General features: G+C 64.2%; 46 protein-coding genes (1 of these 46 running past the window's edge). 34 read left to right on the top strand and 12 right to left on the bottom strand.

Annotated elements, in window-relative coordinates:
• From AO268_RS07255 to AO268_RS07245, 3 genes are all read right to left on the bottom strand, one after another.
• On the bottom strand, positions 1–719 hold the 5' portion of the coding sequence (locus AO268_RS07255; RefSeq protein ID WP_099168298.1) for a HAMP domain-containing sensor histidine kinase. The gene continues 622 nt to the left of window position 1, outside the view; the window shows 719 of its 1,341 coding nt (coding positions 1–719); its start codon is at positions 717–719; its stop codon lies off the left edge, out of view.
• Positions 716–1,435: a response regulator transcription factor gene (locus AO268_RS07250; protein WP_099168297.1), complete on the bottom strand. Its 720-nt coding sequence runs from the start codon at positions 1,433–1,435 to the stop codon at positions 716–718. The genes AO268_RS07255 and AO268_RS07250 overlap by 4 nt, the downstream gene beginning before the upstream one ends.
• Before the next feature lie 91 nt (positions 1,436–1,526).
• Positions 1,527–1,829, bottom strand: coding sequence for a hypothetical protein (locus AO268_RS07245; protein WP_099168296.1), 303 nt, complete (start codon positions 1,827–1,829; stop codon positions 1,527–1,529).
• 232 nt (positions 1,830–2,061) lie between these two features.
• On the opposite strand from AO268_RS07245, the gene AO268_RS07240 reads away from it, so the two are divergent.
• Genes AO268_RS07240 through AO268_RS07230 form a run of 3 tightly spaced genes read left to right on the top strand, consistent with a single transcriptional unit; the run spans position 2,062 to position 4,205 of the window.
• A complete protein-coding gene (locus tag AO268_RS07240; RefSeq protein WP_099168326.1) occupies positions 2,062–2,700 on the top strand; it encodes a secretin and TonB N-terminal domain-containing protein in 639 nt (212 codons plus the stop codon).
• Positions 2,697–3,242 (top strand): sigma-70 family RNA polymerase sigma factor, encoded by a 546-nt coding sequence (locus AO268_RS07235; protein ID WP_099168295.1) that lies wholly within the window; start codon positions 2,697–2,699, stop codon positions 3,240–3,242. Before AO268_RS07240 ends, AO268_RS07235 begins: the two co-directional genes overlap by 4 nt.
• Positions 3,243–3,278: 36 nt before the next feature.
• Positions 3,279–4,205, top strand: a complete 927-nt coding sequence (locus tag AO268_RS07230; protein ID WP_099168294.1) for a FecR family protein — start codon at positions 3,279–3,281, stop codon at positions 4,203–4,205.
• Positions 4,206–4,229: 24 nt separating this feature from the next.
• Here the strand turns inward: AO268_RS07230 and AO268_RS07225 are convergent, their stop codons facing one another.
• A complete protein-coding gene (locus AO268_RS07225; protein ID WP_099168293.1) occupies positions 4,230–4,838 on the bottom strand; it encodes a type II secretion system protein GspJ in 609 nt (202 codons plus the stop codon).
• A complete protein-coding gene (gene gspH / locus AO268_RS07220; protein WP_099168292.1) occupies positions 4,835–5,296 on the bottom strand; it encodes a type II secretion system minor pseudopilin GspH in 462 nt (153 codons plus the stop codon). Before gspH ends, AO268_RS07225 begins: the two co-directional genes overlap by 4 nt.
• 90 nt (positions 5,297–5,386) lie before the next feature.
• Here gspH and AO268_RS07215 point away from each other — a divergent pair, with 90 nt between their 5' ends.
• Positions 5,387–5,818, top strand: coding sequence for a type II secretion system protein N (locus AO268_RS07215; protein WP_099168291.1), 432 nt, complete (start codon positions 5,387–5,389; stop codon positions 5,816–5,818).
• Here the strand turns inward: AO268_RS07215 and gspI are convergent.
• Positions 5,805–6,197 (bottom strand): type II secretion system minor pseudopilin GspI, encoded by a 393-nt coding sequence (gene gspI / locus AO268_RS07210; RefSeq protein ID WP_099168290.1) that lies wholly within the window; start codon positions 6,195–6,197, stop codon positions 5,805–5,807. The two genes, AO268_RS07215 and gspI, sit on opposite strands and share 14 nt — an antisense overlap.
• A 148-nt stretch (positions 6,198–6,345) precedes the next feature.
• Here gspI and gspG point away from each other — a divergent pair, with 148 nt between their 5' ends.
• The 12 genes from gspG (at position 6,346) to AO268_RS07155 (ending at position 31,599) form a co-directional block, all read left to right on the top strand.
• Positions 6,346–6,795 carry a type II secretion system major pseudopilin GspG gene (gspG, locus tag AO268_RS07205; RefSeq protein ID WP_099168289.1) on the top strand — a complete coding sequence of 150 codons (450 nt, stop codon included), beginning with the start codon at positions 6,346–6,348 and terminating at the stop codon, positions 6,793–6,795.
• Positions 6,796–6,803: 8 nt separating this feature from the next.
• Positions 6,804–7,727 (top strand): type II secretion system minor pseudopilin GspK, encoded by a 924-nt coding sequence (gspK, locus tag AO268_RS07200; protein WP_257154352.1) that lies wholly within the window; start codon positions 6,804–6,806, stop codon positions 7,725–7,727.
• Positions 7,724–8,836: a type II secretion system protein GspL gene (gspL, locus tag AO268_RS07195; RefSeq protein ID WP_099168288.1), complete on the top strand. Its 1,113-nt coding sequence runs from the start codon at positions 7,724–7,726 to the stop codon at positions 8,834–8,836. The genes gspK and gspL overlap by 4 nt, the downstream gene beginning before the upstream one ends.
• The gene (gene gspM / locus AO268_RS07190; RefSeq protein WP_099168287.1) at positions 8,829–9,356 is read left to right on the top strand and encodes a type II secretion system protein GspM; all 528 of its coding nucleotides are present in this window, start codon (positions 8,829–8,831) and stop codon (positions 9,354–9,356) included. Before gspL ends, gspM begins: the two co-directional genes overlap by 8 nt.
• A complete protein-coding gene (gene gspD, locus AO268_RS07185) occupies positions 9,353–11,635 on the top strand; it encodes a type II secretion system secretin GspD (RefSeq protein ID WP_099168286.1) in 2,283 nt (760 codons plus the stop codon). Before gspM ends, gspD begins: the two co-directional genes overlap by 4 nt.
• Before the next feature lie 169 nt (positions 11,636–11,804).
• Positions 11,805–13,223 (top strand): type II secretion system ATPase GspE, encoded by a 1,419-nt coding sequence (gspE, locus tag AO268_RS07180; RefSeq protein WP_099168285.1) that lies wholly within the window; start codon positions 11,805–11,807, stop codon positions 13,221–13,223.
• A complete protein-coding gene (gspF, locus tag AO268_RS07175; protein ID WP_099168284.1) occupies positions 13,223–14,431 on the top strand; it encodes a type II secretion system inner membrane protein GspF in 1,209 nt (402 codons plus the stop codon). The genes gspE and gspF overlap by 1 nt, the downstream gene beginning before the upstream one ends.
• A gap of 402 nt (positions 14,432–14,833) precedes the next feature.
• Positions 14,834–15,088: a hypothetical protein gene (locus AO268_RS32340; protein ID WP_141562788.1), complete on the top strand. Its 255-nt coding sequence runs from the start codon at positions 14,834–14,836 to the stop codon at positions 15,086–15,088.
• Positions 15,089–15,164: 76 nt separating this feature from the next.
• On the top strand, positions 15,165–16,034 hold the full coding sequence (locus tag AO268_RS07170; protein WP_232243827.1) for an EamA family transporter: 870 nt from the start codon (positions 15,165–15,167) through the stop codon (positions 16,032–16,034).
• Complete coding sequence (locus AO268_RS07165) at positions 16,031–17,281, top strand: ATP-grasp domain-containing protein (protein ID WP_099168282.1); 1,251 nt, start codon at positions 16,031–16,033, stop codon at positions 17,279–17,281. Before AO268_RS07170 ends, AO268_RS07165 begins: the two co-directional genes overlap by 4 nt.
• Before the next feature lie 418 nt (positions 17,282–17,699).
• Positions 17,700–18,908: a substrate-binding domain-containing protein gene (locus AO268_RS07160; protein WP_099168281.1), complete on the top strand. Its 1,209-nt coding sequence runs from the start codon at positions 17,700–17,702 to the stop codon at positions 18,906–18,908.
• A 214-nt stretch (positions 18,909–19,122) separates the two neighbouring features.
• Complete coding sequence (locus AO268_RS07155) at positions 19,123–31,599, top strand: filamentous hemagglutinin family protein (RefSeq protein WP_099168280.1); 12,477 nt, start codon at positions 19,123–19,125, stop codon at positions 31,597–31,599.
• A gap of 264 nt (positions 31,600–31,863) precedes the next feature.
• Here AO268_RS07155 and AO268_RS07150 read toward each other — a convergent pair whose 3' ends face one another.
• From AO268_RS07150 to AO268_RS07135, 4 genes are all read right to left on the bottom strand, one after another.
• Entirely contained in the window at positions 31,864–32,685 is an 822-nt protein-coding gene (locus AO268_RS07150) for a hypothetical protein (protein WP_099168279.1), read from the bottom strand.
• On the bottom strand, positions 32,682–34,283 hold the full coding sequence (locus AO268_RS07145; RefSeq protein WP_099168278.1) for a hypothetical protein: 1,602 nt from the start codon (positions 34,281–34,283) through the stop codon (positions 32,682–32,684). Before AO268_RS07145 ends, AO268_RS07150 begins: the two co-directional genes overlap by 4 nt.
• A gap of 85 nt (positions 34,284–34,368) precedes the next feature.
• Complete coding sequence (locus tag AO268_RS07140) at positions 34,369–36,114, bottom strand: hypothetical protein (protein ID WP_099168277.1); 1,746 nt, start codon at positions 36,112–36,114, stop codon at positions 34,369–34,371.
• On the bottom strand, positions 36,111–37,925 hold the full coding sequence (locus AO268_RS07135; protein WP_099168276.1) for a tyrosinase family protein: 1,815 nt from the start codon (positions 37,923–37,925) through the stop codon (positions 36,111–36,113). Before AO268_RS07135 ends, AO268_RS07140 begins: the two co-directional genes overlap by 4 nt.
• 159 nt (positions 37,926–38,084) lie before the next feature.
• On the opposite strand from AO268_RS07135, the gene AO268_RS07130 reads away from it, so the two are divergent.
• From AO268_RS07130 to AO268_RS07080, 11 genes are all read left to right on the top strand, one after another.
• The gene (locus AO268_RS07130) at positions 38,085–38,543 is read left to right on the top strand and encodes an Lrp/AsnC family transcriptional regulator (protein ID WP_099168275.1); all 459 of its coding nucleotides are present in this window, start codon (positions 38,085–38,087) and stop codon (positions 38,541–38,543) included.
• 129 nt (positions 38,544–38,672) lie between these two features.
• The gene (locus tag AO268_RS33680; protein WP_099168274.1) at positions 38,673–39,275 is read left to right on the top strand and encodes a transposase; all 603 of its coding nucleotides are present in this window, start codon (positions 38,673–38,675) and stop codon (positions 39,273–39,275) included.
• Between the two features lie 62 nt (positions 39,276–39,337).
• On the top strand, positions 39,338–40,927 hold the full coding sequence (locus AO268_RS07120) for a ShlB/FhaC/HecB family hemolysin secretion/activation protein (RefSeq protein WP_099168273.1): 1,590 nt from the start codon (positions 39,338–39,340) through the stop codon (positions 40,925–40,927).
• Between the two features lie 25 nt (positions 40,928–40,952).
• Positions 40,953–42,752 carry a DUF2341 domain-containing protein gene (locus tag AO268_RS07115; RefSeq protein WP_099168272.1) on the top strand — a complete coding sequence of 600 codons (1,800 nt, stop codon included), beginning with the start codon at positions 40,953–40,955 and terminating at the stop codon, positions 42,750–42,752.
• Positions 42,753–42,763: 11 nt separating this feature from the next.
• Positions 42,764–43,183, top strand: a complete 420-nt coding sequence (locus AO268_RS07110; protein ID WP_099168271.1) for an ExbD/TolR family protein — start codon at positions 42,764–42,766, stop codon at positions 43,181–43,183.
• Positions 43,180–43,884, top strand: coding sequence for an energy transducer TonB family protein (locus tag AO268_RS07105; protein WP_099168270.1), 705 nt, complete (start codon positions 43,180–43,182; stop codon positions 43,882–43,884). The genes AO268_RS07110 and AO268_RS07105 overlap by 4 nt, the downstream gene beginning before the upstream one ends.
• Positions 43,885–43,923: 39 nt before the next feature.
• Entirely contained in the window at positions 43,924–45,615 is a 1,692-nt protein-coding gene (locus AO268_RS07100; protein ID WP_099168269.1) for a putative porin, read from the top strand.
• 17 nt (positions 45,616–45,632) lie between these two features.
• The gene (locus AO268_RS07095) at positions 45,633–46,259 is read left to right on the top strand and encodes a DNA repair protein (RefSeq protein ID WP_099168268.1); all 627 of its coding nucleotides are present in this window, start codon (positions 45,633–45,635) and stop codon (positions 46,257–46,259) included.
• Positions 46,260–46,280: 21 nt separating this feature from the next.
• Entirely contained in the window at positions 46,281–46,757 is a 477-nt protein-coding gene (locus AO268_RS07090) for a YbjN domain-containing protein (protein ID WP_099168267.1), read from the top strand.
• On the top strand, positions 46,754–47,689 hold the full coding sequence (locus tag AO268_RS07085; protein ID WP_099168266.1) for a peptidylprolyl isomerase: 936 nt from the start codon (positions 46,754–46,756) through the stop codon (positions 47,687–47,689). Before AO268_RS07090 ends, AO268_RS07085 begins: the two co-directional genes overlap by 4 nt.
• A gap of 50 nt (positions 47,690–47,739) precedes the next feature.
• Positions 47,740–48,717 (top strand): LysR family transcriptional regulator, encoded by a 978-nt coding sequence (locus tag AO268_RS07080; protein ID WP_099168265.1) that lies wholly within the window; start codon positions 47,740–47,742, stop codon positions 48,715–48,717.
• Positions 48,718–48,874: 157 nt separating this feature from the next.
• Here the strand turns inward: AO268_RS07080 and AO268_RS07075 are convergent, their stop codons facing one another.
• Positions 48,875–49,303, bottom strand: a complete 429-nt coding sequence (locus AO268_RS07075) for a hypothetical protein (RefSeq protein WP_099168264.1) — start codon at positions 49,301–49,303, stop codon at positions 48,875–48,877.
• A gap of 82 nt (positions 49,304–49,385) precedes the next feature.
• Positions 49,386–50,312, bottom strand: a complete 927-nt coding sequence (locus AO268_RS07070) for a LysR substrate-binding domain-containing protein (protein WP_099168263.1) — start codon at positions 50,310–50,312, stop codon at positions 49,386–49,388.
• A gap of 205 nt (positions 50,313–50,517) precedes the next feature.
• On the opposite strand from AO268_RS07070, the gene AO268_RS07065 reads away from it, so the two are divergent.
• From AO268_RS07065 to AO268_RS07035, 7 genes are all read left to right on the top strand, one after another.
• On the top strand, positions 50,518–51,465 hold the full coding sequence (locus tag AO268_RS07065; RefSeq protein ID WP_099168262.1) for a branched-chain amino acid ABC transporter permease: 948 nt from the start codon (positions 50,518–50,520) through the stop codon (positions 51,463–51,465).
• Complete coding sequence (locus AO268_RS07060) at positions 51,462–52,562, top strand: ABC transporter permease subunit (RefSeq protein ID WP_099168261.1); 1,101 nt, start codon at positions 51,462–51,464, stop codon at positions 52,560–52,562. Before AO268_RS07065 ends, AO268_RS07060 begins: the two co-directional genes overlap by 4 nt.
• Complete coding sequence (locus AO268_RS07055) at positions 52,559–53,332, top strand: ABC transporter ATP-binding protein (RefSeq protein ID WP_099168260.1); 774 nt, start codon at positions 52,559–52,561, stop codon at positions 53,330–53,332. Before AO268_RS07060 ends, AO268_RS07055 begins: the two co-directional genes overlap by 4 nt.
• The gene (locus AO268_RS07050; protein WP_099168259.1) at positions 53,325–54,041 is read left to right on the top strand and encodes an ABC transporter ATP-binding protein; all 717 of its coding nucleotides are present in this window, start codon (positions 53,325–53,327) and stop codon (positions 54,039–54,041) included. The genes AO268_RS07055 and AO268_RS07050 overlap by 8 nt, the downstream gene beginning before the upstream one ends.
• Positions 54,042–54,124: 83 nt before the next feature.
• Positions 54,125–55,264, top strand: a complete 1,140-nt coding sequence (locus tag AO268_RS07045; protein ID WP_099168258.1) for a branched-chain amino acid ABC transporter substrate-binding protein — start codon at positions 54,125–54,127, stop codon at positions 55,262–55,264.
• 117 nt (positions 55,265–55,381) lie between these two features.
• Complete coding sequence (locus AO268_RS07040; RefSeq protein ID WP_057438692.1) at positions 55,382–55,873, top strand: L-2-amino-thiazoline-4-carboxylic acid hydrolase; 492 nt, start codon at positions 55,382–55,384, stop codon at positions 55,871–55,873.
• Positions 55,870–57,105: a Zn-dependent hydrolase gene (locus tag AO268_RS07035; RefSeq protein ID WP_099168257.1), complete on the top strand. Its 1,236-nt coding sequence runs from the start codon at positions 55,870–55,872 to the stop codon at positions 57,103–57,105. Before AO268_RS07040 ends, AO268_RS07035 begins: the two co-directional genes overlap by 4 nt.
• The last annotated feature ends 566 nt before the right edge of the window (positions 57,106–57,671 follow it).

Here is a 57,671-nt window from a genome sequence, read left to right as displayed (position 1 = left end):
GACAAGTCCCGCAGCAGGCGCCGTTGCAGGACCACGGTATTTTCCAGGCGCTCGGCCATATGATCGAAGGCCCGGGCCAGTTCGCCCAGCTCATCGCGGCGGTGCGTCACCTGGGGCCCGACCCGCGCTGCCAGGTCACCGGCACTCAGGGCATTGGCCTGGCGCCGCAGGATCACCAGTGGCGAAATCAGCACCCGGTACAACAGCACGCCAAACAACAGCGCCAGGCAGGTCGGCAGGACCTGGCGCAGCAAAATATCCCACAGGCCACGGCCCTGGCGGGGGTCCAGGTGCAGCGGCAACTCCATGACCAGGCGCGCGGCGCCGTCGCTGAACGGCACGTAGAACGCCGGCCGGCCACCCGGGCGGCCCACTGGCCAGTCGATCTCGCGCACGAAACCCAGCTTGCGCCGCTCAAGCGTGGTCAGGGCCTGGGAGGACAGCGACTGGTGCTCGTCCACCACCACCGCCCACACCTGCTCCTGGGCCCGCAGGCGCTTGAGGAACTCATCGACCCCCACCGCACCGCGTTCACGCCAGGCCATTTCGGCCTGGCGGGCGTACTCGCTGAGGATGTACCGGGTGGGGGCAGGCAAGCGCGCGGTGGCTTCGTAGATGCGCCGGCTCACATCCACTTGCAGGCTGACCACCAGCAGGCACAACACCGCCAGCAAGCCGATCAACTTCCACAACAGCGAGTGGCGGTTGGGCAGCCTCATGACTCCAGCCGGGTCAGCATATAGCCCGTGCTTCGGACCGTCTCCACGCGCCCGGCGGTGTAGCCGATGGCCTGCAACTTGCGCCGGATACGGCTGACATGCATATCCAGGCTGCGATCATGCCGCGAATAGGCGCGGTGCATGACCTGCTGGTACAGGAATGCCTTGGTCAGCACCTCGTCGGCATGGGCCACCAGGGTCTCCAGCACCCGGTACTCGGTGGTGGTCAGCTCGGCCCACTGTTCATCCAGGTGCACATCAGTGCGCTGTTCGTCGAACGTCAGTTGCGGGTCTTCATTGCGTGCCGTGCCGGGCACCTCATGTTCATAGGCCACCCGGCGCAGGATCGCATCGATGCGCACGTCCATCTCCAGCATGCTGAACGGCTTGGGCAGGTAATCGTCGGCACCCTGGCTGAAACCGCTGATGCGGTCCTGCTCGTCGCCGAGGGCCGACATCAGGATTACCGGCACCCGTTGATGCCGGCGCAGTTGCGCGAGCAGCTCCAGGCCACTGCTGCCCGGCAGCATGATATCCATCAGGATCAGGTCGAAAGCCTGGGTGCGCGCCAGCTCGACGATCTCTCCACCGTCCTGGCGCAGCGTCACCTCGAAGCCACGCTGGCCCAGGTGGCTGTCGAGGTGGGCGGCGAGCACCGGGTCATCCTCAACGGCAAGGATACGGCGCGCAGCGGGGAGCGAGTGGAGGGCGTGCATGGGAATTTCCTGCGAATGCGAATGTTTCTAAGTTGCGCATTCTGGCAAAAGTCCCGGCATATTCCTACCGATTGTGGATTATTGGCCTACATCAAGGCCGCTGCGGCTTGACCGACGTGCCAAAGGTATTGCCCATGCGCACACGGGTCGCCGCCGGTGTCGACAAGCCGATCTGGTTGGGCTGGCGCAGGTGGATCGGGGTTTCCCGGGCCGCGCGGTTTTTCTGCGCGGCCTTGGTGCCTTGTGGGTTATTGCCCATCTGCTGGCTCAGGCAGGCATAGTCCGGCGCCTTGTAGCCGTCGACCCGGGCCTCGACACACCCGCCGGGCGCCTCGGTGGCCTGGGCGAGCAGAGGTAAACCCGCACACAACAAGATCATCGTCAATCGCTTCATCCGGGCCTCCTGGCAGGCCCTGGGAGAGGGCCGGTCGTGCTTGCCAGTCTAGCCCCGTGGACCTGTCGAAACGGTGAAGTTTTTTTTGCTATCACCGTAACATCAGGTTCATACATTGGCTTCAGGATGACACTTTTCGCAGGACATGCCAGCCGTGACGCAAGGCAGAGCAGGGGTCGAACGGTGGGCTTGGAGGCGCACGCACTGCTGCCTGGCCTTGCTGTTGGCCTGGATGTGGCTGCCACTGCCCACGGTGCAGGCGGGCGAGCCGCCGGTGTTGCGCCTGGATCTGCCGGCGCAAAGCCTGGCGCCGGCCCTGGAGGCCTTCAGCCGTGCGACCGGCATGGCGGTGCTGGTGGACCGCGAGTTGACCTACGGGCGGCGTTCGATGGGGGTGCACGGGCACTACAGTGCCCAGCAGGCCCTGAGCCTGTTACTGACAGGGAGTGGCCTGATGGCGCGTTACGCACGTAGTGATGCATTCACCCTGCAGTTGCCGCAAGTCAGCCAGCCGCTGGCCAGCCGCGGGGTGTCGCCCCGTCATGCCGCACGGCTCAACCGCAGTTATGCCACGGCCTTGCAGCAGGCGGTCGAAGCCAGCCTGTGCCGTTCGCCCTTGACCCGCCCCGGCAGTTTCCGGGCGCTGGTGCAGGTTTGGGTCAACCGTGACGGGTTGATTGAACACAGCCGCCTGGTCAGTTCCACCGGCGATGTGCAGCGCGATGAAGCGCTGCTACGCAGCCTGGGCAGCACCCGGATAGAACGCCCGGCACCCAGTTCGATGCGGTTGCCGTTGACCCTGCTTTTAATGCCCGACACCACAGGAAAACGCATGGAATGCACAGCACGGGAAGGAGTTTCCGGGGCATGAAGGAGACCGGGCACACGCCAATGGTCAGGTTGTTCCTGGCCTCCTACGAAGACTTCAAGGTGCGCTTGCGCAAGCGCCTGGGGTCGGAGGACCTGGCCAATGACGTCCTGCATGAAACCTACCTGCGGGTCGACCGCATGGACATGCCGGCGAACCTGCAACAACCCAATGCCTATCTGTACCGCATGGCCCTGAACATCGCGGCCGACCGGCGTCAGGCCGATGCCCGCCTGCTGACCGGCAGCGAAGTCCAAGAGTTGCTCGACATCAGCGACGAAGCCCAGGACCCCTCGCGGGTGGTGGGCGGCCAGAAAGACCTCCAGTCCCTGCTCAAAGCCCTCTACGAACTGCCCGCCCGGCGCCGCAAGATCCTTATCGCCGCGCGCCTGGAGGAAGCGCCACACCTGGAGATTTCCCAGCGTTTCGGCATTTCCACGCGCATGGTCGAGAAGGAAATCAAGGCGGCCCTGGGGCATTGCGCCCAGCGCCTGGAAAGAAAAGCCATCCAGCGGTTCGGTCCCGGCGCCGGAAAACCGTCTTAGTGTTGAGTCCCTGATAATCCGTGAGTACCTGCGCGTTTGAATATTTTTAGCTTTCCCACTGCCCGGGGCACGCCCGACAGCCGATTGCACGGTGAAGCGCACGACTGGCTGGTCCTCCTGACCTCGGGCCAGGCAACCGTGGCCGATGCCAAGGCCTTGCGCCAGTGGTGCGCCCAGAGCCCGGAGCATGCCCAGGCCTTTGAGCACGCCAAGCGGCTGTGGCAACAATTGACCCCGGCACTGGCCCAGGCCCCGGCCCCGGCGCCCCGGCACTTCGGCCGGCGTGCGTTCCTTGGCGGGGCGCTTGCCGCCTCGGTGGCCCTGGCGATGGTGCGCGTCACGGTGCCCGGTGGATTTGCCGGGTTGAGCGCCGACTACCGCACCGAGGTGGGCGAGCAGCGCCGGGTCGAGTTGCGCGAGGGCATTAGCCTGGAACTCAACACCCAGACCCGCATCAGCCGGCGCGAGCAGGGCATCGAACTGCTGGAAGGCGAAGTTGAGGTGCGGGTGGCACAGCCGTTGACGGTACAGGCGGGGGCGGGGTGGCTGAGTGCGAGCCAGGCGCGGTTCAATGTGCGCAATACCGACCACAGTGTGTGCGTGACCTGCATTGAAGGCTGGCTGGCGGTTGAAGTCGAGGGGCGCAGCGTGCGCCTGGACAGCGGGCGCCAGTTGACCTACGACGCGGCAGGGCTGGGCCCCGTGGTGGCCGTGGACACCGAGGCCGTGATGGCCTGGCGGGAACAGGTGCTGGTGTTCAATAACGCCACGCTGGAGAGGGTGATCGATGAGATCAACCGCTATCGCCCGGGCATGTTGGTCTTGCTCAACCGCGAACTGGGCCAGCGCCGGGTACATGCGCGCTTCAGCCTTGAGCAGTTGGCGGGCGTGGCGTTGCTGATTCGCGATGCCTATGGGGCCAAGTGCACGGAACTGCCGGGTGGGGTGGTGTTGCTCAGCTAACCTTGGAGCGCGCTTGCCACAGGTTCAGTCCAGCGGCCCCAGCACCTGCCGGTAGCGCTCCAGCCCCTGCGGCGTCTGGCGCACCAGGGTGATTTCCATCCCCAGGGGATTGTCCTGGCGATTGCCACTCAACTGCCGCCAGCCTTTGTCGTGGTCCCACACCCGTACTTGCAGGTCGCTGACCTGGCCCAGCACCGCCACGGCCTCCTTGGGCGCCGGCAGCGGGTAGCGATCCCGCGCCGGTGCGGCAGAGCGGTACAAGGTGTCGCCCTTGAGCCACCAGCGCACCCGTTGCAGGCCATCGCCGGGCGTTGGCGCGCGGCGGATCAGTTCCAGGCGAAAGCCCTGGCGGTCGGAACTGCGCACGGTCACCGCCGGCAAGGCGTCGACGACGGGCGACCGGTCCAGGGTGGGCGGCGGCGCCAGTTCCACCCCGGCGCGCAGGCTGACGTCCAGCTGCAACTGGTTCAGGGCGCGCAGCAGGGCCTGGGTCTGTTCGGTGCTGGCCTGCAAGTGGGCGTCGGCGCGGGTCACGCTGTCCAGGCCGCGCCAGGCAATCAGGCTGACCACGGCCATCAGCATGATCGCCACCATCACCTCGATCAGGGTAAAGCCTTGCTGCTGGCGGTTCATGGTGGGCTCACCACGCGCAGGGTGCCGGCGGCATCACGTTGCAGGCCGAGGCGGTGTTGCCCATCCGACAGCAGCACCAGCAGCGGCGGGTTGATCCATTCGGCATTCAGCACCAGGGTCTGCCGGGGTTCGATACGCACCTGCATCGGTGTGGTATCCCAGGCCCGTGGGCGCAGTTGGGGATCCTCCTTGAAGTCCTCCAGTCCCCGGCCATCGTCGCGGCTGCGGCTCAGGCGGTAGCCCTTGGTATCCGCGCGCCAGGTAATCGTGCGGCCATCGGCGCGGGCTTCGGCCTGGGCGATCTGCAACACCTGGCTCAGGCGCTCGGCGTCCTTGCGCAAGCGGTGCAAGGGGTCGGGCTTGATACTCAGGCTGATGGCGGCGCTGGCAATACCGATAATCACCAGCACCACCATCAGCTCGATCAGGGTGAAACCCCGTTGCCTGCGATTCATCATGGGTGTGCCCTCAACAAGATCGGCCACTGAAATAAAACCGTGAGAATTGCCCTGTAGGCTGTGGGGATGGACAAACAGGAGGTCCCGCCCATGGCATTCATCGATCGCGTATCTGCCGCCCACGGCATCCAGGCCCTGGCCTTGCTGGCGACGCTGGCCGGGGTCGCCACATGGACGCCGTTGTTGCTCACGTCTGCCCAATCCCATACGCCGCCGCTGACCCCCCAGGCGTTGGCGGCGCGCAGTGATAACCCGGCGTTGCAATGGTTTGCCGAGGTGCCGATGGCCCTGCAGGTCAAGGTGTCCGGGGTGCTGGCCGGGGCCCAGGGCGCGGTGGCGATCCTCAGCCTCAACGACGGGCCGCCGCGCAGTTTCCTGGCCGGTGAGCGCCTCAGCCCCGGCGTGCGCCTGGCGGCCATCGAGGGCGATGGGGTGGTGATCGAGCGTGGCGGTGAAAGGGTGCGGGTCAATCTCGACAAATTGCCCGACGCACCGGCCTTGCCCAGGCTCACTCGGCCGTAACCTGCTTGAACGCAGGCGTGCGGCCTACCCGGGTTTCCAGGCGTGCCAGGGGCGGTGCCTCACGCGTGGCGTCCAGTACCTGCACGCTGACGTGCAACAGGCCTGCCTCGGCCGCCACCACTTGCTCACAGCGCAGTTTCAAGCGGCCCTGATCGCACTCGAAGGTCTTGCGTCCGGGGCTGGCGCGGCCCTCCAGGCGCAGTTGCGCCAGGCGACTCTGGGCCGCCAGCATGGCGATGGATTTATCGCGCAGCAGCCCGTTGCTCTGGGTCATCAAGCCCGCTACCCGCACAGCCGCCGCCATGGCCACGGCGATAATCGCCAGGGCCACCAGCACCTCGATCAGGGTGAAACCCTGGTTCTTGTTACGACCGCCCATGGCTTGCTCAATGCGGGGAAACAGGTGCGCAGACTAGCCTTTGCACTTGACCGATTGGCGACCAAAGCTCCCGAGGATTTTCCATACGCCTGACATGTTGTCTTGCAACACTGCGCGACGAAAAGCCCTCAAGCCAAGGAATGTCGAGATGGATATCGCGCACTTCAGATCCACCCCGCGAGGCCCTCGTGGCCAGCGTGGCTTCACCCTGATCGAGATCATGGTGGTGGTGGTCATTCTCGGGATCCTCGCGGCCATGGTGGTGCCCAAGGTGCTCGATCGCCCCGACCAGGCCCGGGCCACGGCCGCCCGGCAAGATATCGGCGGCCTGATGCAGGCGCTCAAACTCTACCGCCTGGACCACGGCAGCTATCCGAACATGACCCAGGGCCTCAAGGTCCTGGTCGAGCGCCCGGCCGATGCGAAGAACAGCAACTGGCGCGCCTACCTCGAACGCCTGCCCAACGACCCGTGGGGCCGCCCGTATCACTACCTCAACCCTGGCGCCAATGGTGAAGTCGATGTGTTCTCCCTGGGCGCCGACGGCCAACCGGATGGCGAAGGCGTGAATGCCGATATCGGCTCCTGGCAGTTGTAAGGCGCGCCATGAACAGCCATTTGCCCAGAGCGGCGCAGCAGCGCGGCATGGCGATTATCAGCGCGCTGCTGATCGCCGCCGTGGTGGCGGTGCTCGCCGGGGCCATGCTCACCCGCCAGAGTGTGTTCACTCGCAGCCTGGAGGCCGAACAACTGCGCGTCCAGGGCAGTTGGCTGCTACAGGGCGCGTTGCAAACCAGCCGGCAGCAGTTGTGGGAGGCGCGGCGCAAGGAGGTGCTGACCCGCCTCGACCAACCCTGGGCGCGCCCCTTTGCCGGGGCGGTCGAGGGGCGCCTGGATGACGAGCAGGGCAAGTTCAACCTGCGCAACCTGGTCAGCCATCAGCAGCCGGATGCGGCCCAGTTGCAGAGCTTCCAGCGCCTGTGCCAGCTACTGGGCATCGACCCCGGCGTCAGCCAGCGCATCAGCCAACGGGTGCTGGCCTCCTATGTACAGCGCGCGGGTGCCAGTGAGCTGAGCAACCTGCGCAGCACCTCGCCCGAGGCCGCCCAGGCGCTGCTGCCGGCCAAGGCGCCGATGTTGCGCAGCCTTGACGACCTTGCCCTGGAGCCGCGTGTGCAACAACGCCTGGCGGCCTATGTCAGCGTGCTGCCCGACAACACCTGGGTCAACGGCAATACGGCCAGCGCCGAGGTGCTCAGTGCGGTGGTGCCGGGGCTCAGCCTGCCCCAGGCCCAGGGGCTGGTGGCCGAGCGGGACAGCGGGCGCTGGTTTATCAACCGTGGCGATTTCGTCAACCGCCTGCGCATGCCCCGGTTGGTGGTGGACTCGGTGCAGGTGGGGATCACCAGTGAATGGTTCCGCTGGCACGGCCGCACGCGTCAAGCGCAGCGGCGGGTCGCGGTCGAAGCCCTGTTGTATCGCCCCGAAGAACGGCAACCCCAGGTGATCTGGTGGCGGGTGGGCGCATGACACGCTTGCGCATTGCCTTGCCGCCGCTGGCCCAATTGAGTGCCGAGAGCCTGGTGCACTATGCCTGGCTGGACCGTGCCGGGCAGGTCAGCCGCCAGGGGCAGGCCGCCCTTGGGCAGTTGGCGCAACCGCGCAAGCCCCTGGCGGCCGAGTGTTTCCTGCACCCCCGGGACAGTTTGTTGACCAGCCTTGCGCTGCCGCCATTGCCGCCGGCCAAGGTGGCGGCCGCCGTGGCCTGCGCGGCCCAGGCGCTGATCCTCGGCCCGGTGACGCAGATGCAGGTGGTCCACGGCCCGCGGGAGAGCAACGGCCAGGTGCAAGTGGGCTGGCTGCCCACTGCCGGCCTGGAACAACTGCACCGCGTCCTGGCCCAGGTCCCTATCAACCTGCGCGGCCTGTACCCGGCGCCCTATGCCTTGCCGGTGCCGCCGGCGGGGAGCTTGAGCGTGGCCTGCGTCGACGGGCATTTGCTGTTGCGCCAGAGCCTGCACCAGGGCGCCCTGCATCCCTTGGGCGAACACGCGCTGGAGGCATTGCTGAGCGACGGCACTCAGTTGCAACAGATCGCAGACCACACGCCCCAGCGCTGGCAGGGCGCGGTCCCCGCCTGGGGCCTGCATGGCCGCCTCAAACGCACCCGCAGCGGGGGTTGGGGCCGGGCGCTGGGGCTCAGTGCATTGGCTGTTGCGGTCTGGACCCTGGGCCTGAACCTGTACGCCGCCCGCCAGGCGGACGAAGGGCAACAGCTCAAGGCGCGGATGATTGCCCAGGTCAAACAGGCCTTCCCGCACTTGCCGGTGATCCTCAATCCGCTGCAACAGGCCCGCCAGCAACTGGCCGCCGCTCAAGGCGCCAGCGCCGATGCCGGGCAGCCTTTAAGCAGCCTGTTGCAACTGGCGGGCCGCCACCTGCCGTTCATGGTCGGCAGCGTCCAGGCGCTGGTGTTTGAACAAGGCCGTTTGCACCTGCAGCTGTTGCCCGACAGCCGTAGCCCGGCAGCGCCCGGTGATGGGCAGGCCGCGTTGACCGAGGCCGGTTTTACCGCCACCCGTGATGAGCGCGGCTGGACCCTCGGGCCGCTCGACAGCCCCGGAGGCGCCGATGAATAAGTTCGGCTATCAACGCCTGCGCGGCCAGCTCCAGGGCTTCTGGAACGGCCTGGCCCTGCGCGAAAAACGCCTGCTGGGCGGCAGCGGGGCGCTGCTGGCGGGCTTTGTGGTGTGGGGGCTGCTGATTGAGCCGCCCTTGCAGCAGATCGACTACTGGCAGGCCGAAACCCCCAGGCTGCGCACCCAGGCCGCCACCTTGCAGGGGGTGTTGCAGGGCGCCAGTGCCGGTGTGCGCGCCGGGCAAGACCTGGAAGGCGCCTTGCGCCAGGCCCTCGATACGGCCGGGCTTAAAGACCGCTATCAGTTGCAGGGCGTGGAGCCCGCCGGTTGGCGCCTGACCTTTACCGACGCGCCGGCGGATGCCGTGGTCGGTTGGCTGCTGGCCAGCCCGCGCGCATTTTCCCTGGAGGTGTCCCAAGCGCGTTTGCAGCGTGTGGGCGATACCCCTGAAAACCCGGCCGGCAGCGTGTCCGGGACCGTTCGCATGGATCAGGCGCCTGGCGCTAAGGAAGCTTCATGAAGTGGTCATTGCCCCATTCGGCACCGTTTCGCCAGGTTGCGCCGCTGCTGTTGCTGGCGCTCAGTGCCTGCAGCCACACCCCATCGCCCACACCTGCGCCCTTGCTGGTGGACAGCGAACTTGGCCAGCCCCTGGCCGACACCCGGCGCAACGGCGTGCCCTTGCCCGAGCGCCAGCGCGACATCACCCCCCAGCCGCGGGCCCCGCAGCCGGTAAGCCATCGCGCCCGTGGCCATGCCGCCGCCCCGGCCAAAGTACGCAACCCGCTGGGCGACCAGCCGGTGCAATTGAACTTTGTCGACGCCGAGATCCAGGCGGTGGTGCGCGCCTTGTCCCGCGCCACCGGCCAGCAGTTCCTGGTAGACCCCCGGGTCAAGGGCAACCTGACCCTGGTCAGCGAAGGCCAGGTCCCGGCGCACCAGGCCTATGACATGTTGCTGGCGGCGCTGCGCATGCAGGGCTTTAGCGTCGTGGATGTCGGCGGCGTGGCCCAGGTGGTCCCGGAAGCCGACGCCAAACTGCTGGGCGGGCCGATCTACAACGCCGCCAGCCCCGGTGGCAATGGCATGCAGACCCGTACCTTCCGCCTGCAATACGAAAACGCAGTGAACCTGATCCCGGTATTGCGCCCCATCGTCTCGCCGAACAACCCGATCAACGCTTACCCCGGTAACAACAGCATCGTCATCACCGACTACGCGGAAAACCTCGCACGGGTGGCGCAGATCATCGACGGCATCGACACCCCGAGCGCCATCGACACCGACGTGGTGCCGGTGCAAAACGGCATCGCCGTGGACATCGCGGCGATGGTCGCCGAGTTGCTGGAAACCCAGGGCACTGACCAGACCCAGAAAATCGCCGTGGTCGGCGACCCGCGCTCCAACTCGATCATCATCCGCGCCGGCAGCCCCGAGCGCACGGAGCTGGCGCGCAACCTGATCTACAAGCTCGACAATGCCCAGAGCAACCCCAGCAATATGCACGTGGTGTACCTGCGCAACGCCCAGGCCGGCAAGCTGGCCCAATCCCTGCGCGGCATGCTGACCGGGGAGAGCGAAAGTGGCGTCAGTGACGAAGCCCGCTCCAAGTTGAGTGCGATGGGCGGTGCGGGCACTGCCAGCCAGGGCAGTGGCCAGAACAGCAGCGGCACGCCGACCGCCAGCGCGCCCCCGGCCAGTGGCTATGCAAAGGACAGTGCAGGGGCGAGCAATACCACCACTGACCAGAGCACTGCCTTCAGTGCCGGCGGCGTGACGATCCAGGCCGATGCGACCACCAACACCCTGCTGATCTCCGCCCCCGATCCGCTGTACCGCAACCTGCGCGAAGTCATCGACATGCTCGACCAGCGCCGCGCCCAGGTGGTGATCGAAAGCCTGATCGTCGAAGTCAACGAAGACGATGCCAGCGAATTTGGTGTGCAGTGGCAGGCCGGCAACCTGGGGGGCAAGGGTGGTTTTGGCGGGGTCAACCTGGGCGGCAGCGGGATCAACGGCAGCCCCACCAGCAAGACCAGCATCGACGTGCTGCCCAAGGGCTTGAACATCGGCCTGGTGGACGGCAGCGTGGACATCCCGGGGATTGGCCGGGTGCTGGACCTCAAGGTCCTGGCGCGGGCCTTGAAGAGCAAGGGCGGGAGCAATGTGTTGTCCACGCCCAACCTGCTGACCCTGGACAACGAGGCGGCGAGTATCTTCGTCGGCCAGACCATTCCCTTCGTCACCGGCAGCTACGTGACGGGCGGGGGCGGCACCAGTAACAACCCGTTCCAGACCGTGCAGCGTGAAGAGGTGGGGCTCAAGCTGAACGTGCGGCCACAGATTTCCGAGGGCGGTACGGTGAAGCTGGATATCTACCAGGAAGTCAGCAGCGTCGATGCGCGGGCCTCGGTGGAGGCAGGCACGGTGACCAACAAGCGGGCGATCGATACCAGCATCTTGCTGGACGACGGGCAGATCATGGTGCTGGGCGGGCTGTTGCAGGATGGCTATACCCAGAGCAACGACGCGGTGCCGTGGCTGTCGGACATCCCGGGGCTGGGCGCGCTGTTTCGCAATGAGTCGCGCAGTGTGAACAAGACCAACCTGATGGTGTTTTTACGGCCCTACATCATCCGCGACAGTGGCGCGGGGCGCAGTATTACACTCAACCGCTATGACTTTATGCGCCGCGCCCAGGGCGGCTTGCAGCCGCAGCACAGCTGGGCGCTGCCGGATGTACAGGCGCCGCAGCTGCCGGCGGTGGAGAAGGCGATACCCGGGAGTGCCCGCCCGTGAGCCGTACCCATTCCCAATGTGGGAGCTGTCGAGCCCCACAGGGGGATAGGCTGCCGAACCTGGACGAGGCAACGCGTAGTGGGGCAAGAGTGCTTCGTGCCCTTTGTGGGAGCGGGCTTGCCCGCGATGACGGCCTCGCGGCCAGCGCAATCCACCCGGATGCCTCCCTATGAGCCTGCTCCCCTACGCCTGGGCCAAATCCCAGCGCATCCTCCTGCACCCGACCCCCGAAGGCCCGCGCCTGACGATCTGCCCCTCGACCCCCGGCTGGTCGATCAGCGAAGTCCAGCGCCAATTCGGCCAGGCCGCCATCGAGCACGTGCGCGACGATGAGCTCGACGGCCTGCTGGCCAGCGCCTACGCCGACACCGGCAGCGCCGCCGCCGTGGTCGGCGCCGCCGAAAACGAGGTGGACCTCGACCGCCTGATGCAGGACATCCCGGAAATCACCGACCTGCTCGACACCCAGGACGGTGCCCCGGTGATTCGCATGATCAACGCCTTGCTGACCCAGGCCGCCCGCGATGAGGCCAGCGACATTCATATCGAACCCTTCGAGACCCATTCGGTGGTGCGCTACCGCGTCGATGGCACCCTGCGCGATGTGGTGTCGCCGCGCAAAGCCCTGCATGGCGCGCTGGTGTCGCGGATCAAGATCATGGCCCAGCTCGATATCGCCGAAAAACGCCTGCCCCAGGACGGCCGTATTGCCCTGCGGGTTGCCGGGCGGCCGATTGATATCCGCGTGTCCACGGTGCCCACCGGCCATGGCGAGCGGGTGGTGATGCGCCTGCTCGACAAACAGGCCGGGCGCCTGCAACTGGAAACCTTAGGCATGGACCCACACCTGTTGGCGCGCCTCGATGGCCTGATCCGCCAGCCCCACGGTATCGTGCTGGTCACCGGGCCCACCGGCAGCGGCAAGACCACCAGCCTCTATGCCGCCCTGGCGCGGCTGGATGCCAGCACGAGCAATATCCTCACCGTGGAGGACCCGGTGGAATACGACCTGCCGGGCATCAGCCAGATCCAGGTCAATGCCAAGATCGACATGACCTTCGCCCTGGCCCTGCGCGCGATCCTGCGCCAGGACCCGGACATCATCATGATCGGCGAAATCCGCGACCTGGAAACCGCGCAGATCGCCGTGCAGGCCTCGCTCACCGGGCACCTGGTGCTGGCCACGCTGCACACCAACGATGCGGTGTCGGCGGTCAATCGCCTGATCGACATGGGGGTCGAGCCGTTCCTGCTGGCCTCGTCGCTGCTCGGCGTGTTGGCCCAGCGCCTGGTGCGTCGCCTGTGCCCGCACTGCAAACAGCCCGACCCGGCGGCCCCCGGCACCTGGCGTCCGGTGGGGTGCGGCCAGTGCAATCAGGTCGGTTATAGCGGCCGCACCGGTATCCATGAATTGTTCTGCGTCGATGATGCCGTGCGCAGCCTGATCCACCAGGGCGCCGGCGAGCAGCAGATACGCGTCGCCGCCCGCCACGCCGGGATGTTCAGCCTGCGTGAAGATGGCGAACGCTGGGTGCGCAGCGGTGCCACTGCGCCGGAAGAAATCCTGCGCGTCACACGGGACGCCTGATGAATCGCTATCGCTACGAAGCCTGTGATGCCAGCGGCAAGCTGGAGACCGGGCACCTGGAGGCCGAGAGCCAGGGCGCGGCCTTTGCCAGCCTGCGCAGCCGTGGCCTGACCGCGTTGCAGGTGCAGCTTGAAGGCAACGCCAACGTGACAGGCAGCAGCCTGTTCAGCGCCAAGCTGTCGGACAACGACCTGGCCTGGGCCACCCGCCAACTGGCCAGCTTGCTCGGTGCCAGCCTGCCGCTGGAGGCGGCGCTGAGTGCCACGGTGGAGCAGGCGGAAAAAAAACACATCGCCCAGACCCTCAGCGCGGTGCGCGCCGATGTGCGCAGCGGTATGCGCCTGGCTGATGCATTGGCCGCGCGGCCACGGGACTTCCCGTCGATCTACCGGGCGTTGATTGCGGCGGGGGAGGAGTCTGGCGACCTGGCCCAGGTCATGGAACGCCTGGCCGACTATATCGAGGAGCGCAACAACCTGCGGGGCAAGATTCTCACGGCATTTATCTATCCGGGGGTGGTGGGGCTGGTGTCCATCGGTATTGTGATTTTCCTCCTGAGCTATGTGGTGCCGCAGGTGGTCAGCGCCTTTTCCCAGGCGCGCCAGGACCTGCCGGGGCTGACCCTGGCCATGCTCAATGCCAGTGACTTCATTCGCGCCTGGGGCGGGCTGTGTTTTGCCGCCCTGGTCGCGGGCTTCTGGAGTTGGCGCCTGTACCTGCGCAACCCCGTGGCGCGCCTGAACTGGCACAGCCGGGTCTTGCGCCTGCCGCTGCTCGGGCGTTTTGTGCTGGGGCTCAACACCGCACGTTTCGCCTCGACCCTGGCGATCCTCGGCGGTGCCGGCGTGCCGTTGCTGCGCGCCCTGGAAGCGGCGCGCCAGACCCTGTCCAACGACCGCCTGAGCCAGAGCGTCAGCGAGGCCACGGCCAAGGTCCGCGAAGGCGTCAACCTGGCGCCGGCCCTGGCAGTGGAAAAAGTCTTCCCCCCAGTGCTGATCCACCTGATCGCCAGCGGCGAAAAAACCGGCTCCCTGCCGCCCATGCTGGAGCGGGCGGCGCAAACCCTGTCGCGGGATATCGAACGGCGGGCCATGGGCATGACCGCGTTGCTGGAGCCGTTGATGATCGTGGTGATGGGCGCGGTGGTGCTGGTGATCGTGATGGCGGTGCTGTTGCCGATTATTGAGATCAACCAACTGGTGACCTGATACACAAACTCACAGGGGCACACCAAGCCCTCCCATGCACAGCTTGCCATGACGCGAACAGCGTAATACTGCTCACGTGGCACTGTGCGCCACTCTGATCTGGACGACCGAACCCGATCGCTGATGAATCGCGACTGTGAAAGACTAATGATGCGTTATAACAGCAGCAATCCTCAGAAGTTTAGGGGGATTGTCATTTTAATAATGATTGAGTTTGCTTGTACGATAATTCTTGTTTTTTTGACGGGTGAATCCTTAGCTTTAGTTGAAATAGTAGGTCGACACGTTTTGATTGCTATCTGTCCGTTTGGCTAGCTATTTTTCCTTAGGGGAATCAGTTAGCGTTCCGAGGGTGTTAACTGAAAGGGTAAATATGGAGCAGATATTGGTAGTACACCTTTTGTGGAGCTGGCGAGTTGCTCAGTAAATGGGGGCAAGCTTTTTTCAAAATGTGAATTTTTTAATCCTTCAGGAAGTCATAAATTAAGTACAGGTGGGGCAGTGATTGCTTTGGTCGAAGCGATAAGAGCTGGAGGCGGTCAGGTGGTGGATGTTATTTGTGCAGTTGAGAAAGTCGGGAATGATGGCTTTAAAAATGTTCAGAGAAAAACCGTTATGAAAATAGTCGTCCGCGAAAATGGTGTAGAGGTCATATAAGTGGGGGTGGGTTTTTTATGGGCGATTTAAATTTATGCAGCGAATAGGTGTGGTAATAGGGTTGGTGTTTTGCCTGTTGAGTGCAGCATTCGACGTGTATGTCGCGTTCATAATGCAGGCTGTTAATACGCTTCTGGTTATTTTCTACTGTTTTGTAACGTCTGCAGCTTTTTTTGCTGTGTGTGCTCTATACCGGGATTCGGGCTTTTTATGTTCAAAACTCAGGGGCGACTGGAGAATCGTAGTTGTTATAAATTTAGCGATTTTACTTAACTGGGGTGGGCTGTTTTATGCCCTTCGATACCTTGAGCCTGCGGTAGTTGGAGTGGCTTCAGTTGCCTGTGGTCCTGCACTCACTCTGATTTTTTCTCTTCTCAACAAGCGCGGTATTAAGGTTGCTTTTGTGGATGCGCTGGTTTCGTGCCTGGTACTCACTTCGGTTGGGGTTATGCTGTACAACTCCTTCGTCGGGCAAAGTGGTATATCCAGCACTACTGTGGAGCAGCGTCTGCTGGGGATCCTCAGTGTCATGGTGTGTGCGTTGGGCACGGTCATCTATACGGTGTTTTCAAAACAGATGTTTGAGCAGCGTTGGTCCGTTTATGAAATTCTAGCCGTTAGAAATATTGCGATGATTGGTGTGTGTGTTATTGCCATTCCTTTAACGGGTGCCGGGTTCTTGGTTGACGGTGAATTAGTTATGCCGATGGTGGTTTTGGTTGTGTTTGGGCATTTGCTGCCGATCTACCTAATCCAGAAAACTATCTATCACCTCACGCCGATCCATGTATCTCTGGTGTTGCTAACCCTTCCGGTATTTGTCCTGTTTCTCCAGTTTTTTGATGCTAGGGTAGAGTTTTCGATGGCCAGTATTGCGGCGGTCAGTATCATTTTATTTTTGCTGTTGGGTCGGGCGCTATATGCACTGAAGAGGGAGGCCACATGACCAAGGTTGTTGTAGTCGATGGATTTTCATCCGGCAAATATGTAGCAAGGCGGTTGAGCGAGAGGGGGTGTGTGCTGATGCATGTGGCCTCGTCAGGCAGCTTGGATAGTTACTATTACAAGGGGTTGGATCACTCGCTCTATGACCAGTTGATCGTCAATGCCGATTTCACCACTACCTTGGCGAGTGTCATGCGCTTTGCGCCTCAGTTCATCATCGCCGGTGCCGAGACAGGCGTATTGCTCGCCGATCACTTGAATGAGCAAATGCAGTTGCCATACCGCAATGACTTCGACCAAACCAATGCCCGTCGAAATAAATACGACATGATCCAATGTGTTACCCATGCACAATTACCGGCCGCACGACAGTTCATCGCGAATACCTGGGATTTGGCACATAACTGGATCAAGTCCCATGGATGCTTCCCTGTAGTGATCAAGCCCCTTGAAAGTGCAGGGGCTGATGGGGTGTCTATTTGTGAGGATATGGAAGCCTGTGAAGCGGCCGTGAAGACGCTGTTGGGGACGATGAACAGATTGAGTATTGCGAACACTCAGGTCTTGATTCAGGAGTACCTGGCAGGATCGGAATACGTTGTGAATATGGTTTCCCTTGATGGTCAACAACTTGTCACCGAGGTTGTGCGATACCAAAAGCAGCGCACCCAGAGGGGGGGCGTCCTCTATGACATCGACGAACTGATCGGCCCCGACTCAGCGGTTTACCCGATCCTGGTGGACTACACCCGAGCAGTAGTGCGATGCCTGGGTATCCGTAACGGACCCAGCCACGCGGAGGTCATGTTTACCGACGATGGCCCGAAACTGGTGGAAGTCGCCGCACGAACCGACGGCATTCTGCTGCCCGAAGTCTCTAGGAAGACCACTGGACTTGGGCAGATTGATGCGACGGTGTTATCCATCACCGAGCCTGAGGTATTCGCGCAGTTGTTGGCGAAGGACACCGATTATCGACTCCTGCAACATACCTATAACGTCTGTCTCATCAATCGTTTTGAAGGTTGTTTCAATAAGGGCCGGTTTTTGAGCGAGCTGCTCAAGCTGGAGTCATTTTTCGACGCGGTCTTTTACGTTGGAAACGGACAACAGATAGGCGCGACCGAGGATGTGTTCAGTCAACCGGGGACGGTCTATCTGGTACATGCCGACCCTACGGTGATTGCGGCGGATTACCATAGAATTCGCTTACTTGAATCTCAGGGGGCTTATCTTACGGTGAGCTGATGGAGGGGGCGGTCAGATAGCAGAAAATAGGTTGCCTGAACCACCACCATCGCGAGCAAGCCCGCACACATTTGAATGTGTGTTCACAGCCAATCCTATCCAACCTCGGGTTCGTCATTGCGTCATCTTTGCACCCCCCGCGCACGGCTCGCCCGCCATCCCCGAAACACGCCCTGAAACCTCGCTGTCACTCACCCCGATAAAAGCCACAATCATTGCCAAAACACCCGAGAATCTTTTTAAAAATCAAGCTGTTCCTCCCGAGGTTTTTTCCCTTATCTGTCATCGGAAGCTGCGAACTTCGTGTCCATGGCCTCGCCCCGCAAGCCTGCTGGATCACGGCGTGTGAACCGAGTGCCATGGCGTCATGCAAGAGCCATCTACCTCAACGTATGAACACGACGAAAGGAGCTTCTTCATGTTTAAGCGCAACGTTTTCGCGGTATCCATGACCCTCGCGGCCCTCTGCTCGGCCCAGGCTGCATTCGCTGAAGTCAACGGCGGCGGCGCAACCCTGCCACAGCCGCTGTACCAGACGCCTGGTGTACTGACTGCCGGTTTTGCCGCCTATATCGGTGTTGGCAGCGGCAACGGCAAAGCGGCGTTCCTGGAAAACAAATACGACAAGCTCGTACCCGGCGTGACCAACAAGAACGTGCACTGGGCGGGCAGCGACTCCAAGCTCAGCCTGACTGAATTGTCCACCTACGCATCCGACAAGCAGCCTGGCTGGGGCAAGCTGATCCAGGTGCCGTCGGTGGCGACTTCGGTGGCCATTGCGTTCAACAAGGCTGGCGCTGGGCTCAACCTGAGCGTCGATCAACTGTGCGGTGTGTTCTCCGGTCGCTACAGCGATTGGAGCGAGGTCGTGGGTTCTGGCCGTACCGGTACGATCACTGTGGTCTACCGCAACGGCAACAGCGGTACCACCGAGCTGTTTACCCGCTTCTTGAACGCCAAGTGCAACGCGGCCCTGGAAGGCGGCACTTTTGCCGTGACCCAGGACTTCAAGAGCAGCTTCTCCGGGCCAGTGCGCGGCACCCGCATCAACCCGCTGCAACAAGCCAAGCCGGGCGGTGGTTTTTACGCTGACACCAGCGAAGGTGTGATGAGCACCCTCAACGCTGCTGACAGCCGCATCACCTACATGAGCCCGGATTACGCGGCGGCGACCTTGGCCGGCCTGGATGACGCGACCAAAGTCGCCAAAATTGCCGGTGTTTCGCCTGCGCCTGCCAACGTATCGGCAGCCATTGGGGTTATCCAGCCGCCGGCGCTCATCAACCGTGGCCAGCCGGGCGCCTGGGTGCCAACCTTCGCGGCTACCGCCAGCACGACCGACCCAAGCATCGTGGCTTACCCAACCACCGGCTACCCGATCCTGGGCTTCACTAACCTGATCTTCAGCCAGTGCTACGCCGACGCCGAGCAAACAACCCAAGTGCGTAACTTCTTCGCCCGCCACTACGGCGCGTTTGGCAATAACGACACCGCCATCACTGACAACCGCTTCGTGCCGTTGCCAGGCAACTGGAAGACCGCTGTCCGTGACACCTTCCTCACCGCCACCAATGAGCTGAGCATCGGCAAGTCGAACGTCTGCAACCAGATCGGTCGCCCGCTGTAACTCAAGCGTTCTTCGGTTAGCTGTACCCGATCAGCAATGGCCTGTGCCGTTGCTGATTTTTTATTTGCCCATGGCCCCCGCTGACACTCGGCAGCGGCTACCGGGGGGGCTGGGCGGCAGATGAATTTTTCATGACAGAAGTTCAGTCCCGCCCCTCGCCAACTGCCTACCTCTCATACGTGATGTGCGTCTCCATACAGAAGGATGATTCCAGATGGTCCGCTGCAAACCACCGGTTAACCTGAATGCCCGCGGCCCGAGCGGCCAGACTGTCTTGCGCCTCAAGCCACTGGCCCATGCCATTGCCTTGTTGCTGGTGGCCGGCAGTGCCCAGGGGGCCACAGCGTTCAGTTCCGGCTGGTTTGCGGCCAAGGGCGCGTCCCAGGCGGCCACGGCTGCGCGGCCGGGGGCGCCGGTGCCGGGGATGCCGCCGCCGTTGTCCCAGCAGGCGCGGGTCAACCAGCAGATGCAGCGCTCCCTGAGCACCCTCAACAACAGCGTCGCGGCGATTGCCGCCCAGCAGGCGGCCCAGGCGGCCGGGCGCCAGGCGGCGCTGGGGCAGGTCTCGACCATTCCCGATGGCCTGGGCAAGGGCGGCTTGCAGGTGGACAACAGCCTGACCCAGGGCTGGATCAACGCCAAAGGCCCGACCCAGAGCCAGGCCGGCGGCCAGACCACGGTGAACATCGAGCAGACCGCCGACAAGGCGATCCTCAACTGGGAGACCTTCAACGTCGGGCGCAACACCACCGTGGATTTCCAGCAGCAGGCCAACTGGGCCTTGCTCAACCGCGTCAACGACCCGAATGCGCGCCCCAGTGAGATCCAGGGCCAGATCAAGGGCGCCGGCACGGTGATGATCATCAACCGCAACGGCGTGGTGTTCAGCGGCAGCAGCCAGGTCAATGTTCGCAACCTGGTGGCGGCAGCGGCCAACATCAGCGATGAGCAGTTCACCCAGCGCGGGCTTTATGTGGATGCCAATGGCACCCAGCCGACGTTTACCGAGGCGGCGGGCAAGGTCGAAGTACAGCGTGGCGCCCTGATCCAGACGCACGCGGCGGCGACCTCCACCGACGCCGGTGGCTACGCCTTGCTCCTCGGCTCGGAAGTGGAAAACGCCGGGACCCTTATCACTGCCAAGGGCCAGACCACGCTGGCGGCCGGCGACAGTTTTTATATCCGCAAGGGCCTCGGCACCACCGGCAACGCACGCTCCACCACGCGCGGCAATGAAGTGGCCAGCAGCCTCAACGCCGGCAGCCGCGCCGGCACCGTGAGTAACAGCGGCCTGATCATGGCCGCTACCGGCGATATCACCCTGACCGGCCACACCGTGCGCCAGAACGGCGTGGCCCTGGCCAGCACCTCGGTGGATACCCGTGGCACCGTGCACCTGCTCAACTCGGCCAGCGACAGTACCGCCAGCGTCACCCTGGGGGAGGGCAGTACCACCGCGATCCTGCTCGACAGCAGCGGCGCCAGCGCCCTCAACAGCCAGCGCGACAATGGCCTGGTCAACCTCGACGGCCAGCCCGGCAACCTGATCGGCGGGCAGTTCAACAATTTGAGCAGCGTCGCCGACCGCACCGACCAGTCGCGTATCGAGATTGTCAGCGGTGGCAGTGTGGACTTCCAGAAAGGCTCGATCACCCTCGCCACCGGTGGCCAGGTGGCCGTCAGCGCGGGTCAGCGCAGCCTGCTGCGCGAGGGGGCGATGATCGATGTGTCGGGGGCCATCGGCGTCAAGGTGGCGATGGAGGCCAATAACATCAAGATCAACGTGCAGGGCAACGAGCAGCGCGATGCACCGGTCAACCGCGATAACGGGCAGTTGATCAACAATGATGTCTGGGTCGATCTGCGCGAGCTGGTGTTTGTCGCTGCCGGCACCAACGGCTATGCGACGGATCGCTGGTACACCGCTGGCGGCCTGCTGGAAGTCGGCGGTTATCTCGGCACCCAGGGCCACTCGGTGGGCGAGTGGATGGCCCAGGGCGGGACGGTGACGTTTACCGGCCGCGACGTGGTGACCCGGCAGGGCGCGCAGATCAACGTGTCGGGTGGCACCGTCGATGTGCAGGGTGGCTATATTCAGCAGAGCTGGCTCAAGGGCCCGGACGGGCGTTTGTATGAGCTGTCGAAAGCGCCGGGGGATATTCTCTACACCGGTTTCTATAAAGGGTTTGAGGACTCCAGCATGCGCTGGGGCCGTACAGATCACTACTACAACCCGTTGATCGCCCCGCAGCGCCGATACGAAGCGGGCTACAGCGTGGGCCGCGACGCCGGCAAACTGGTGGTCGGCACCTCCAGCGCGGTGCTCGAAGGGCAGTTGATCAGCGATGTGTTCCAGGGCGAGCGCCAGACCCAGGCGCCGAGTATCAACCTCGATGGCTACCAACAGTCACAGAAGGCCATGGCCCAGCGCGCGCAGTTGATCATTGGCCAGTACACGCCGGTGTTCAATAAAACCACCGGCACCTTGCGCCATGCCTTGACCCCGACCCTGGACCAGGTGTCGATCCAGGACAACCCACAAAAAATTGCCGAGGGCCTGGACCTTACCGGTGCATTGTCGCCCGCCCGCCAGGGCCAGTTGCTGCTCGACAGCGAGCAGCTCAATGGCTTCCAGCTGGGGGCGATCAAGGTCGGGGCCAGGCAGCAGATCAGCGTCGATGCCGGGCTCAAGGTCGCGGACGGTGGCGATATCACCCTGTTCGGGCCGAAGGTATCGATCAATGCCAATCTCACCGCCCATGGCGGCAGTATCAATGCCGGCAACGTGCTCAATCAGGTCAATCTGCAGAGCAGCAATGGCATCAGCGATGTGACGCTGCCGGGGCCTGGGCAGTTGGTGGTGGCCGCCGGGGTCCGGCTCGATGCGTCCGGGCGCTGGAATAACCTGGCGCTGGAGCCTGGCGACAGCAGCGGTGTGGCCTATGTGAAGGGTGGCAAGGTCTCGCTGCGCAGCAGCAATGAACTGAAACTGGCGGCTGGCAGCCTGGTGGATACCTCATCCGGGGCGACCCTCGGCCTGGATGGCAAGGCCAGTGGCGGCAAGGGTGGCGATGTCACGGTGAGTGCCCTGGGGGCGCTGGGCCTGGACGGCGATATTCGCGGCTACGGCATGAACGGCGGCGGCACCCTGGCGGTGCAGGCCCACAAGGTGCTGATCGGCCCCAGCGCCGCGCCGGCCGACACCCTGCAACTGGCCGGCGATTTCTTCAACAAGGGCTTCTCGGCCTACGACATCACCGGCAATGAAGGCTTGCTCGTCGCCGACGGGGCCAGGGTCGATGTGAACATGCCGGTCTATCGCCTCGGTGAGCAGGCCACGACGACACCGGGCGGCAGCGATCCAACCGCCGCGCTGGAGCGCTGGACGCCCGAGCTGTACCAGGAAGATGGGGCCAGGGGCGTGCTGACCCAGCGTCGTGGCGCCGGGCTGAACCTGACTGCCGGCCATCTGGAATCCACCGCCGCCCAATTGGCGAGCACCGCGCTCACCGTGGGCCGGGGCGCAGTGATCAACGTCGATCCCGGCCAGGCCATCAACCTGCGCAGCGTCGGCCAACTGACCCTCAATGGCACCCTGAACGCCTGGGGCGGCAGTGTCAGCCTGGGGGGCTTGAGCGTGCCGGTCTCGGAGAGTGTCAACGCCATTGGGCATGGCCGCTCGATCTGGGTCGGTGAGCAGGCGCTGATCGATGTGGCCGCACGCGCGGTGACCGCCGTGGACAGTCGCGGCAGTGTTTATGGCCAGGTGCGCAACGGCGGGCAGATCACCCTGGGGGGGGATGTGCATCCCACCACCGGTGTCGCGACCGCCAGCGACCTGTTTGTGGTGGTGCGCGAGGGCGCGCGGCTAGAGGCTTCGGGCAGCCAGGCGCGGCTGAATATCCCAGGCCAGGGGCCGACCCTGGTGGCGAGCAATGGCGGCGCTATCGCCTTTGCGTCCAATAACGGCCTGTACCTGGACGGCAGCTTTGTCGCCCAGGCCGGCGGCGCCGGGGCAGCGGGCGGGCGCCTGGCCGTGGTGCTGGAGGCGCCGGCCTATCTGCGCAACCTGGCAACCGAGAGGGTATTGCGCGCTCGCGAGCTGATTGTCAGCCAGACCCACCTGCCTGGCGAGGCGCCAACCACCGCCGATGGCCTGCTCTATGGCCATGGGCGGCTCGGTGTGGATCAGGTCACGGCTGGCGGCTTCGACAACCTGGCGCTGTTGAGCAACGGCAGGCTGAGTTTTGCCGGCGATATTTCACTGAATATGGGCCAGAGCCTGGCGTTGTACAGCATGGGCATGAACCTGGCCGAAGGCGCTGCCAACACCGCGCGGGTCAACCTGTCGGCGCCGCATGGGGTGCTCGCCGGCCTGCTCACACCGCCCCGCAGCATCATGGAAGGTTACGTCCTGCCCAGTGGCCTCTCGCTTTCGACGGAGCCTGGCCAGGGGGTCTTTACCTTCGACAGCGACCTGCTGGAGATCCGCGATGCGGTGAGCTTCTCCCTGAACCAGGGGTTTGACCGGGTCAACCTGCAAAGCCGTGGTGACCTGCGGTTTCTTGCCGGGCGCGATGGCGGCGCGACGACGACTGTCTTCAGCACGCTCCTGGAGTCGGGTGGTGATATGACGCTGCGCGCTGCGCGGATCTATCCCGGCAGTGGCGTGGCCGCGCGGGTCCTGGTCGGCCAGACCGGCGGTGCGATCAACCGTTTCACCTTCGACCCGACCCGCACCCTGGCCCTGGAAAAGGTCGGCGATGCCGGCGCAGTCGCCCCCGATGCCGTTTTCGGCCGCCTGCAACTGGGGGCGGCCACCATCCGCCAGGGCGGCGTGCTGCAGGCGCCGCTGGGGGTGATCGAGCTGGGCAACGTGGGCAGCACCCGTGTCGAGTTGCTGCCCGGCAGCCTGACTTCGGTCAGCGCCAAGGGCCTGGTGCTGCCCTACGGCGGCACGCTGGACGGGCAGGTCTACCGCTATAACGGCAAGCCCGTGACCTTTGTCGGTCAGGGCGGTGTGGTCAACAGCGATCTCTCGGTGGGGGTGGTCCTGGGCGGCAAGTCGGTGGCGGTGTTGCCCGAGGCCACCCTGGACCTGTCCGGCGGCGGCGATCTGCTGGGCGCCGGGTTTGTGGCCGGGCGTGGCGGCTCCACCGATGCGCGTTACAACCCGTTGGTACAGTTTGGCGTCAATGGCGGCTTCACCTTGCCAGGGCTGGCCAGCAACCCGGTGTACGCCATCGTGCCGGGCGCCCAGGCGGGCTATGCACCGGTGGCCGGCGAAGGCGGCGCGAGCACGCCGCTGGTGGGGCAACAGATCACCCTTGGCGCCGGAGTGCCAGGCCTGCCAGCCGGCACCTATACCTTGCTGCCGTCTACCTACGCCCTGATGCCGGGGGCATTCCGGGTCGAGATCAATGGCCAGGCCGGCACCGGCAGCGATGCCGGGGCCACCCCGATGCGCAACGGCTCGTGGTCTACCGCCGGGCGCCTGTCGATTATCCATACCGACCTCCACAACAGCCTCGCCAGCCAGGTGATCCTGACCTCGGCCGATACCTTGCGCCGTTACTCCCAATACAACGAAACCAGTTACGCCCAGTTCGCCGTGGCCGACGCCGCCCGGCTTGGCGTGCCACGGCCGATGCTGGCGATGGATGCCAAGACGCTCAAGTTGGCGCTGGAAGGCGGTGGTGGCCGTGACACGTTCGTGTTCAAGGGCGTTGGCCGTTTCGAGGCCGCCCCGGGAGGCTATGGCGGCACGGTGGCGGTGAACAACACCAATCCCAGCAGCAGCACACAGATTATCGATGCCCAGAGCCCCTTGATTGACGAGACATTCCGCGGCGTGACGGTGGATGCGCAAAGCCTCAACGCCATGGGGGCCAAGCGCCTGCTGGTGGGCGGGCTGTCCCAGGTGGTGTATGGGCAGGGCGGTAATAACGTCGGGTTCATTGAACTGGGGAACACGGTCATCCTGCGCAGCGGTGCGACCCTCGCGGCGCCGGAGGTGATCCTGGCCACGCGCAGCGGCGATATCGTGGTTGAACAAGGGGCCTCCATCAATACCCTCGGCCAGGGTAAGGCGGCCTATGATTCGCGCGACGGTTTTGTCTACAGCAGCGCGGCCAATACGCTGGTCGTGTCCAATGGCCTGCTCAATGTGCTGCCTTACCCTGAGGGCGCGGCCAAGGCGGGCGGCATTCAGATCGGCGTCTGCCCTACAGGCCAGTGTGCGGGGCAGACCTCGCTGTACTCCGAGGGCAGCATTGTCATTTCGACCACCCAGGCCCTGGAGCTGGACGAGCAGGTGCGCTACGGCACCCGTCACCTGGCACTGGCCTTGAGCAATATCAACGTCGGCAGTGCCCAGGCCCTGGCCGATGCCGCCGCGCGCAACGTATTGCCGGCTGGCCTGACCCTTAACCAGCAGGTCATCGATCGCCTGTTGCGTGGCGACACACAGTCCGGCGCGCCAGCCCTGGAAACCCTGCAGCTGTCCGCAGCCCAGGCCTTGAACTTCTACGGCACCACCACCCTGGACACCTACGACCCACAGACCGGCAAGTCGCGCCTGGACAATCTGTTGCTGTCCATGCCGGCGATCTACGGCTCCGGCGGCGCCAACGATGTGGCGAGCCTGCGCACCGCCAACCTTATCTGGCAGGGCGCCGAAGCCGCGCCCGGCGGCGTGATTGCCGGCGGCGCCGGCACCGGCAGCGGGCGCCTGGACATCCAGGCCGAGCGGATCGAATTGGGCTACGGCGCCTTTGCCCAGCCCAGCACCACCAAGAGCTTCGACCGCCTGGCATTGGGCTTTGCCAACGTCAACCTCAATGCCAGCGAGCGCATCACGGCCAACCACAAGGGCAGCCTGTCGGTGTACCAGCGCCTGGACGGTTATGACGCGGTCAAAGGCTTCCAGTACAGCGGTGCCAACCTGAATATCCTCACGCCGCTGATGACCGGCGAGGGCGGCTCGGTCAACCGCATCACCGCTGGTGGCGCGATTGATGTGGCGGCTGCGCCGGGCACACGCGGTACGGCCAACGGTTACGGCGCGCAATTGTCCTTGCAGGGCCAGAGCATCCGCCTGGCCAGTGCGGTGGTGCTACCCAGTGGCAAGGTCAGCCTCAATGCCCTGGGCGACGTGGTGCTGACGGACACCGCGCTGATCGATGTCGCCGGGCGCGCCATCACCTTCAACGATGTGACCCAATATGGCTGGGGCGGCGATGTGCTGCTCGACAGTCGCCATGGCAACGTGCAGCAAGGCGTGGGGTCGATCATCGACCTGTCCGCCAAACACAACCAGGCCGGCAAACTGCGGGCCGTCGCCGTGGATGCGACGGCGGGCGTGGTCGACTTGCAGGGTCAGGTCCTCGGTAGCAGCAGTGGTGACTATGATGCCGGCGGCACGCGGCTGCCGTACCTGGGCGGGACCCTGGAAATCCAGGCCCAGCGCCTGGGCGGCAGCGGCGGCCTGGACCAGCAGTTCGCCGCCCTCAACCAGCGCTTGAACGACGGCCAGATGTTCGGGGCCCGCAGCTTCCAGCTCAAGCAGGGCGACTTGACCATCGGCAATGGCCTCAAGGCTGGCAGCATCAGCGTCTCGCTGGACAACGGCAGCCTGCGGGTCAATGGCCTGGTGGATGCCAGTGGCGAGCGGGTCGGCAGTATCAACCTGGCGGGCAAGCACGGCCTGACCCTGGACAGCAGCGCCGTGCTCGATGCCCATGGCCGCGTCCTGCGGGTCGACAGCTACGGGAAGATCATCGACTCGCCCAACCGCGCCATGGTGGTGCTCGGCTCCGGCGACGGCCTGCTGACCCTGGGCGACGGCGTGCGTATCGACCTGCGCCACGGCACGTCGGCGATCAAGGGCCATGACGGGCGCTTGCGCGGCACCCTGGAGTTGAATGCGCCACGGTTGATCAACGCCGATGGCAGCAGCAATGACATCGCCATCGACGCCAGCGGGCGCCTGGCGATCCAGGGCGCCCGTTCGATCACTCTCAACGGCATGATCCGCTACGACGATGCCCCGGTAAAAACCGACCCGACCGCCAGTGGCCAGCCTTATCAGCAGATCACCCAGGGCTATTTGAATGACAAGCATGCCGCCAGCGTGGCGTTTATCAACGCCGCCTTGAAGAACGACGACCTGCGCTACAACAAACTGGCCGGCTTGAATAACGCCACCTATGCCGATGCCTTCCACCTGCGCCCGGGCGTGGAGATTGTCAGCAAGACCCCGGACGGCGACCTGGTGGTACAAGGTGACCTGGACCTGTCCGGCTTTCGCTACGCCAGCCTCAACCCGCGTAGCCAGCAGGTCGAAGGGGTCTACGGCTCCGGCGAGGCCGGCAGCCTGAGCCTGCGCGCCGGTGGCGACCTGAATATCTATGGCAGCATCAACGATGGCTTTGCCCCGCCGCCCGAAACCGTGGACGACAAGGGTTGGGTCTTGTTATCGGGGATCGACTTTACCGGTGGCGACACCGTGGTGCCGGGCCAGGGCGTGAGCCTGGCGCAGGGCACGGTTTACCCGGCGGGCGCGGTGTTGAACTACGACGTGCCGCTCACCGACATCGGCGTGGGCGCCGGCACCCGCTTGCCAGTGCGGGCGACCCTCAACCAGGAACTGGTGCTGCCTGCCGGTACGGTGCTGGCGGCGGCGGTACTCGACAGCGCCGGCACTGTGCTGTTTGCCGCCGGGACGATGCTGAGCCAGGCACAAACCCTGGCCAGTGGCACGCAGCTGGAGGCGGGCACCTTGCTCACCCAGAACACGCTATTGAAGGCCCTGACCTGGCCCCGGGGCGTGCCGTTGCCGCAGAACTTCCAGGCCGCCAACCCCACCCTCAATGGGGTGACCCTCGACCGCGACCTGCTGTTGCCCAAGGGCGCGCTGATTCCTGCCGGCACCCGCGTCAAGTTGCTTAACGATGCGCAGTCGATCCAACTGCGGCCAGAGGAATCCGGGCGCCAGGGCAAGCAATGGGCGATTGCGCCGATGCTGGGCGAAGGCTCGCAATCCTGGTCGCTGCGCCTGGTGGCCGGTGCCGATACCGAGGCGGCGGACAGTCGTCTGTTGCAACCCCATCCGCGCAGCGGCGACCTGCGCCTGGCCGACACTCACTACGGCATGTTCGCCAAGGAGCTGCCCTCCCAGGCGGTGCAGACCTGGACTGCCAAGGTGGTTATCGAGCTGGCGCTGGCCGGTGTCACGGTGGTCGAGGGCGACCCGGTCGACCAGGCCATCCTCGACAGTTTCGGCATGGGCACGATTGCCGAGTTCTGTGCGGCGACGCCTGATTTTTGCGCACCCAGGCTCTCTTTTGTCTGGACCGACTATGCGGTGGCCGACCTGGCGGGGCAGGGGGTGACCGTGGTGGCGGGGACGCCGATCACCGATGAGTTCCTTAAAAGCATCAGCTATCCGTCGGTGGGTGAGGTGTGTGCCGCACTCCCGGAGTATTGCCTGTCCCAGAGTGTCAGGGAGTATGCGGCTACGCCGTCGGCCAGCCGTTTCAGTGTGATCCGCACGGGCACCGGCGACCTGCAGTTGTTGAGTGGCGGCAACCTGAGCATGGACTCGTTGTACGGCGTCTATACCGCCGGTACGTCTTCTGCCGCCGCCGTCGAGGGCGACCCCTACAACCAGCCCAAGTCCCTGGGCCGGGGCAAGACCGTCCTCAACGAAGCCGGGAGTTTTTTTGAACAGTTCGTCAACGCCGACACCACCAGCCTGTACCGCGCCTGGTATCCGCAAGGGGGGGGGAACCTGAGCCTGAATGTCGGGGGCAGCCTGACGGGCAATATCGCCACCGCGCTGACCAGCGCCGTGGGACGCCCTAACCCGTTGGACCAGGGGACGGATTCGGCCAGCGTCGGTAACTGGCTATGGCGTCAAGGCAGCGGTGCTGTCGAGACCGGCGGGGCGCCGCAGCCAACGGCCTGGTGGATCAATTTCGGCAGCTATACCGCCACCGCCACCGCTGACCAACTAGTGGGCTTTACCGGCATCGGCACCCTGGGTGGCGGGGATGTGGATGTGCAGGTCGCCGGTGACGCCGGGATGCTGCGTGCCATGGCCGGCAATGTCATGTCGTCTACCACCAGCCCCCGCAGCCAGGGGCTGGTACTGGCCGTCGGTGGCACGGGGCGTGTGGCGGCCGATGGCAGCCTGCAGTTGACGGGCGGCGGTGACCTGCGGGTGCGTATCGGCGGGGTCTTGAACCCTGCCAGTCAGCTCTCTGCCAGCAGCCTGAACGGCACGCTGGTGAACCTGCGGGGCAATGCCCAGTTGCTGGGCGGCGCCATGGGGCAGGTCGAGTTGGGCTACGGTACTGACTATTACGCCCACAGCCCTGGGGAAACCCGCCCGTTCGACCCGTTGCAAGCCACCCGCGGCACGGCCGGCGGCGGCATGCTGCTGGTGCCGGGCGATGCGACATTCAGCCTGGCGACCCTGGGCGACCTGGTGGTGCAGAATGTGCTCGATCCGGGCCGGGTCCTGTTGCCAAACAGCTCATCCTTTGTGCGCGCAGGCGAGCACGGTCCCGGTAGCAGTTGGTTCTCGCTGTGGACCGAGGGCACCGCCATCGACCTGTTTTCAGCCGGCGGCAACCTGACGCCCAACACCGAGAACCGGGCTTCCGACCTGGCGATTGTGTACCCGTCGATCCTGCGCGCGACCGCCGCCAGTGGCAGCTTGTATTACGGCAAGGCGAGCGCTTTGGCGACGGAGGACGTCAACTACCGCAACCCGCTGTTGCTGGCGCCAGGGCCCAACGGCCAGTTGCAGTTCCTCGCCCAGGATTCGATCTATGCCGGCGGACTGTTCGTGACGCCGTCAGCCGCCGACCCCGCCACCATGGCCACGCCTTGGCGCCCGGCGTTTGTCGGCAGGATCGGCGAGAACCCCACCCCGGTGGCCAGCAACCTGTCCCCCAACGGCAACCCTGAAAACGCCAACCTGCTGCCATTGTTTGTGTTCGGCTCGGCCAGCGCATCGGGCGCAGCCTATGTCCCGGCGACCCCGGCGCGCTTCTATGCCTTGGCCGGGGATCTGCTGGGGGTCAGCAGTGGGCGGATCATCACCTTCAGCGGCGCGGTTGATGCGCTTCATTCGGGGCAGACCTGGTACGAGGGCGGTGGGCCGGTATGGATGATGGCGGGGCGGGATATCGTCAGCAGCGGCAGCCTTTTTGACTTGACGGCCAGCCCGGATGCGTCTCAATCCCGGGGCAACCTGTTTCTCCACAACAACCCGAATGACATCTCCATCGTGTCCGCCGGGCGCGACATCCTCTACAGCAACGTCCAGGTTGCCGGCCCCGGCACCCTGGAGCTGATGGCCGGGCGCAATATCCTCATGGAGGATCGGGTCAGCGTGACGAGTCTCGGTGCGTTGGTGCCGGGGGACAGCCGTCCGGGTGCAAGTATCGTCATGCAGGCCGGCGCAGGCCCTAACGGTCCGGATTACCGGCGCTTTGTCGAGGCCTACCTGAACCCCGAGAACCAGGTGCAGGCGGGTGAAGCCCTGACCCTGGGCGCTGGCAAGGTCGCCAAGAGCTACGAGAATGAACTGGCCGCCTGGCTGGCCGGGCGCTTCGGGTTTGTCGGTGACAGCGCACAGGCCCGGGCCTACTACGCGGCGCTGCCGGCCGAGCAACAGCGGGTGTTTGCCCGTGAGGTGTACTTCGCCGAACTCAAGGCCGCCGGCCGTGAGTACAACCAGGCCGGCGGCGTGCGCGAGGGCAGTTATGTAAGGGGCCGGGCGGCGATTGCCGGGTTGTTCCCGGACAAGGACGTGGCTGGCAATGCCATTGCCTACAAGGGCGATATCACCCTGTTTGGCGGTGCCGGGGTGCACACCAACTTTGGCGGCTCGATCCAGATGCTTACGCCAGGCGGCGGTCAGACCTTTGGCATCGAAGGCGCGGCACCGCCGTCCACTGCCGGTGTCATCACCCAGGGCGCCGGGGATATCCAGTTGTATTCCCTGGACAGCATCCTGCTGGGCCAGAGCCGGATCATGACTACCTTTGGTGGCTCGATCATGGGCTGGTCGGCGGCGGGCGACATCAACGCCGGGCGGGGTTCCAAGACCACCGTGGTCTATACCCCGCCACGGCGGGTGTATGACAACTGGGGCAATGTGAGCCTGTCACCGTCGGTGCCCAGTACCGGCGCGGGCATCGCCACCCTCAACCCGATCCCGGAAGTGCCGGCGGGGGATATCGACCTGATTGCACCGTTGGGCACCATCGATGCGGGCGAGGCGGGGATCCGCGTGTCGGGCAATATCAACATTGCCGCGCTGCGGGTGGTCAACGCGGCGAATATCCAGACCCAGGGCAAATCGTCCGGGGTGCCGGTGTCGGCGGCGGTCAACACCGGGGCCATGAGCTCGGCCAGCGCGGCGGGGGCGGCGGCGTCCCAGGCCGCCGAAGACGCGGCACGCAACCAGCAGGCCGCCGCGCGCCAGGGCCGGGCGTCGATCGTCACGGTTGAGGTATTGGGGTTTGGCAGCGAGCCGGTGCAACGTCGGGAGCAAGAGGCCCGCAGGACACCGGCGTATAACCCCGACAGCCCGGTGCAGGTGCTGGGGGCGGGGCCGTTGAGCGAACAGGCCAAGGCGCAGTTGACGGATGAGGAGCGGGGGCAGATCAGTTTGTAGGGACTTACCCGGATCAAACTGTGGGAGCCGACTTGTTTGGGAGCGGGCTTGGGTGAGGGCTAGCCCGCGATAGCGGTGGTTCAGCCGACATATTCGGTGACTGATACGCCGCCATCGCAGCGATGCGGCGATCCGACAAGCCAGCTCCCACATTTGCATTGCGGTGTGGCCAAAACCCTATGCCCGGCAAAGATCCCCTGTGGGAGCAGGCTTGTCGGGTCGCCGCATCGCCAGCAACCCCACAGGAGTAGACCTACGCTCCACTCAAGGCTGGCAAGGATCGGTCTTGTTCAACAGATTCCCCGTCGAATACCACACACGCTGCGCCGCCGGCCCCAGGTCCAGTGCCACCGGCGCATCCGCACGGCCTTCCAGCAGTGTCGGATACACCCCAGGCTTGAGCGGCGACTGGCAGACGATCGGCAACGACTGCACCGTGGTGAAGTTCAAATCCACCGTAGACACCAATTGCGCCGCCGAAAACGGTGCCGGCGGCCCAGGCAGGGTAATGATTTCCTGGAAGTCCGGGTCCTGGGCGATGTAGTGCGTCAAGTGCGCCTCATTGCCTCGGCCAAACAAGGTGTACACCAGCTGTTTGGGCCGGTCGATGCCCAGGTTGAACGGCCGGTAGATCACCACCGCCTCGACCGTCACCGGCACGTTGTCAAACAGCACCGGCCCCGGGGTGCCGCCGCCGTCATTGGAGTAGCCGTCAAAGATCGTCGCCTTGAACGCGGTCACTTCACCGGCCTTGAGCTGGGGCAGGGTGAAGGTGTCGTTATCGACGTTGATCAGGTTATACGGCTTGCTCGGGTTGGCCGCGCGCAGCGCCTGGTATTTGGCCATCACGTCGGCGGGCAGGCTGGCCTGCAGGACGATCTGATACCTGTGCTTTTCCGTGGTGAACATCGGCATATGCACCAGGAACAGGGTCTGCGAACCGACCATGAACATACCGTGGTTACCCGGCGCATCGGCATCGGCGCCGTTGTTCACCGCGTGCAGTTCATGGGCCGAATGGGCAAAGGCCTGGGGCGCAAGGAGTATCGACAGCGCGAGCAGCAGGGTGGCGAGGGAACGTTTCATGGTTGGCCGTCCTTGAGGGTTTCAAAGGCATGTACACGCTTGATCAGGCCTTTTTGCTGGGCCGAGTCGGCGTTGTTGAACAGGAACGAGAAGTCCGAAGCCAGGGTCGGGCTGCCGGCAATCGTCGCTTGCTGATGGCATTGATTGCAGCTCATGCCCTGGACGTAAGTCTCCAGGGTGGTGTTGGCCACCGGTACGTTGCTGTCGCTGATAAAGGCGCCATAGGACAGCGGCACCGTCGCTCCCGGCCCGGGCTCGACAGGGTACGGGGCGGTTGGTGAGGTGATCCACAGCACATTGACCAGCTTGTAGTACTGGAACACCGACTGGCCGTTGGTCTGTTGGGCGAAGCTGGCCTGTACCGCAGCGTTGAGGGCTTGCATGTCCGAAGGCAGAGGGTGTTCGCGGGTAGTCTGGACCGGTTGGTCGCGGGGATAGGGCTCGGTGCATTCCCGATCAGGGTGGTGCTGCTTGCACTGGATGCGGGCCACGTTCGGTGTGCATACGTCAGGGCCACCGGTGCAATTGGGGTTGTAGAAGGTGTAGCCGTCCGGCGGTGTCTGTTGCGCGGGCACCTGGTTCGGCTCCTGTACGTTGTCCACTTGCTCGAAGGTGGTCCAGATGAAGTTCGGTTCGCTCTGGGTCTTGTTGATGATATGCAGGCCCACCAGGCCCACCACTTGCTGGGTGCATTGCAGGGTGGCGGGGTTCTTGAGCCAGGCCAGGGTGGTCAGGTAGCGCCCGTAGAGCTGGGGCTTGCCGGTGAGGATGCGCCAGGCCGCCTTGAGTTCCAGGGCGCCCAGTTGTTCCTGGCGCAGTGGGTGGGTGGGCATCGAGCGCATCATCTCGCCGGCCGGCAGCGACAGGCCGGCCGGGTGCTGGCCATCGCTGTTTTGCGCGACGATCAGTTGATTGGCCGCATCGTACAGGCCGTTGTCGACGATGTAGTCAAACTCGGCCTTGCCCACCTTGCGTTCAAAATACACCAGGTTGCCGGTCTGGTCCGTCAGCCAGCCGCCGGCGGCTTCCATGATCGGGTCGGGAATCGACGCCAGGGTGCCGCTGGACAAGTGGAAGCGATGCTGGGCGTTGGTCGCGCTTTCCGAGGTGGCGTTCATGAATTTGCGCGCCCCCACCGACAGTGTCTGGAGGTTGTTCTGGTTGCTGCAATTGGACGGCACCAGGGTTTGCACCCCCCAGTCGCTGGGCTTGGGTGCGCCGGGCAGGAAAATATCATTGGCGTCTTTGTAGCTGGCCCATACCGGCGCCACGCTCATGGGTTTGCCGGCGGTGGTGGGGACGCCGAATTGCTCGACGGTGATGCTTCTGTCCGGCTCGCCCGCCAGGTTGGGATCGGCTGGCCAGCCGGGGTCCACCGGCCAGTTAAGGGCAATGAACAATTGCCAGCCAAAGCAATTCATAAAGCCCTGGCCGGTGGTACCGAAATTGTTGACCGGCAGAAACCCGCCGCTCTTGGGGTTGAACACCAGCTGCTGCTGGACACAGTTATCGGCCTCCGACGCTTGGGCCGATGGCAGGATAAACAGGGACAGCAGCGTGCCGACCAGCAGCAGATTACTCAAGCGATACCTGGACATCATCGCGCTCCTTGCAAGAAGGTGAAGCCTCTAGCCGTTCTGCAGGCGCCGGCAAGCCAGCGCCTACAGGGCATGGTGTTTGCCCTTAAGTGGAAGGCACCAGCGCCAGCCCGGACTCCCATGGATGGTCCGCCGCGCTGACGTTATCCGCCTCGCCCGGGTTGAGCGCGCGTACCGTCACCAGCCCCGGTGCAGCGTCCGCAGCAACGGTGATGGTCATGATGTAACACTGGGTGCCGCCCGCGTTGGTCTGGCCGGGAATGGCCGTGGCATCGGGCCAGAACTCCTCGATCTGCGCCGTCACCCCGGGGTTGCTGAACTGCACCCGTGCGGTGGCGGGGGTGGTCTTGAGGTCGGCGCCTTGGACCACCAGCGCGAACTGCCCGCTGCTGCCAGGGGCCAGCCAGGCCGGCAGGTCGGTGGGCGACAGGCCGTAGAACAGGTCCACCGGCAACAGCTGCACCGGCCAGGGTTGCAGGCCATTGACCCGGTCCTGCACGCAAGACGATTGCTGTTGCGCGGTGCTCGGCATGGTGGTGACACTCAGGCCCACCAGCAGTTGCTGGGCAATCACCCATACATAGTTCACGGCCTGGCCGTTGATGGTGATGTCATTGATCGAGAACCCCGCACTTTCCGGCACCTCGAACACCGCCTGCAGGATCTGGTCGGAGCCGTTGGCCGCCGATTTGGCGGTGCCGCGGGTAATCCGCCAGTACTGGCTTACATCCTGGCCTTGTGGGCCTTTCCAGGCATTGAAATTGGTCGGTTGTTGCAGGTACAGGGCGATAGGGTTGGTCAGGGAGATACGACTGGGTGGGTTCCCATCATTGGTCGCGCCATTGGCGGCAAAGCCGATATGCGGGTCGGAGTTGCGATAGTTCTGCCCATATTGCGCGCAGCAGATCAGGGCCTGAGGGGTCTGGCTGCTTTGCAGGGGCCGCATGATCGTGGCCGCCGCCGCCAGGTACACCTCGGCGCTGAGGGTGTTGGGGCCGGAGGTCAGGTGCATTGCGCCGCCGAACTGCCCGGGGGTACAGGCGGTGCCGGCGTTCCATTTGTTGACGGTGTCGTAGGCCGGCAGGCCCGTGGTCGGGTCAATCACGACGTCACCGGGGTTACCGGTCTTGCATTTGCTGGTGTAGCGCAGGTACAGGTCTTCCAGTTGTACGGCCGGGTCGATGTAGTCGCGGTACAGCCCCAGCACGGCATTCGGATCGATGCGCCACATGGCCAGGAAATACGCCGGGTTTTCGCTGGTGAACGTGATCTTGCGCATGTGGCCATTGGTATCGCGCACAATCGACCACTCGCAGTATTCGTCCAGCCAGCCCCGTGGCCCCGAGGGCGAGAAGTCCTTGTATTTGCCGTTCCAGTCGATAGTCGGGCAACGGGTCACCGGCAGTTGCAGCAGGGTGCCTTTCTTGTCCGGGTCGTACAGGGTGTAGAGGGTGTTGTTGATGGTGATCTGGCCGTTGTCGGTCAGCTCCATGACCTGTTGCAGGGTCATGGCCTTGCCACCCAGTTGCGGAACCACCGCCTTGCCGCTGTCGTAGAAAAAGGTCCACAGCCGGTTGGGAAAGGGTTGCCAGGTAATCGCTGGCAGGGTGGTGTCGCCATAGCCCTCGACCAGCGGGTTGTAATAGGCCGAGCGCGGCGCGTCGTTCAGGCCCGACCACGGGTTGCCGATGATCGCAGCTTCGGTCCAGCCGGTGATGTCGTTGTTCCAATCGGTTTCAAATTGCGGCAACTGGTTTTCCAGACCCAGCTTGTTGTAGTCCTTTGGCGCTTGCCCAGCGGGGGACGTGAATTGCTTGAAGGGCGTGCTCATGTCAGATCTCCATGGGGGGTAGAAACGGAGCAGCAACCGGCACTCGGGGGAGGGTCGGCAACGGTCTGGCGTGGGTCGTCCCACACCAGTTGGGCGATAAAGCCAGGCAGCGGCGCGTACTCTTGCGGCGCCAATACCCGGGCACTATCGAGATGGGTGACCAGCAGGCTCAACTGCACGGCATCCGTGGGGCCCAGGTGCAACGCCGTGGCACTGCGCGCGGCATTCAGCGCACGGCACACGCCCTGGGTGATGCAACGGCCCTTGTCGTCTACCAGGCCCATGCCGATGCGGCTGAAGCGCCCGACGTAGTGCGGGTTATCAGCGCTGGCCTGCTGGGGGGTGGCGTCGGGTTGGTTGAGGAACACATCGATCAGGTAGGTGTCGTGGGTGCAGCGCACATGGTCGAACACTACCCACGGGCCGCTGGCCTGGGCCTGCTCCTGGGCCGGTGCGGCACTGTGCGGGCAGCACGCGTTCGCGCTGGCGCGCCGTGCACCGAACGGCGGCGCCACCGGGGTGGCGTAGTCGTAGCCGATATGCCGGCTGTCCTGGGCCATATCGCCCAAAGTGGTATAGCGCCAGGCATCGGCACTGGTGAACGTGACCGTCTCGGCCTGGCTGCCGGCAAACGGCTGGAGCAGGCACTGGGTGGTGTACTGCGCCGCCGGGTTGGCGCGGATCCAGATCTCCAGCACACGGTCGATATTGGCGTGATAGGAGCAGAACACCGGGTCAAACGCGGTGTAGGCGTTGTCGGCCATATCGCCGCCGATCCAGCCGTGATAGTTGTCGTGGGGCTGCTCGTACAGGCCATCGAAATTCAGCGTACGGTTGGGGTACAGCGCGTCCTGTTGCGGCGGATCGAACACCGTGATGTTGGCCCAGGGATACCCCGGCACGCCCTGGGGCTGGCTGAAGGTCTTGAACGTCAAGGCATCCACCACCTGCTGCTGGAAAATCCGGCTCATGCCATACAGCTGGGTGCGCTTGGCACGTTGTTCGTCGCCCTGGGTGTAGAACAGCGGGTTGCGTTGCACAAACCGGCAGTCCACACCTTCGACATTGCCCGCTGCACAGACCTTCGAGCGACCATCCTTGGCCGCCGCATACCGCAACGGGTTGCGCCGCACTTCGCCGTTGTGCGGGTGCACGTAGGTTTCATCGAGGAAGGCCTGGGGCAGGCCGGCCTGGGGGCTGCCATCGACACTGGCGTCTTCGGCCATCCAGTCCCAATACGGGATTGGGCAGTCGATCAACGCCTCCAGGTACAGCAGGTAAGCGCGATGCCACAGGGCAAAGGCCTCCTGGTAATGCAGGCACCAGTTGGTGTGGATATAGGCATAGCGCTGCCACGGCGAGCCACTGTCCGGGTTGCCGATCTGCATCACGTCGTCGAGCCGTGCGCGGTACAGGTCCAGTTGTTCCTGGCTCAAGGCGCGGATGTCTTGGCGTACGCGCTTGACCGGGTGCGGCAGGTCCGGTGGTGGAATGCGCTCGGCGATATCGAACGGCGAAAAGCTGTTCAGGCGCCAGCCTTGGTTGACCCACAAACGCAAGGTTTCCAGGGCATCGATGGGCCAGAACTGCCGGTCATCCAGGGTCAGCGGCATGTTGCGCGAGGCCAGGTGCTGGTAGATGGTTTCGGACCAGGTCTTGACCGAATCGGGGTCTTCCAGGAACACGTCGTAGGCATTCATGCACCGCACCCACGAACCTGCGACCGTGGCGCGGTCGGCGGGCGGTATCCAGTAAGGCGCGGTGAAAAGCCCTTGGATATCAGCGGTCCATGTCGGTTTCGCGACTATCATAAGATCCCTCTCATGCGCCCCCATGCTGGATCTTGCGGGGCTGCTAAGCTGGAATTGATAGTAACGGGCCACTGCGCAGGATTTGTGCAAATTGGCCCCCTGTTACGGCGGATTCATTGCAGTTTTCTCAAGGAAGAAGTGGAAATAATGACAGACGCCATGGATTTGAAAATTCTCGGCAAATTGCAGAAGGATTGCACCCAGAGCCTGGACTTGCTCAGCGACAGCGTGGGGCTGTCCTCGACCAGTTGCTACCGGCGCATCCGGCGCCTGGAGAGCGCGGGGATCATCAAGGCCAAAGTGGCGGTGCTGGATGAGAAAAAGCTGGGGATCCAGGTCACGGCATTCTTTTTGATCAAGCTCGACAAGGACAGCAACGACATTGATCGCAAGATGCAGCACATCCTGGTCAACCACCCGGAGATACAGGACTGCTACCTGATGACCGGGGAGTTTGATTTTGTGATGGTGGCCAAGTTTCGCGATGCCACGGAGTACACCGAGTATATCTATCGGTTCCTGGACACTTACCGCGATATTCCGATCCGCACCTATTCGTCGACGCTGGTGGTGCGCACGGTGAAGAAGTCTTATGAACTGCCGTTGCAGGAGGTGTAGCGCCTGACAATCCAGCCTGGCGAATGAAGCTTTTGTGACAAAAGTTCGGTAGTCCTCCCGTGCCCCCGTCTTGCCTATGTAACGCGTTCAAGCGCGCGACACAGGCCAGGAGTGGGGCGGATGGGAACTATGGAACGCTACTCGAAAGTAGGCATGCAGGAGCTCGACCAGCGCCTGTCAAAGATTGTCGAGGCCGCGCGCAAGAAGCCGGTCTCGGTGTATCGCTATGGCGCGCCCTGGGTCTGGATCGTGTCCCAGGACGACTGGCAGGGCGCCTTGAAAGAAGTGTCCAGCTATATACCTGCCGGCCATTCCCTGGTGTTGCTACGCCCGCAGATCGACGAGGTGCTCGACCAGCACCGCGACCTGTTGCAGGCCCTGAGTGCCGAGCCCGGCATGCTGATCGCCCCGCGCACGGTGTTGCAGATCCTGCTGCTGCAACTGCTCTATTCGGTGCCCAGCGAACAGCAACTGCATGAACAGCTCAACTACAACCTGCTGTTCCGCTGGTTCGTCGGCCTCGACCTGACCCAACGGGTGTGGGGCATCCATGTGCTGCAACGGGATATCGCCACGCTCCTGGGCAACCCACGGGCGGTGCAATTGATCCAGAAAATCATCGGTGAAGTGTTCTGTGGCGCCTTGCTGCACATGCCGGAGTTCTCCTTGAACTTCGCGCTGATGCACACCTGGCTGGCACGGCATGCCCATACCTCGACATCCAGCAATTGAGTCGGCCGAACGCGGTGCCAACAACCGTGAAGGCCAATCATTCGACTAATCCAGGGGGCGGTGTGACGCATCTGTTCAAATCAACGTTGGCGCTGTGCTGGCTGACACTGGCGCTGCCCGTGTCAGCCGATGAGCCAGGTGGCGCGTCCGAGGCCGCGGTGCGGCGGGTGGACGTCAATGAGTACTTCGTGCGCGGCAACACCGTGCTCGATGCCCGGGCCATCGAGGAGGCGGTGTACCCGTTCCTGGGCCCGCAAAAGACCCTGACCGATATCGAAGGTGCCCGTGACGCTTTGCAGAAGATCTACCAGGCGCGTGGTTATCAGTCGGTGTTTGTCGAATTGCCCGAGCAGAAGGTCGATGACGGCATCGTCTACCTGCAAGTCAGCGAGACCAAGGTCGGCCGAGTGCGGGTGGTGGGGGCCAAGCACTATTCGCCGGTAGAGATCCGCGAAGAAGTTTCGGCGCTGAAGGAAGGGGCGGTGCCGGATTTTGCCACGGTGCAGGCCCAGCTCGCCGGCCTCAATCGCGGCGCCGGGCGCCAGGTCACACCGCTGGTGCGCGAGGGCCAGCGCCCCGGCACCATGGATGTGGACCTGCAAGTCGAAGACCAGAACCCCTGGCACGCCAGCCTCGGCCTGAACAACGACTACAGCGCCGACACCGAGAAGCTGCGCAGCGTCGCGACCCTGGGCTACGACAACCTCTGGCAACTGGGCCACAGCGTGTCCCTGACCTATTTCACCGCGCCCCAGGACAGCGCAAACGCCAAGGTCTGGTCGGGCTCCTACAGCGCGCCGCTCAACGAGCGTTGGACGCTGCAGTTTTCCGGTTACCAGTCCGACAGCAATATTGCCACCATCGGCGGCAGCAACGTGCTGGGCAAGGGTCACTCCTACGGTGTGGCGGCGATCTACAACCTGCCGGCCAGTGGCGCCTGGGCCAACTCACTGTCGGTGGGCGTGGACTTCAAGGACTTCGAGGAGCAGATGCAGTTCGGCGCCAGTCGCGACCAGATCCCGCTCAAATACGCGCCACTGACCTTCGGTTACAACGGCTACCGCTACACCGAACAGGCGCAACTGGGCCTGGGCCTGAACCTGGTGGTGGGCACCCGTGCGTTTTTTGGCTACGGCAGCGACGCCGAAGAATTCCAATACAAGCGCGACAAGGCCAGCCCCAGCTTTGCCGTGCTCAAGGGCGACCTCAATTACACCTACACCTTCACCGGCGACTGGCAATCGGCGACCAAGACTGCGTTCCAACTGGCCTCTGGCCCGCTGGTCTCCAACGAGCAGTATTCGGCCGGTGGCGCCACGTCGATCCGTGGCTACCTGGCCGCCGAGCGCACCGGGGATGAAGGCTACTTGCTGTCCCAGGAACTGCGCACGCCGTCCCTGGCCAAGTTCCTCGGCAGCTATGTGCAGGAGTGGCGCTTCTATGCCTTCGCCGAAGGCGCACGCCTGCGCCTGCAAGACCCGCTGCCCGAGCAGGAAGACGAATACAGCCTGGCCAGCGTCGGCCTCGGCACCCGCGCCAGTTTGAGCAAGTGGCTGTCCGGCAGCCTGGATTGGGGCTACCCGCTGCTCGATGGACCGAACACCCAGAAACAGGACTCGCGACTGCACTTCAGTGTGCAGGCGACTTTCTGACCCTTTTTCCCGGAGAACCCTTCACATGCAACGCCTATTCCTGAGCCTGTTGATCTGCCTGGGCTTCGCGCTCCCGGCCACCGCCCATGCCTGGTGGCAGGACGACTGGCACTACCGCAAGCAGATTTCGGTGGACACCACCCCCCAAGGCGCCGCGATCAATCAGGCGCTGGGCCGTACCGCCTTGCTGGTGCGCCTGCACACCGGCAACTTCACCTTTGACGGGGTCAAGGAAGACGGGGCCGACCTGCGCTTTGTCAGCGCCGACGACAAGACTGTGTTCAATCACCAGATCGAGAGTTTCGACCCGCTGATGGGCATGGCGTTGATCTGGGTCGATGTGCCCAAGGTCGAAGGCGGCCAGCGCCAGGACCTGTGGATGTACTACGGCAACGACAAGGCCCCGGCGACCGGCAACGGCCAACTGACGTTCGATCCGAGCTACACCGCGCTCTACCATTTCGATGGCGCCAACGGCACGCCGGCCCGTGACACCACGGCCTATGGCAACACTGCGCTGAACGCCACCGGGGCGAGTGTCGACGGTGTGATCGGGCGGGCCTTGCAGTTCAGCGGCCAGCCGTTGTTGTTGCCAGCCAGCCCGTCGCTGCAACACACCGCCAGCGGCGCCTTTACCTTCAGCGCCTGGCTGCGCCTGGACCAGGCCGGTGGCGAGCAAGTGGTGCTGGCCCGGCGCGAAGGCAGCGCCAGCCTGTTGCTGGGCTTGAACCAGGGCACGCCGTTTGTCGAAATCGACGGCCAGCGCGCAGTCTCGAGCCAGCCGCTGAACCCCGGCCAATGGCAACACCTGGCGTTCACCGCCGCCGGCAATAGCGTGACCCTGTATGTCAACGGCCACGAAACCGCGACCCTGGCGTTGGCGATGCCTGCATTCAACTCGCAACTGGCCATCGGCGCCGACCTGCCGGACGCCACCAGCGGCCTGCTGCCCTTTGCCGGGGCACTGGACGAGTTGCGCCTGTCCAAGGTCGCCCGCCCGGCGGGGGTGTTGTTGGCCGATGCCAGTGCCCAGGGGTCGGAGTCGAAACTGCTGGCCTATGGCGTGGACGAGGAACAGTCGGGCTTTGGGTTCGGCAGCCTGGGCTTTTTGCTCAAGGCCGTGCCCATCGATGCCTGGGTGATCATCCTGGTGCTAGTGGCGATGATGGTCCAGTCGTGGGTCATCATGATTCGCAAGAACCGCATGGTCAGCCGGGTCAGCAGTGCCAACGAGATCTTCCGCGAGCAATTCGCGCAGATCGGCACCCGCCTGGAGATGTACTACGACGACCAGGTCCTGGCCGAGCGCCTCAGCCACTCCTCGCTATGGCGCCTGTACCGTGTCGCGGTCCAGGAAATCCGCACCCGCCGCGCCCAGGGCGCCGACACCAGCTCGGTCTCGGCGGCCACCATCGAAGCCATCCGCTGTTCCATGGACGGCGTGCGCACCCGGGAAAACCAGCAGCTCAGCGCCAAACTCTCGACCCTGTCCAACGCCATTGCCGGCGGCCCGTACATCGGCCTGCTCGGCACCGTGTTGGGGATCATGGTGGTGTTCCTCGGCACGGCCATGGCCGGCGACGTCAACATCAATGCGATCGCCCCGGGCATGGCCGCCGCCTTGCTGGCCACCGCCATGGGCCTGTTCGTCGCGATCCCCGCACTGTTTGGCTACAACCGCCTGATTACCCGCAACAAGGAAGTCAGTGCCGATATGCGCGTGTTCGTCGATGAGTTCATCACTCGCCTGGCCGAGATGCACGGCGAGAGCCAGTCCAGCGAGGCCGCGCATCGGCGCGTCCAGCCCGCCCACGTACCGGCCTGAGGAGAACCCGCATGGCTTCTGTGAATGCCTCCCACGACGATGACGACGATGCCGCCGTCGACAGCATCAATATCACGCCCCTGGTGGACGTGCTGATGGTGGTGCTGGTGATGTTTATCCTCACCGCCACGGCCCAGGTCTCGGGGATCCAGATCCACTTGCCCAAGGCCAGTGCCTCGGCGTCGTTGTCCGAGGCCAAGACCAAGGCGATCTCGGTGAATGACGGCGGCCAGGTGTTCCTCGACGCCTATCCGGTGACCCTGGGGGAACTGGAAGAGCGCCTGCGCATCGAGAAGGCCCTGAACCCGGAATTCCCGGTGATCGTGCGCGGCGACGCCACGGTGCAGTACCAGAAGGTCATCGAGGTGCTCGATCTGCTGCGCCGCCTGGAGCTGTCCCAGGTCGGCCTGGTCACTGGCAAACCATCATGACCGCACAGATGCCGATCCCGCCCACGCCGGTGAAACAGTCACCGCTGCGCCCGCTGAAGTGGGGCGCCGGCCTGCTGGTGGGCGCCGTGGCCGCGTGGTTTTTGTGGCAGTGGGCCAATGACATGAGTGGTGTGCGCCGCGAAGCGCCCAAGGTGCCGATGATTATCCCGTTGCCGCCCCCACCGCCGCCGCCCCCGGAGCCGCCCAAGGAGCCCGAACCCCAGGTCGAGGAAAAAATCCCGGAGCCGGAACCCACGCCCGCACCGGAGGAGGTCAAGCCCGAGGAGCAGGCACCGCCAAGTCCCGCCGACGACCTGGCCAACCCGATGCAGATCGACGGCGATGCCCAGGCCGGTACCGACGGTTTCAACGTCGGCGCCGGCAAGGGCGGCGGCATGGCCGGGTCCGGTGGGGGCGGCCTGGGCACGGGCACGTTCAAGCAGTACCTGGCCGGGGTGTTCCAGCGCCTGCTGCGCGAAGACCCGGAGTTGCGCAAGAAGGCCTATGCGGTGCAGGCCGACCTGTGGCTGAGCGGCGACGGCGAGGTGACGCGGGTGGAGCTGGCCCAGTCCAGCGGCGATGCCGACACCGACGCCCAGGTGCTGGCGGCACTGCGGGCCACGCCCCGTTTGAAAGAACGCACACCGGCCTCCCTGACGTTGCCGGTGCGCCTGTCCCTCAAGGGCCGACGCCCGGAGTGAGCCAACCTTTTTGCAGTTTTCTACAGGAGTTGTGTGCAGATGATTTCCCACGTGAATCGATTGACCCTGGCGGTCGGCATGGTCATCGCGACCCTGGTCGGCCAGGCAACGGCCGCCCCGGCCGCGCCTTCGGAAAACGCCACGATCAACCTGATCCGCCTGCTGGTGCAGCAAGGCGTGCTCAAGCAGGAACAGGCCGACGGGCTGATCGCCCAGGCCGAGAAAGAGGCGGTGCAGGCACGCCAGAGCACAGTGGCCGCCACCGGGCCTGCGGCGGCACCTGGGGATGTGCGGGTGCAGTACGTGCCGGCCGCCGTGCGTGACCAGATCCGCGACCAGGTCAAGGCCGAAGTCATGGCCACCGCCAAGCAGGAAAACTGGGCCCAGCCCAACACCTTCCCGGACTGGGTCTCGCGTATCAGCTTCGACGGCGATATCCGCCTGCGTGACGAGTCGCGGTTTTTCTCCGGCAATAACAGCAATGAAATCGTCGACTACGCCAAGCTCAACGAGAATGGCCCCTACGATGTCAATAAAGACACCAACACCCGCCTGCCGCCCTTGCTCAACACCCGGGAAGACCGCGGGAACCTGTTCCGCCTGCGCGCACGCCTGGGCATGAAGGCGATCATTGCGCCGCAGTGGACCGCCGGCATCCGCATCGGCACCGGCTCGGACAATAACCCGGTGTCCACCACCCAGACCCTGGGCGGAGGCTTTGGCAAGAAAGATATCTGGCTCGACCAGGGCTACCTGACCTGGAAGGCCACCCAGGACCTGACCCTGACCGGCGGGCGGATCGCCAACCCGTTCTATTCCACCGACATGATGTATTCCAGCGACCTCAACTTCGACGGCGTGGCGGCGATCTTCAACCACAGCCTGAGCAACGAATGGGGCCTGTTCGGCACGCTGGGCGCGTTCCCGGTGGAGTACACCTCCGACACTGCCAGCAGCAACGGCTTCGACAAGGAAGACAGCGACACCAAATGGTTGTTCGGCGGGCAGATCGGCGCCAACTGGAAGATCAACCGCAGCAACAGCCTCAAGGGTGCATTGGCCTACTACCGCTTCGACGATATCGAAGGCCAGCGCTCCAGCCCTTGCTCGCCGTGGGCCGGCGCGCCGGGTTGCGACACCGACGGCTCGCGCGTGGCCTTTATGCAAAAGGGCAACAGCGTGTTCCTGCTGCGCAATATCAGCGCCAACCCGGCGACCCCGGGCCTGACCCCGCAACCGCAATACGTGGGCCTGGCCTCCAAGTTCGATGTGCTGGACCTGAACCTGGTGTGGGACAGCGAACTGCCGCAGGACTTCAAGTTGCGCAGCCAGGCCAACTTCATTCACAACCTGGCCTACGACAAGGACGAGATGCTCAAGCGCAGCGAAGGCGAGATCGTCAACAACCTCAACAGCAAGGGCCAGTTTGAAAGTGGCGGCAATGCGCTGATGGTGCAGTTCACCCTCGGCAGCGCCCTGGAGATGAAAAAGGCCGGCGACTGGAACCTGTTGGCCGGCTACAAGTACATCCAGCCGGATGCCTTGCCGGACGGCTTCAACGACTCGTCGTTCCACCTCGGGGGCACCAACGCCAAGGGCTACTTCATTGGCGGCAACTACGGCATCGACAAGAACATCTACGCCAGCGCCCGTTGGCTGAGCGCCTCAGAGGTATATGGCGCGCCGTTTGAAGTCGATGTGATGCAACTGGAACTGAATACGCGCTTCTGACGCGTCGGGAGAGATCCATGAACATGCGAATTTGCGGGCTGGTCCTGGCCCTGGTCGCCACTGGCGCCTCGGCCGAAGGCCTGGAAGAGCGCCTGCGTACTCAACTGCGCAGCACCACCGCGCAATTGCAGGCGCTGCAAAGCGAGCAGGCCCAGGCCGCCGCCGCAAGGCTTGCCGCCGAAAACCAGGCCAAGCAGGCCCAGGTGCAGATCAAGCAATTGAGCCTGGAACTGGACAAGGCCCGGGGTGTGGCCGAGCAACTGGCCGGCCAGCAGCAGAGCCTCTACAGCCAGGCCCAGGCGCAAGTGGCGGCGAGTGCCGAGCAGACCGGCAAGTTCAAGAAGGCCTATGAGGAGCTGCTGGTGCTGGCCCGTGGCAAAGAAACCGAACGCGCCCGTTTGCAAGCGCAATTGAGCGAACGTGACACACAAGTGCAGCAATGTTCAGCCAAGAATCAACAGATGTATGGCGTGGCCCAGGAGTTGCTCGCGGCTTACGAAAAGATCGATGTGGCCGAGGTCATGAGCATTCGCCAACCGTTCGCCAGCGGCGCGCGGGTCAAGTTCGAGGAACTGGCCCAGGGCTTTGGCGACGGGCTGTACAACAGCCGTTTTGATGCGCCCCAGGCGGCGCTTACTCACTGATCAACCAAGGACCAGACGCACATGAGCGAATTGATGAACAGCGTGACCCCCCAGAGCCTCACCGAGTTGCTGCAAGAGGCCGGCTACCGGGTCAACCAGAGCGAGCAGAACGGCATCGTGCAACTGCTCAGCGCCAGCCAGGGCATCGGCTTTGCCGTGCGCTTCGGCAACCCGGCGGCGGAGCAGGGCGCCTATGTGGATTTCACCTACAGCTGCGCGCTGCGGGTCCAGGGCGAGCTGCCCGAAGGCCTGGCCCAGGTATGGAACGCCTCGCGGCGCTTTGCCCGGTTGTCGGTGCAGGGTGAGTTCCTGCTGATGGAAATGGATGTGGTGGTGGCGGGCGTCGGTGCCCTGCATCTGCGCAGCCAGCTGGAATTGTGGGACCGGCTGCTGCAGGAATTTATCGTCTACCTGCGTGAATACAGCCATACCGCTGCGCAATTGCAGGCCCAGGACGCACCGGGCGTCGACACCCGCGAAGAGGCGCCGGCACTGTGAAAAAACCAACCCTGGTGGTGGGGGCACTGGTCTTGTTGGGGGTGGCGGTGGGCCTCGGCCTGGGCCTGCGCTCGGGCAGCGATCCGGTGGCGGCCCAGCAACCGGCCCCGGTGATCGGCGCAGAGGGCCCGGCGGTGGCGCGCCTGGGCAATCAACAGGTGGACTTAGTGGAGCTGCAGGCGCTGCTGGCGACCTTGCCGGCCGAGTCCCGCGAGCAATTGCGCGCCAATCGCGGCGCCCTGGAAACCTGGATCCGCTCGCGCCTGGCGCAAAAGGCCGTGCTCGAACAGGCCGATGCCCAGGGCTGGCGACAACGCCCGGAGGTGGAGCAACAGACCCGCGCCGCCACCGAGCAGATCGTGTTTCGCGACTACCTGCTGTCGGTCAGCCAAGTGCCGGCCGACTACCCCAGCGCCGCCGAGTTGCAGCAGGCCTATGACAGCGGCAAGGCGCAGTGGATGACGCCGCCGTTGTACCGGGTCAGCCAGATCTTCCTGGCGGTGGATGGCCCACAAGGCACCGAGGCCGTGCGGCGCCAGGCCCAGGACCTGAGCCGCCGGGCCCAGGCCGCGCCGGCGGAATTTGCCGGGTTGGCCAGCCAGTACTCCCAGGACGCAGGCAGTGCCGGGCGCGGCGGGGATACCGGCCTGCAACCCTTGCAGCAACTGGTGCCCGAGGTGCGCACGGTGGTCGCGCGCCTTAAACCGGGCGCCGTCTCGGACGCGGTGCAAAGCGCGGCGGGGTTCCATGTGCTTAAGTTGACCGAGCAACAACCGGCGCGCACCGCCAGCCTCGACGAACTGCGCCCACGCCTGACCGAGGCCCTGCGGGCCCAGCGCCAGGAGCAGATTGCCAAGGCCTACCTGGAAGGCATGCTCAACACCGCCACCTTGAGCATCGACGGTGCGCAGCTGAACCAGGTACTGCAATAGCAACGACTGACTGCATGGATGCACAGACCCAATAAGACAGGGAGTTCCCCATGGACTATCTAGAGCCCGCATCACCCCACGGCATGATGCCCTACCGCGCGCCCGGCGAACCCCGGGAAGCCTGGCTGGCCCTGGCCGCCGGCATCGACCCGGAGGTGGCGCGCTATTTCCTGATCAGCGCCCGCTGCGGCTGCTTTATGCAGGCGGCGCGCAGCCTGAATATCAAGGCCACCCTGCTGCGCAAACGCCTGGCGCTGCTGGAAGAACAGATGCGCCGTTCACTGTTCAGCTACCAGGGCAACGTCCTGGCGCTGAGCCGTGACGGCCAGCAACTACAGGCGCGCTTGGTGACCCTGGCCAATGAACGGCGTGTGCCGGTGCAGGAGCAGCCGTTGATTCGCCTGGCGGTGGCCGAGACCATCTTGCATGACATCCTCGGGCGCGACCTGATCGCCCTGCTGCGTCGCAATGCCAGTGTGCGCCTGGAGATTGTCAGCATCGACAGCCCGCAGGCGCTGCAGGCGGTAGAGGCCGATGTGGTGCTGTGGCTGGCGGGCGTCGACTCGCCGCAGCCGGGGCCGGGTTTTGCCACCCACCCACCGCAGGCGCTGGCCTGCCTGGATTACGTGCCGCATATCGCCAAGCGCTACTCACGCCTGGCCGCACGGCCAGACAGTGTGGATGACTTGGCGGACTACATGCTGGTGCAATGGCAGCCCGACGGCTTGGTCGAGGCGCTGGCGCCGTGGAACCGCCTGGTGGAGCAGCGCGTGGCCGGGGTAGTGCAGGTGCAGGCGTATCCGTTGATGCTGGAGATGATCCGTTGCAGCGCGTGCATCGGGTTATTGCCGCGCTACATGAGTTGCTTTGACCGGGGCTTGCTGGCGTTACCGGGGTTGTTTGCCCAGGACATGCAGCGCCAGGTATGGATGGCGGTCAATGCCGCGGCAGCGCATCCGCAGGCGGTGCAGATGATGGTGACGATGGTGGTCAACACCTTCGAGGAACGGCGGGAGTGGTTTGGCTGAGTTTGAGGTAGTGCGCATCTGCTTCCCTGTAAGGCAGCGAAGATCAAATGTGGGAGCGGGCTTGCCCGCGATTACGGTGGATCAGTACCAGATTGACTGCCTGACACGACGCTATCGCGGGCAAGCCCGCTCCCACATATAGGGATCAGGTTGGCTGTCAGGCCGCCACAGCCTGTAGCTGCAACGCACCCTCGACATCCTTGACCAGCCCACTGGCCAGCAACAGCGGCAGCAAACGCTTGTGCAACTGCGGCTCGACAAACGCCTTCACCGTCTCCAGCGCCAAGTCGCCACTGCCAGGCAATTCGGCCTTGGTATAGGACAACCAGGCCTTTTTCAGCATCTGCAACACATCACTGCCCGCCGTCAACGCAAAGCGCCGGTGGGCCACCTGGCCCTGGAAGTTGAAGCTGTGCTGATACTCGTAACCTTTCTCGTCACCCGCGCTGGCAACGCAGCGTACGCAGGTGCAAGGGCCTTCGCCAAAGGCCGCCTGCAGGTAGCTATTGAAGTCCACTACGGGCTTGAGCGACAGGCGCTTGTCCACCTCGAACAGGTCGCCGGTTATTTTTGCGTCGTTACTCAAGGTGCATTTCCTCGCAGGTCTACAGCTGGTTTTTCAAAGCGCGACATCATACCAGCTTGCAGGGAACACCTTATTCTTCAGGTCACAAATCCCTGCTACCGGGGTCTGTGGCGGTTTGGCCCAGGCGGCCCTTGATCCAGTCGTACAGGTTATTGCCCTCGCTCGACAGCTCGCTGTTGGCCCGGCGGCACAAGTAGTACTGGCGCCCGTCGTCCACCTGCACGTCAAACAATTGCACCAGCTCACCCCTGGCTACCAGTGGCGCCACCAACGGCGCCCGCAGCAGCGAGCAGCCAAGGCCAGTGAGGGTGGCGACCAGGGTCAACTGGCCGTCCTCCAGCAGCAGGCCATTGTGCGAGTTGGCGTGGTTGGCCTCGGCGGCCTCGAACCATTGGCCCCAGGTGCCGCGTTCTTCGTCGTGCAGCAGTGGCAGTTCGCTAAGGGCCTGGGGGCGGTCGAGAGGGCCGTGGCGCTGGAGGAACTCGCGGCTGCAAAACGGCGTGACTGCGCCGCTGATCAGTGGCTCGCTGTGATAGCCCGGCCAGTGCCCGGTGCCAAAGCGGATCGACAGGTCGGCAGCATCGCTGGGGTAGCTGCGGTGGTTGGCGTAGGTGATGTTGATATCCAGCGCCGGGTTGGCGCTCAAGAACTGCGGCAGGTTCGGAATGAACAGGTGGGTCGCGAACATCGGGATCAGGCTGATGGTGACCTGGCGCGTCGCGCTTTTTTCTCGCACATGTTCGGTGGCGCTGCGCAGTACCGCGAATGCCGAGCGAATCGCCCGGTAGTACTCGCGGCCTTCTTCGGTCAACCCCAGGTTACGGCCCTGGCGCAGGGTCAGGGGTTGTTGCAAGAAGCTTTCGAGCAAGTGCAACTGATGGCTGACCGCCGAGGGCGAAACCCCCAGTTCGCGGGCGGCGGCATTCACCCCGCCATGGCGGGCGAAGGCCTCAAAGGTGCGCACGGCACGCAAGGGTGGGTCATTGGCTAACTGTTCTAAATTATTCATGTGTTGAATTAAATACTAACATTGATCGCAATGAAAGTGCCGTAATTGCCATTAATTTGGCGTGTATGGCGCTTTATTGGCAGGGTATAAGAATATTCCTATCGGATATTTGATAAATTTAGAATAAATAACTAGTGTTCCGCGATCTGGTTTCCGGCCGACGCCCTTGAGCGCTGGCCTTTTGTGTATGGAGTTGATGGTTCCCATGGATGCGTTTATCCAGCAACTGCTTAACGGCTTGCTGTCGGGCAGTCTCTACGCGCTAGTGGCCTTGGGTTACACCATGGTCTACGGCATTTTGCGGATCATCAACTTCGCCCACGGCGACGTGTTGATGATCGGCGCGCTGGTGGGCCTGTCGGTGATCCGGGTGTTGCAGGCGGCCTGGCCGGATATGCCGCCGGTGCTGTTGCTGCTGGTGGCGGCAATGATCGCCATGGCCTTCTGTGCGGTGCTGGCGGTGGTGATCGAGCGCATTGCCTACCGGCGCTTGCGTAACGCCCCGCGCCTGGCGCCGTTGATCAGTGGCATCGGCGTGTCGCTGTTGTTGCAGACCGTGGCGATGCTGGTCTGGACCCGTAACCCGCAGATGTTCCCGCAATTGCTGCCCCTGGAACCCATCGAAGTGCTGGCCGGCGACGCCACCCATGCCGCCGTGACCAATGCCACCGCGTTGACCACCATTGGCGTGGCGTTAAGCCTGATGGTCGGGCTGTTGCTGTTGGTCGAGCGCACGCGTTTTGGCCGGGCCATGCGCGCCGTGGCCGAGAACCCGCAAGTGGCGAGCCTGATGGGCATCAACCCCAACCGCATCATTGTCCTGACCTTCGCCATCGGCGGCGCCCTGGCCGCGCTGGCGGGCATCATGATGGCCAGCAACTATGGCAGCGCGCATTTCTATATGGGCTTCTTGCCCGGCATCAAGGCGTTTACCGCGGCGGTGCTGGGCGGCATCGGCAACCTCAAGGGCGCCATGCTCGGCGGCCTGTTGCTGGGGCTGATCGAGGCCCTCGGCACCGGCTACCTGGGGGCCGCCACCAACGGCGTGTTCGGCAGCAACTACCAGGACGTGTTCGCCTTTATCGTGTTGATCGCGGTGCTGGTGTTCCGGCCCCAGGGGTTGTTGGGCGAACGACTGGCGACCCGCGCATGAGCCTGGCTACCGCTGTGAGTCCTTCGAGCAAGCGCGCCAGCCTGGGGTTGCTGCTGTTCGCCCTGGCCCTGGTCTTGGCCCCGTGGATTGTCGGGCATGCCGGCGGCAATACCTGGGTGCGCACCCTGGACTTTGCCCTGCTGTACATCATGTTGGCCCTGGGCCTGAATATCGTCGTCGGTTATGCCGGTTTGCTGGACATGGGCTTTATCGCCTTCTACGCGGTGGGCGCCTACCTGGCGGCATTGCTGTCATCGCCCCATCTGCTGCAACAGTTCCCGGCCTTGCTGGCGCTGATGCCGGAGGGCATGCACACCTCGATCTGGCTGATCTTGCCGCTGGCGGCGCTGCTGGCGGCCGGGTTCGGCGTGATCCTTGGCGCGCCGACCCTGCGCCTGCGCGGCGACTACCTGGCCATCGTCACCCTGGGCTTTGGTGAAATCATCCGCATCCTGCTGCGCAACCTGGACCGCCCGGTGAACCTCACCAACGGCCCCAAGGGCATCGCCCAGGTCGATCCGGTGACGTTGCTGGGGGTCAACCTGGGGCGCACCCAGGAACTGTTCGGCCTGCGCTTGCCCTCGGTCTACCTCTATTACTACCTGTTTGCCGCGCTGGTGGTGCTGATCCTGTTTGCCTGCATTCGCCTTCAGCGTTCGCGCATTGGTCGCGCCTGGATGGCGATCCGCGAGGACGAAGAGGCGGCCCAGGCCATGGGCCTCAATACCTTGCGCCTGAAGCTGCTGGCATTTGCCATTGGCGCGGCGTTCGGCGGTATCAGCGGGGCGCTGTTTGCCTCGTTCCAGGGCTTTGTTTCACCGGAATCCTTCACCCTCAATGAGTCCATCGCCGTGTTGGCCATGGTGGTGCTCGGCGGCATGGGGCATATCCCCGGGGTGATTCTGGGCTGCGTGTTGCTCGCGGCCCTGCCCGAAGCGTTGCGCGCCAGCATGGGCCCCTTGCAGCAGGCGCTGTTTGGCCAGGTGCTGGTGGACCCGGAGATTATCCGCCAGCTGTTCTACGGCCTGGCGTTGATTCTGGCGATGCTGTATCGACCCGCCGGCCTCTGGCCGAGCCGCACAGGAGGTGCACCTTGAATCATCCGTTATTGCAGATCGAGAAGGTCAATAAACAGTTTGGCGGCGTGGCCGCGCTCGATGACGTGAGCTTGAGTATCGAGGCCGGGGAAATCTACGGCCTGATCGGGCCCAATGGCGCCGGCAAGACCACCTTCTTTAATGTGATGACGGGGCTGTACACCCCGGATTCCGGGCGCTTTCAACTCGACGGCGAAGAGTACCAGCCCACGGCGGTGCATCAGGTGGCCCGTGCCGGCATTGCGCGTACGTTCCAGAATATCCGCCTGTTCAACGCCATGAGCGCCCTGGAAAACGTCATGGTCGGGCGCCATGTGCGCACCCATAACGGCGTGTGGGCGGCCTTGAGCGGGCATTCGCGCGGGCGCGAGGAAGAAGCACAGACCCGCGCCCACGCCCACCGCCTGCTGGCCTATGTCGGCCTGGCCGGGTTTGCCCACTACCGCGCCGACAGCCTGTCCTACGGCCATCAGCGGCGCCTGGAGATTGCCCGCGCCCTGGCCACCGAACCGCGCCTGCTGGCCCTCGACGAGCCGGCTGCTGGGATGAATGCCAGCGAGAAAGTGCAACTGCGCAGCCTGCTGGAAAAAATCCGCGACGACGGCCACACCCTGCTGCTGATCGAGCATGACGTGAAGCTGGTGATGGGCGTGTGCGACCGCATCAGCGTGCTGGACTATGGCCGGGTGATCGCCGTGGGGGCGCCGGCCGAAGTGCGTCGCCACCCGCAAGTGATCCAGGCCTACCTGGGAGCCGGCGCCCATGTCTGAAGCGTTGTTGCAGATTAACGGCCTGAAGGTGCGCTACGGCGCCATCGAGGCGGTCAAGTCCCTGGACCTGCATATTGATGAAGGCGAGCGGGTGACGCTGATCGGCGCCAATGGCGCCGGCAAAAGCTCCAGCCTCAAGGCCCTGACCGGGTTGCTGCCGGCCGCGGCGGGGCAGATCCGCTTTGCCGGGCGCTCGATCCTCAGCCTGGCACCCCATGAGCGCCTGACCCTGGGCATTGCCATGGTGCCCGAAGGGCGCGGCATCTTTGCGCGCATGAGCGTGCTGGAAAACCTTCAGGCCGGGGCCTTCCTGCGCCGCGACCCGCAGCAGGTGAACCTGGAAATCCGCCAGTTGTTCGAGCACTTCCCGCGCCTGGAAGAGCGCTTGCAGCAATCGGCCGGCTTGCTCTCCGGCGGCGAGCAGCAGATGCTCGCCCTGGCCCGTGCGCTGCTGTCCAAGCCGCGGTTGTTGGTGCTCGACGAGCCCTCCATGGGCCTGGCGCCGATCATGGTCGAAAAACTGTTCCAGGTGATTGATGATGTGTGCCGCCAGGGCATGACCCTGCTGCTGGTGGAGCAGAATGCGCGCCTGGCGCTGCAAGTGACCGACCGCGCCTATGTGATGGACACCGGGCGCATCAGCCTCAGCGGCGCCAGCGCGCAATTGCTCGACCACCCCGAGGTGCGCAGTGCCTACCTCGGTGAATAACCCATGACAAACGCCACCGGACGCCCGGCGTGTTTCGCCCACCCCACAGGCCATGAGGGCCTGATGAGAAACAGGAAAAACTGATGAACAAGACTGCCCCCTTCAAACGCGTACTGTTGTTGAGCCTAGCCCTCTGCGGTGTGGCCCAGGCCGACCAGACGGTCCTGATCGGCTTGGCCGGGCCCTTGACCGGCCCGTCGGCGCGGATCGGCAAAGACCTGGAAAACGGCGCGCAACTGGCCATTGACCAGGCCAACGCCAAGCACCCGAAAATCAACGGCGAGGCGGTGACTTACAAGCTGGTTTCCGAAGACGACCAGTCCGACCCACGCACCGCCGTCACCGTGGCCCAGCGCCTGGTAGACGAAGGCGTAGTCGGCGTGGTCGGCCACTGGAACACCGGCACCAGCATCCCGGCGGCGCGGGTCTACCATGACGCCGGGATTGCCCAGGTCGCACCGGTGGCCACCGGTCACGCCTATACCCAGCAAGGTTTCGACACCAGCTTTCGGATCATGGGCCATGACGATGACGGCGGCCAGGTTGCCGGCGACTATGCGCTCAAGACCCTCAAGGCGCAGCGCATCGCCGTGATCGACGACCGCACCGCGTTCGGCCAGGGCCTGGCGGACCAGTTCGTCAAATCCATCGAGGCCGGTGGCGCCAAGGTGGTTGCCCGCGAATACGTGGACGACAAGACCATCGATTTCAGTGCGGTGCTGACCAATATCCGCGGGCAGAACCCGGACCTGATTTTCTTTGGCGGCGTCGACTCCCAGGCTGCACCGCTGGCCCGACGCATCAAGCAGTTGGGGATCAAGGCACCGTTGATGGGCGCGGGCGGCTTTGTCAGCCAGACCTTCCTGCAACTGGCGCAGAACGAAGGCGAGGGCGTGATCGCCCTGGAGCCGGGCCTGGCCGTGGCACAGATGCCGGGTGGCAAGGCCTTTGAAGAGGCCTACAAGGCACGCTTCAAGAGCAATATCGAGCTGCATGCGCCGTTTGCCTATGACGGCGTGGGTGTGCTGATCGCCGCCATCGAACAGGCCAACTCCACCGACCCGCAGAAGTACCTGCCGGTACTGCGCGCCATCAGCTATCCAGGCGTGACCGGAACCCTCGCGTTCGATGCCCAGGGCAATCTGCAGAACCCGTCGTTCACCGTTTACCAGGTCAAGGCCAATCAATGGCAGCCGGTAAGCGTGGCTGGCGGCAAAAAGTAACGCGCTGGATCTAAGCGTAGGAGCGTCCCATGTGGGAGCTGTCTCGCTCCGCGAGGCTGCTCCTACATTTGGCAGCACCCACACTGGATCTTCGCAAGCATTTAGATGAGGCACACCATGAGCAAACTTGAAGGTGAACTGGGCATCCTGGCCCGCCGGCGTATCGAAGCCGAGATCATCAAGCCGATCTACGAAATCCTCGTGCGCGAGCAGGGCAAGGCCTTTGCCGCCGCGGTGATTGGCGAAGCGGTGGGCAACGCCGCGATCCAGGCCGGCAAGCACTTTGCCGCCCAGGAAGAGCAGGGCGCCGACCTCAAGAGCTTCGTTGAGCTGCAAGTGCTGTGGGAAAAGGACGACGCGCTGAAAGTCGAGATCATCGCCAGTGACGCCGAGCATTACGACTATGACGTCAAGCGCTGCCGCTATGCCGAGATGTACCACGAGATGGGCCTGGGCGAGATCGGCCACCTGTTGTCGTGCAACCGCGACGAGCTGTTTATCGTCGGCTACAACCCCAATATCGAATTGACGCGCACCCAGACCATCATGGGCGGCGCGCCAAGCTGTGACTTCCGCTACCACGCCAAGCCCCGGGAGCCACGCTCGTGAGCGCCCTGGCACGGGTCAACGGCGAGCGCCTGTGGGACTCGCTGATGGAAATGGCGCAGATCGGCGGCACGCCCAAGGGCGGCGTGTCACGCCTGGCCCTGACCGACGAAGACCGGCGCGGCCGCGATCTGTTCGTGGCCTGGTGCACGGCGGCCGGGTGCAGCATCCGTGTGGACGCCATGGGCAATATCTTCGCCCGCCGCGCCGGCCGCCACGACCACCTGGCCCCGGTGCTGACCGGCTCCCACGGTGACTCGCAACCGGCGGGCGGCAAGTTCGATGGCATCTATGGCGTGCTCGCCGGCCTGGAAGTGCTGCGCACCTTGAACGACCTGGGCATCGAGACTGACCGGCCGATCGAGGTGGTCAACTGGACCAACGAAGAAGGCTCGCGTTTTGCCCCGGCGATGATTGCCTCGGGGGTGTATGCCGGGGTGTTCGACCTGGAATACGGCCTGTCCCGCGAAGACAAGGCCGGCGTGACCATCGGCCAGGCGCTGCAACAGATCGGCTATGCCGGCCCGCACCCGGTGGGCGGCCAGGCGGTGCATGCGGCGTATGAACTGCATATCGAACAGGGCCCGATCCTCGAAGCCCAGGACCTGACCATCGGCGTCGTCACCGGCGCCCAGGGCCAGCGCTGGTATGAAGTCGAGTTGAGCGGGCGCAGCGCGCATGCCGGCACCACGCCCATGGATCACCGCCTGGATGCACTGCTGGGCTTTGCCCGGGTGGTGGAGGCGGTCAACCAGATCGGCCTGGCCCAGGGCGCCGAAGGGCGGGCGACGGTGGGCATGGCCAACATCTTCCCCAACTCGCGCAATGTGGTGCCGGGGCGGGTGTTTTTCAGCGTCGAGTTCCGCCATCCCGATGAAGCGGTACTGGCCGTGCAGGATCAGCAACTGCACGCAGCGGTGGCGCGGATCGCCGAGGGCATTGGCTTGCAGGCCAGCGTCAAGCAGATCTTCCAGTACGCGCCGATTGCCTTCGACAAAGAGTGCGTGGCCGTGGTGCAGGCTGCGGCCGAGGTTTTGGGTTATAGCCATCGGCGCATGATTTCCGGGGCCGGGCATGATGCCTGCTACCTGAACCAGGTCGCGCCGACGGCGATGATCTTTGTGCCGTGTGTGGAGGGCTTGAGCCATAACGAGGCGGAAGCGATTCACCTGCACTGGTCCACGGCCGGGGCCGATGTGCTGTTGCAGGCGATTCTGGCTTCGTCGCGCGAGTAAGCTGAAGACCTGATCCCTTGTGGGAGCTGTCGAGCTTCAGCGAGGCTGCGATAGCGGTGGTTCAGTCAACATTAATGCCAGCAATGCCGCCGCCATCGCAGCCTCGCCGGGGCTCGACAGCTCCCACATTATTTTGGGCCAGCTGGCATACCGTGTTCGCTATAGGACGCCAGCGTTAAGGCACGCAGCTCTCACAAACACCGAGAAACCTTGTGGGAGCTGTCGAGCTTCAGCGAGGCTGCGATAGCGGTGGGTCAGCCACCATCAATGCCAGCAATACTGCCGCCATCGCAGCCTCGCCGGGCGAGACAGCTCCCACATTATTTTGGGCCAGCAGGCATACCGTGTTCGCTGGAGGGCGCCAGCGTTAAGGAACACAGCTCCGGCAAACACCGAGAAACCCTGTGGGAGCTGTCGAGCTTTAGCGAGGCTGCGATGGCGGTGGGTCAGCCAACCTCAATGCCAGCAATACTGTCGCCATCGCAGCCTCGCCGGGGCTCGACAGCTCCCACATTATCTTGGGCCAGCAGGCATACCGTGTTCGCTGGAGGGTGCCAGCGTTAAGG

The sequence above is a fragment of the Pseudomonas sp. ICMP 8385 genome (genome assembly GCF_002699915.1).
In the GTDB taxonomy this organism is placed as follows: Bacteria; Pseudomonadota; Gammaproteobacteria; order Pseudomonadales; family Pseudomonadaceae; genus Aquipseudomonas; species Aquipseudomonas gessardii.
Note: the sequence above shows the minus strand (reverse complement) of the source record. Positions and strands in the feature narration are given on the sequence as shown.

Coding starts and splice junctions, on each gene's coding strand:
- AO268_RS07250 (WP_099168297.1), bottom strand. CDS start 1,435: ATGCACGCCCTCCACTCGCTCCCCGCTGCGCGCCGTATCCTTGCCGTT.
- AO268_RS07245 (WP_099168296.1), bottom strand. CDS start 1,829: ATGAAGCGATTGACGATGATCTTGTTGTGTGCGGGTTTACCTCTGCTC.
- AO268_RS07240 (WP_099168326.1), top strand. CDS start 2,062: ATGTGGCTGCCACTGCCCACGGTGCAGGCGGGCGAGCCGCCGGTGTTG.
- AO268_RS07235 (WP_099168295.1), top strand. CDS start 2,697: ATGAAGGAGACCGGGCACACGCCAATGGTCAGGTTGTTCCTGGCCTCC.
- AO268_RS07225 (WP_099168293.1), bottom strand. CDS start 4,838: ATGAACCGCCAGCAGCAAGGCTTTACCCTGATCGAGGTGATGGTGGCG.
- gspH (WP_099168292.1), bottom strand. CDS start 5,296: ATGATGAATCGCAGGCAACGGGGTTTCACCCTGATCGAGCTGATGGTG.
- AO268_RS07215 (WP_099168291.1), top strand. CDS start 5,387: ATGGCATTCATCGATCGCGTATCTGCCGCCCACGGCATCCAGGCCCTG.
- gspI (WP_099168290.1), bottom strand. CDS start 6,197: ATGGGCGGTCGTAACAAGAACCAGGGTTTCACCCTGATCGAGGTGCTG.
- gspG (WP_099168289.1), top strand. CDS start 6,346: ATGGATATCGCGCACTTCAGATCCACCCCGCGAGGCCCTCGTGGCCAG.
- gspK (WP_257154352.1), top strand. CDS start 6,804: ATGAACAGCCATTTGCCCAGAGCGGCGCAGCAGCGCGGCATGGCGATT.
- gspL (WP_099168288.1), top strand. CDS start 7,724: ATGACACGCTTGCGCATTGCCTTGCCGCCGCTGGCCCAATTGAGTGCC.
- gspM (WP_099168287.1), top strand. CDS start 8,829: ATGAATAAGTTCGGCTATCAACGCCTGCGCGGCCAGCTCCAGGGCTTC.
- gspD (WP_099168286.1), top strand. CDS start 9,353: ATGAAGTGGTCATTGCCCCATTCGGCACCGTTTCGCCAGGTTGCGCCG.
- gspE (WP_099168285.1), top strand. CDS start 11,805: ATGAGCCTGCTCCCCTACGCCTGGGCCAAATCCCAGCGCATCCTCCTG.
- gspF (WP_099168284.1), top strand. CDS start 13,223: ATGAATCGCTATCGCTACGAAGCCTGTGATGCCAGCGGCAAGCTGGAG.
- AO268_RS07165 (WP_099168282.1), top strand. CDS start 16,031: ATGACCAAGGTTGTTGTAGTCGATGGATTTTCATCCGGCAAATATGTA.
- AO268_RS07160 (WP_099168281.1), top strand. CDS start 17,700: ATGTTTAAGCGCAACGTTTTCGCGGTATCCATGACCCTCGCGGCCCTC.
- AO268_RS07155 (WP_099168280.1), top strand. CDS start 19,123: ATGGTCCGCTGCAAACCACCGGTTAACCTGAATGCCCGCGGCCCGAGC.
- AO268_RS07150 (WP_099168279.1), bottom strand. CDS start 32,685: ATGAAACGTTCCCTCGCCACCCTGCTGCTCGCGCTGTCGATACTCCTT.
- AO268_RS07145 (WP_099168278.1), bottom strand. CDS start 34,283: ATGTCCAGGTATCGCTTGAGTAATCTGCTGCTGGTCGGCACGCTGCTG.
- AO268_RS07140 (WP_099168277.1), bottom strand. CDS start 36,114: ATGAGCACGCCCTTCAAGCAATTCACGTCCCCCGCTGGGCAAGCGCCA.
- AO268_RS07135 (WP_099168276.1), bottom strand. CDS start 37,925: ATGATAGTCGCGAAACCGACATGGACCGCTGATATCCAAGGGCTTTTC.
- AO268_RS07130 (WP_099168275.1), top strand. CDS start 38,085: ATGGATTTGAAAATTCTCGGCAAATTGCAGAAGGATTGCACCCAGAGC.
- AO268_RS33680 (WP_099168274.1), top strand. CDS start 38,673: ATGGAACGCTACTCGAAAGTAGGCATGCAGGAGCTCGACCAGCGCCTG.
- AO268_RS07115 (WP_099168272.1), top strand. CDS start 40,953: ATGCAACGCCTATTCCTGAGCCTGTTGATCTGCCTGGGCTTCGCGCTC.
- AO268_RS07110 (WP_099168271.1), top strand. CDS start 42,764: ATGGCTTCTGTGAATGCCTCCCACGACGATGACGACGATGCCGCCGTC.
- AO268_RS07105 (WP_099168270.1), top strand. CDS start 43,180: ATGACCGCACAGATGCCGATCCCGCCCACGCCGGTGAAACAGTCACCG.
- AO268_RS07100 (WP_099168269.1), top strand. CDS start 43,924: ATGATTTCCCACGTGAATCGATTGACCCTGGCGGTCGGCATGGTCATC.
- AO268_RS07095 (WP_099168268.1), top strand. CDS start 45,633: ATGAACATGCGAATTTGCGGGCTGGTCCTGGCCCTGGTCGCCACTGGC.
- AO268_RS07090 (WP_099168267.1), top strand. CDS start 46,281: ATGAGCGAATTGATGAACAGCGTGACCCCCCAGAGCCTCACCGAGTTG.
- AO268_RS07080 (WP_099168265.1), top strand. CDS start 47,740: ATGGACTATCTAGAGCCCGCATCACCCCACGGCATGATGCCCTACCGC.
- AO268_RS07070 (WP_099168263.1), bottom strand. CDS start 50,312: ATGAATAATTTAGAACAGTTAGCCAATGACCCACCCTTGCGTGCCGTG.
- AO268_RS07065 (WP_099168262.1), top strand. CDS start 50,518: ATGGATGCGTTTATCCAGCAACTGCTTAACGGCTTGCTGTCGGGCAGT.
- AO268_RS07060 (WP_099168261.1), top strand. CDS start 51,462: ATGAGCCTGGCTACCGCTGTGAGTCCTTCGAGCAAGCGCGCCAGCCTG.
- AO268_RS07050 (WP_099168259.1), top strand. CDS start 53,325: ATGTCTGAAGCGTTGTTGCAGATTAACGGCCTGAAGGTGCGCTACGGC.
- AO268_RS07045 (WP_099168258.1), top strand. CDS start 54,125: ATGAACAAGACTGCCCCCTTCAAACGCGTACTGTTGTTGAGCCTAGCC.
- AO268_RS07040 (WP_057438692.1), top strand. CDS start 55,382: ATGAGCAAACTTGAAGGTGAACTGGGCATCCTGGCCCGCCGGCGTATC.